Origin of the sequence: Variovorax paradoxus, assembly GCA_016806145.1 — a bacterium.
GTDB lineage: Bacteria > Pseudomonadota > Gammaproteobacteria > Burkholderiales > Burkholderiaceae_C > Variovorax.
In genome coordinates, this window is the sequence record CP063167.1 from 2,014,976 (window position 1) to 2,069,804 (window position 54,829).

Annotated in this window: 57 protein-coding genes (1 of these 57 only partly in view); 28 read left to right on the top strand and 29 right to left on the bottom strand. The window is 70.9% G+C overall.

Annotated features, from left to right (window positions below):
* Positions 1–67: 67 nt before the first annotated feature.
* On the bottom strand, positions 68–721 hold the full coding sequence (locus tag INQ48_40540; protein QRF61655.1) for a hydrolase: 654 nt from the start codon (positions 719–721) through the stop codon (positions 68–70).
* A gap of 151 nt (positions 722–872) precedes the next feature.
* Between INQ48_40540 and INQ48_40545 the strand changes: the two genes are divergently transcribed.
* Positions 873–1,754 carry a LysR family transcriptional regulator gene (locus tag INQ48_40545; protein ID QRF61656.1) on the top strand — a complete coding sequence of 294 codons (882 nt, stop codon included), beginning with the start codon at positions 873–875 and terminating at the stop codon, positions 1,752–1,754.
* Positions 1,755–1,781: 27 nt separating this feature from the next.
* On the opposite strand, the gene INQ48_40550 is transcribed toward INQ48_40545, so the two are convergent.
* Both INQ48_40550 and INQ48_40555 read right to left on the bottom strand, forming a co-directional pair.
* Complete coding sequence (locus INQ48_40550; protein ID QRF61657.1) at positions 1,782–2,138, bottom strand: hypothetical protein; 357 nt, start codon at positions 2,136–2,138, stop codon at positions 1,782–1,784.
* A 35-nt stretch (positions 2,139–2,173) separates the two neighbouring features.
* Complete coding sequence (locus INQ48_40555) at positions 2,174–2,881, bottom strand: hypothetical protein (protein ID QRF61658.1); 708 nt, start codon at positions 2,879–2,881, stop codon at positions 2,174–2,176.
* Between the two features lie 274 nt (positions 2,882–3,155).
* On the opposite strand from INQ48_40555, the gene INQ48_40560 reads away from it, so the two are divergent.
* Together INQ48_40560 and INQ48_40565 are read left to right on the top strand one after the other, a co-directional pair.
* Complete coding sequence (locus INQ48_40560; protein ID QRF61659.1) at positions 3,156–4,178, top strand: cyclase family protein; 1,023 nt, start codon at positions 3,156–3,158, stop codon at positions 4,176–4,178.
* Positions 4,179–4,240: 62 nt separating this feature from the next.
* Positions 4,241–5,230, top strand: a complete 990-nt coding sequence (locus INQ48_40565) for a tripartite tricarboxylate transporter substrate binding protein (GenBank protein ID QRF61660.1) — start codon at positions 4,241–4,243, stop codon at positions 5,228–5,230.
* Positions 5,231–5,246: 16 nt separating this feature from the next.
* On the opposite strand, the gene INQ48_40570 is transcribed toward INQ48_40565, so the two are convergent.
* The 8 genes from INQ48_40570 to INQ48_40605 are packed head-to-tail and all read right to left on the bottom strand — an operon-like array spanning position 5,247 to position 12,551.
* Complete coding sequence (locus INQ48_40570) at positions 5,247–6,320, bottom strand: NAD(P)H-binding protein (GenBank protein QRF61661.1); 1,074 nt, start codon at positions 6,318–6,320, stop codon at positions 5,247–5,249.
* Positions 6,321–6,324: 4 nt separating this feature from the next.
* Positions 6,325–7,305: an NADPH:quinone oxidoreductase family protein gene (locus INQ48_40575; protein ID QRF61662.1), complete on the bottom strand. Its 981-nt coding sequence runs from the start codon at positions 7,303–7,305 to the stop codon at positions 6,325–6,327.
* Entirely contained in the window at positions 7,302–8,543 is a 1,242-nt protein-coding gene (locus INQ48_40580) for a CoA transferase (protein QRF61663.1), read from the bottom strand. Before INQ48_40580 ends, INQ48_40575 begins: the two co-directional genes overlap by 4 nt.
* An 11-nt stretch (positions 8,544–8,554) precedes the next feature.
* Complete coding sequence (locus tag INQ48_40585; GenBank protein ID QRF61664.1) at positions 8,555–9,415, bottom strand: MaoC family dehydratase N-terminal domain-containing protein; 861 nt, start codon at positions 9,413–9,415, stop codon at positions 8,555–8,557.
* A gap of 7 nt (positions 9,416–9,422) precedes the next feature.
* The gene (locus INQ48_40590) at positions 9,423–10,583 is read right to left on the bottom strand and encodes a thiolase (GenBank protein ID QRF61665.1); all 1,161 of its coding nucleotides are present in this window, start codon (positions 10,581–10,583) and stop codon (positions 9,423–9,425) included.
* A complete protein-coding gene (locus INQ48_40595) occupies positions 10,580–10,969 on the bottom strand; it encodes an OB-fold domain-containing protein (GenBank protein ID QRF61666.1) in 390 nt (129 codons plus the stop codon). The genes INQ48_40590 and INQ48_40595 overlap by 4 nt, the downstream gene beginning before the upstream one ends.
* A gap of 4 nt (positions 10,970–10,973) precedes the next feature.
* Positions 10,974–11,738, bottom strand: a complete 765-nt coding sequence (locus tag INQ48_40600) for a crotonase/enoyl-CoA hydratase family protein (GenBank protein ID QRF61667.1) — start codon at positions 11,736–11,738, stop codon at positions 10,974–10,976.
* Positions 11,739–11,783: 45 nt separating this feature from the next.
* Positions 11,784–12,551 (bottom strand): SDR family NAD(P)-dependent oxidoreductase, encoded by a 768-nt coding sequence (locus INQ48_40605; GenBank protein ID QRF61668.1) that lies wholly within the window; start codon positions 12,549–12,551, stop codon positions 11,784–11,786.
* A 253-nt stretch (positions 12,552–12,804) separates the two neighbouring features.
* Here INQ48_40605 and INQ48_40610 point away from each other — a divergent pair, with 253 nt between their 5' ends.
* From INQ48_40610 to INQ48_40665, 12 genes are read left to right on the top strand one after another with little or no spacing between them, the layout of a single operon-like run.
* On the top strand, positions 12,805–13,953 hold the full coding sequence (locus INQ48_40610) for an ABC transporter substrate-binding protein (protein ID QRF63186.1): 1,149 nt from the start codon (positions 12,805–12,807) through the stop codon (positions 13,951–13,953).
* 44 nt (positions 13,954–13,997) lie between these two features.
* The gene (locus INQ48_40615; protein QRF61669.1) at positions 13,998–15,149 is read left to right on the top strand and encodes an ABC transporter substrate-binding protein; all 1,152 of its coding nucleotides are present in this window, start codon (positions 13,998–14,000) and stop codon (positions 15,147–15,149) included.
* 22 nt (positions 15,150–15,171) lie between these two features.
* The gene (locus INQ48_40620; protein QRF63187.1) at positions 15,172–15,969 is read left to right on the top strand and encodes an ATP-binding cassette domain-containing protein; all 798 of its coding nucleotides are present in this window, start codon (positions 15,172–15,174) and stop codon (positions 15,967–15,969) included.
* The gene (locus INQ48_40625; protein QRF61670.1) at positions 15,966–16,712 is read left to right on the top strand and encodes an ABC transporter ATP-binding protein; all 747 of its coding nucleotides are present in this window, start codon (positions 15,966–15,968) and stop codon (positions 16,710–16,712) included. The genes INQ48_40620 and INQ48_40625 overlap by 4 nt, the downstream gene beginning before the upstream one ends.
* Positions 16,709–17,581, top strand: coding sequence for a branched-chain amino acid ABC transporter permease (locus INQ48_40630; protein QRF61671.1), 873 nt, complete (start codon positions 16,709–16,711; stop codon positions 17,579–17,581). The genes INQ48_40625 and INQ48_40630 overlap by 4 nt, the downstream gene beginning before the upstream one ends.
* The gene (locus tag INQ48_40635; GenBank protein QRF61672.1) at positions 17,581–18,585 is read left to right on the top strand and encodes a branched-chain amino acid ABC transporter permease; all 1,005 of its coding nucleotides are present in this window, start codon (positions 17,581–17,583) and stop codon (positions 18,583–18,585) included. Before INQ48_40630 ends, INQ48_40635 begins: the two co-directional genes overlap by 1 nt.
* Positions 18,582–19,745: an acyl-CoA dehydrogenase family protein gene (locus INQ48_40640; protein QRF61673.1), complete on the top strand. Its 1,164-nt coding sequence runs from the start codon at positions 18,582–18,584 to the stop codon at positions 19,743–19,745. Before INQ48_40635 ends, INQ48_40640 begins: the two co-directional genes overlap by 4 nt.
* 24 nt (positions 19,746–19,769) lie before the next feature.
* Positions 19,770–20,453, top strand: a complete 684-nt coding sequence (locus tag INQ48_40645) for a TetR family transcriptional regulator (GenBank protein ID QRF61674.1) — start codon at positions 19,770–19,772, stop codon at positions 20,451–20,453.
* Complete coding sequence (locus tag INQ48_40650) at positions 20,407–21,741, top strand: AMP-binding protein (GenBank protein ID QRF61675.1); 1,335 nt, start codon at positions 20,407–20,409, stop codon at positions 21,739–21,741. The genes INQ48_40645 and INQ48_40650 overlap by 47 nt, the downstream gene beginning before the upstream one ends.
* Positions 21,734–22,831 (top strand): CoA transferase, encoded by a 1,098-nt coding sequence (locus tag INQ48_40655; protein QRF61676.1) that lies wholly within the window; start codon positions 21,734–21,736, stop codon positions 22,829–22,831. Before INQ48_40650 ends, INQ48_40655 begins: the two co-directional genes overlap by 8 nt.
* A gap of 49 nt (positions 22,832–22,880) precedes the next feature.
* A complete protein-coding gene (locus tag INQ48_40660) occupies positions 22,881–23,699 on the top strand; it encodes an SDR family oxidoreductase (protein QRF61677.1) in 819 nt (272 codons plus the stop codon).
* A 4-nt stretch (positions 23,700–23,703) separates the two neighbouring features.
* Positions 23,704–24,927: a CoA transferase gene (locus tag INQ48_40665; GenBank protein ID QRF61678.1), complete on the top strand. Its 1,224-nt coding sequence runs from the start codon at positions 23,704–23,706 to the stop codon at positions 24,925–24,927.
* Between the two features lie 6 nt (positions 24,928–24,933).
* On the opposite strand, the gene INQ48_40670 is transcribed toward INQ48_40665, so the two are convergent.
* Complete coding sequence (locus tag INQ48_40670; protein QRF61679.1) at positions 24,934–25,869, bottom strand: LysR family transcriptional regulator; 936 nt, start codon at positions 25,867–25,869, stop codon at positions 24,934–24,936.
* Positions 25,870–26,118: 249 nt separating this feature from the next.
* On the opposite strand from INQ48_40670, the gene INQ48_40675 reads away from it, so the two are divergent.
* The 3 genes from INQ48_40675 to INQ48_40685 all read left to right on the top strand — a co-directional run bounded on the left by INQ48_40675 (position 26,119) and on the right by INQ48_40685 (position 29,538).
* Entirely contained in the window at positions 26,119–27,579 is a 1,461-nt protein-coding gene (locus tag INQ48_40675; GenBank protein QRF61680.1) for an aldehyde dehydrogenase, read from the top strand.
* A 1-nt stretch (position 27,580) separates the two neighbouring features.
* Positions 27,581–28,486, top strand: coding sequence for an NAD(P)-dependent oxidoreductase (locus INQ48_40680; GenBank protein ID QRF61681.1), 906 nt, complete (start codon positions 27,581–27,583; stop codon positions 28,484–28,486).
* 62 nt (positions 28,487–28,548) lie between these two features.
* The gene (locus INQ48_40685; protein QRF61682.1) at positions 28,549–29,538 is read left to right on the top strand and encodes a tripartite tricarboxylate transporter substrate binding protein; all 990 of its coding nucleotides are present in this window, start codon (positions 28,549–28,551) and stop codon (positions 29,536–29,538) included.
* A gap of 6 nt (positions 29,539–29,544) precedes the next feature.
* Here INQ48_40685 and pip read toward each other — a convergent pair whose 3' ends face one another.
* On the bottom strand, positions 29,545–30,501 hold the full coding sequence (gene pip / locus INQ48_40690) for a prolyl aminopeptidase (GenBank protein ID QRF61683.1): 957 nt from the start codon (positions 30,499–30,501) through the stop codon (positions 29,545–29,547).
* A 19-nt stretch (positions 30,502–30,520) separates the two neighbouring features.
* Complete coding sequence (locus INQ48_40695; protein ID QRF61684.1) at positions 30,521–31,339, bottom strand: helix-turn-helix domain-containing protein; 819 nt, start codon at positions 31,337–31,339, stop codon at positions 30,521–30,523.
* Positions 31,340–31,471: 132 nt separating this feature from the next.
* On the opposite strand from INQ48_40695, the gene INQ48_40700 reads away from it, so the two are divergent.
* From INQ48_40700 to INQ48_40720, 5 genes are all read left to right on the top strand, one after another.
* Positions 31,472–32,467, top strand: a complete 996-nt coding sequence (locus tag INQ48_40700) for a tripartite tricarboxylate transporter substrate binding protein (protein QRF61685.1) — start codon at positions 31,472–31,474, stop codon at positions 32,465–32,467.
* A 35-nt stretch (positions 32,468–32,502) separates the two neighbouring features.
* A complete protein-coding gene (locus INQ48_40705) occupies positions 32,503–33,312 on the top strand; it encodes an enoyl-CoA hydratase/isomerase family protein (GenBank protein QRF61686.1) in 810 nt (269 codons plus the stop codon).
* Positions 33,309–35,411 carry an acetate--CoA ligase family protein gene (locus tag INQ48_40710; protein ID QRF61687.1) on the top strand — a complete coding sequence of 701 codons (2,103 nt, stop codon included), beginning with the start codon at positions 33,309–33,311 and terminating at the stop codon, positions 35,409–35,411. The genes INQ48_40705 and INQ48_40710 overlap by 4 nt, the downstream gene beginning before the upstream one ends.
* Before the next feature lie 106 nt (positions 35,412–35,517).
* Positions 35,518–36,330 (top strand): hypothetical protein, encoded by an 813-nt coding sequence (locus INQ48_40715; GenBank protein QRF61688.1) that lies wholly within the window; start codon positions 35,518–35,520, stop codon positions 36,328–36,330.
* 17 nt (positions 36,331–36,347) lie between these two features.
* A complete protein-coding gene (locus INQ48_40720; GenBank protein ID QRF61689.1) occupies positions 36,348–37,904 on the top strand; it encodes a hypothetical protein in 1,557 nt (518 codons plus the stop codon).
* A 19-nt stretch (positions 37,905–37,923) separates the two neighbouring features.
* Here the strand turns inward: INQ48_40720 and INQ48_40725 are convergent, their stop codons facing one another.
* A complete protein-coding gene (locus INQ48_40725; protein ID QRF61690.1) occupies positions 37,924–38,448 on the bottom strand; it encodes a peptidylprolyl isomerase in 525 nt (174 codons plus the stop codon).
* A 271-nt stretch (positions 38,449–38,719) separates the two neighbouring features.
* Between INQ48_40725 and INQ48_40730 the strand changes: the two genes are divergently transcribed.
* Positions 38,720–39,151: a GNAT family N-acetyltransferase gene (locus tag INQ48_40730; protein QRF61691.1), complete on the top strand. Its 432-nt coding sequence runs from the start codon at positions 38,720–38,722 to the stop codon at positions 39,149–39,151.
* Between the two features lie 190 nt (positions 39,152–39,341).
* On the opposite strand, the gene INQ48_40735 is transcribed toward INQ48_40730, so the two are convergent.
* The 4 genes from INQ48_40735 to INQ48_40750 form a co-directional block, all read right to left on the bottom strand.
* Positions 39,342–40,232 (bottom strand): SDR family NAD(P)-dependent oxidoreductase, encoded by an 891-nt coding sequence (locus tag INQ48_40735; protein ID QRF61692.1) that lies wholly within the window; start codon positions 40,230–40,232, stop codon positions 39,342–39,344.
* 204 nt (positions 40,233–40,436) lie between these two features.
* The gene (locus INQ48_40740) at positions 40,437–40,622 is read right to left on the bottom strand and encodes a hypothetical protein (GenBank protein QRF61693.1); all 186 of its coding nucleotides are present in this window, start codon (positions 40,620–40,622) and stop codon (positions 40,437–40,439) included.
* A gap of 94 nt (positions 40,623–40,716) precedes the next feature.
* Entirely contained in the window at positions 40,717–41,277 is a 561-nt protein-coding gene (locus INQ48_40745) for a redoxin domain-containing protein (GenBank protein QRF61694.1), read from the bottom strand.
* A gap of 43 nt (positions 41,278–41,320) precedes the next feature.
* Positions 41,321–41,866 carry a carboxymuconolactone decarboxylase family protein gene (locus INQ48_40750; GenBank protein QRF61695.1) on the bottom strand — a complete coding sequence of 182 codons (546 nt, stop codon included), beginning with the start codon at positions 41,864–41,866 and terminating at the stop codon, positions 41,321–41,323.
* Between the two features lie 99 nt (positions 41,867–41,965).
* Between INQ48_40750 and INQ48_40755 the strand changes: the two genes are divergently transcribed.
* The gene (locus INQ48_40755; GenBank protein QRF61696.1) at positions 41,966–42,829 is read left to right on the top strand and encodes an AraC family transcriptional regulator; all 864 of its coding nucleotides are present in this window, start codon (positions 41,966–41,968) and stop codon (positions 42,827–42,829) included.
* 10 nt (positions 42,830–42,839) lie between these two features.
* Here the strand turns inward: INQ48_40755 and INQ48_40760 are convergent, their stop codons facing one another.
* Entirely contained in the window at positions 42,840–44,024 is a 1,185-nt protein-coding gene (locus INQ48_40760) for an MFS transporter (GenBank protein QRF61697.1), read from the bottom strand.
* Positions 44,021–44,704, bottom strand: a complete 684-nt coding sequence (locus INQ48_40765; GenBank protein QRF61698.1) for a class I SAM-dependent methyltransferase — start codon at positions 44,702–44,704, stop codon at positions 44,021–44,023. The genes INQ48_40760 and INQ48_40765 overlap by 4 nt, the downstream gene beginning before the upstream one ends.
* An 88-nt stretch (positions 44,705–44,792) precedes the next feature.
* Here INQ48_40765 and INQ48_40770 point away from each other — a divergent pair, with 88 nt between their 5' ends.
* The gene (locus tag INQ48_40770) at positions 44,793–45,416 is read left to right on the top strand and encodes a TetR family transcriptional regulator (GenBank protein ID QRF61699.1); all 624 of its coding nucleotides are present in this window, start codon (positions 44,793–44,795) and stop codon (positions 45,414–45,416) included.
* Here the strand turns inward: INQ48_40770 and INQ48_40775 are convergent.
* The 7 genes from INQ48_40775 to INQ48_40805 form a co-directional block, all read right to left on the bottom strand.
* Positions 45,373–45,903, bottom strand: a complete 531-nt coding sequence (locus tag INQ48_40775; GenBank protein ID QRF61700.1) for a hypothetical protein — start codon at positions 45,901–45,903, stop codon at positions 45,373–45,375. The genes INQ48_40770 and INQ48_40775 overlap by 44 nt on opposite strands.
* Positions 45,904–45,970: 67 nt before the next feature.
* Positions 45,971–46,957, bottom strand: a complete 987-nt coding sequence (locus INQ48_40780; protein ID QRF61701.1) for a tripartite tricarboxylate transporter substrate binding protein — start codon at positions 46,955–46,957, stop codon at positions 45,971–45,973.
* Between the two features lie 43 nt (positions 46,958–47,000).
* A complete protein-coding gene (locus INQ48_40785) occupies positions 47,001–48,035 on the bottom strand; it encodes an alpha/beta fold hydrolase (protein QRF61702.1) in 1,035 nt (344 codons plus the stop codon).
* Between the two features lie 35 nt (positions 48,036–48,070).
* Entirely contained in the window at positions 48,071–48,937 is an 867-nt protein-coding gene (locus INQ48_40790; protein QRF61703.1) for an isocitrate lyase/PEP mutase family protein, read from the bottom strand.
* Positions 48,938–48,939: 2 nt separating this feature from the next.
* Positions 48,940–49,932 (bottom strand): tripartite tricarboxylate transporter substrate binding protein, encoded by a 993-nt coding sequence (locus INQ48_40795; GenBank protein QRF61704.1) that lies wholly within the window; start codon positions 49,930–49,932, stop codon positions 48,940–48,942.
* A complete protein-coding gene (locus INQ48_40800) occupies positions 49,929–50,873 on the bottom strand; it encodes a hydroxymethylglutaryl-CoA lyase (protein QRF61705.1) in 945 nt (314 codons plus the stop codon). The genes INQ48_40795 and INQ48_40800 overlap by 4 nt, the downstream gene beginning before the upstream one ends.
* An 8-nt stretch (positions 50,874–50,881) precedes the next feature.
* The gene (locus tag INQ48_40805; protein QRF61706.1) at positions 50,882–52,078 is read right to left on the bottom strand and encodes a CoA transferase; all 1,197 of its coding nucleotides are present in this window, start codon (positions 52,076–52,078) and stop codon (positions 50,882–50,884) included.
* Between the two features lie 160 nt (positions 52,079–52,238).
* On the opposite strand from INQ48_40805, the gene prpR reads away from it, so the two are divergent.
* Both prpR and INQ48_40815 read left to right on the top strand, forming a co-directional pair.
* Positions 52,239–54,197: a propionate catabolism operon regulatory protein PrpR gene (gene prpR / locus INQ48_40810; protein ID QRF61707.1), complete on the top strand. Its 1,959-nt coding sequence runs from the start codon at positions 52,239–52,241 to the stop codon at positions 54,195–54,197.
* Between the two features lie 87 nt (positions 54,198–54,284).
* Positions 54,285–54,617 carry a HigA family addiction module antidote protein gene (locus tag INQ48_40815; protein QRF61708.1) on the top strand — a complete coding sequence of 111 codons (333 nt, stop codon included), beginning with the start codon at positions 54,285–54,287 and terminating at the stop codon, positions 54,615–54,617.
* Positions 54,618–54,670: 53 nt separating this feature from the next.
* Here the strand turns inward: INQ48_40815 and INQ48_40820 are convergent, their stop codons facing one another.
* A protein-coding gene (locus INQ48_40820) for a cobalt ABC transporter substrate-binding protein (GenBank protein QRF61709.1) crosses the window boundary here: on the bottom strand, positions 54,671–54,829 show its end. Its footprint extends 582 nt past the window's final position; the window shows 159 of its 741 coding nt (coding positions 583–741); the start codon falls outside the window, past its right edge; its stop codon occupies positions 54,671–54,673.

Below are 54,829 nucleotides of genomic sequence, written 5' to 3' on the forward strand. Positions count from 1 at the left end.
TGGACACGCACCCCGTCATGCGACGGGGTCGAGTTCGCGGATGGTGCGCTGCCATCCCCTTGCGTCCTCAGCCCGCGCTGGCGGGCACCGGCGTGTTGAGCAGCTGCTGCTCCCACAGGTAGGCGATGCCGCTGCCTCCCGCGTGCTGCGTGATCACCTGGGTCAAGGCGGCGGCGCTGTCCGTGCGTGCCCAGTCGCGCTGCCATTCCGAGGCGACCGCGAGCCAGGTGAGCATGTTCGCGCCGGCCGCGATCATGCGCTGGATCGCGACCTGGTGCGCCTCGACCGAGACGCCGCCCGACGCATCGGTGACCACGGTGACGTCCCAGCCTTCGCCGAGGGCCTGGATCGTCGGCATCGCGACGCAGACCTCGGTCCACAGGCCCGCGATGATCAGTTGCTTGCGGCCCGTGGCCTTGACCGCGTCGACCACGGTCTTGTCCTGCCAGGTGTTGATGAAGGTGCGGTCGATGACCTCCTGCCCGGGAAACACATCGGTGAGCTGCGGAAAGAGCAGGCCGCCGCGCTCGGCGATCACGCTCGTCAGGATGGTGGGAACGCCGAAGGCCTTGGCGGCCTTCGCGAGGCCGACGGTGTTGTTGACGACCATCTGCGGTTCGTGACTGTTCAGGTTCGCGAGCTGGTAGGGCTGGTGGTCGATCAGGACGAGGACCGAGTCTTCGGGACGAAGAAGCGAAGAAAGGCCGTTGCGAGAAGTCATTGCTGGTTCCTGTGTTGCCGCTGTTGCGGGATGGGTTCGAGACGACGAGTTCGCTCGTGGCGACGTCGTCCGCAGGGAGTATTGCGATCCAGCGCTTCGCCCGGTAGTACCATCTTTCGGCGAACTGTGTCGCGATTGGAGGAACGCCAGCTTGGACATCGAGGACCTGCGTACATTCGTCGAAGTGGCCAGTGCCGGAGGTGTCTCGCCGGCCGCGGTGCGCCTGGGTATCTCCAAGTCGATGGTGAGCCGGCGGCTGCTTCGGCTCGAAGCCGAACTGGGTGTTCAACTGCTCGCGCGATCCACGCGCGGCGCCGCGCTCACGGAAGCGGGCAGCACCTTCCGCGACTACGCGGCCAAGGTCTGCATCGACATCGACACGGCCATGGAGACGATCCTGCCCGCGGGCGAGCTTCGCGGCCGCCTGAGGATCGCGGTGCCGTTGAGCTTCGGCCCGACCCACTTCGCGCCCATGCTCGCCGAGATGGCGAAGCGCCATCCCCAGCTCCACATCCAGACCTGCTACAGCGACCGGTTCGTCGACCTCATCGCCGAAGGCTTCGATTGCGCGATCCGCGTCGGCTATCTCGAGGACTCCAACCTCATCGCGCGCAGCGTCGGCCCCATCCACGGCAAGCTCGTGGCGAGCCCGGACTACATCAGCGAGCACGGGTCGCCCGAGACGCCGGACGAACTCGTTGCCCATGAGGCGCTGATGCAGGGCACCGAGGCCTGGCAACTGACGGATGGCGACCGGATCATCACGGTCCGACCGCAGGGGCGATTCAAGGCCGACAACGGCACGGCACTGGTCGCCGCCGCGGTGGCGGGCCTCGGCATCGCCTATGTGCCGGACTGGCTCACGCACGAATACATCGCCGCCGGCACGCTGGTGCCGGTCATGACGCGCTATCCGCCGCCACCCGCGGGTGCTTACGTCATCCGGCCGCCGGGCCAGCATCCGGCCAGGAAGATACGCGTGCTGACCGAGCTGCTGGTCGAGCACTGCGAGCGGTTGTCGCACCCCGGCTGAGCGGGTGCCTCGTCGGTCTCGGGTGCCTCAGACCCGGAACCAGATCTTGAACGTCACGTAAAGCGCATACCCCAGCGCCAGCACCAGCCACACCATGTAGAAGACGTTCGACCAGTACTCGCCCGCATGCATCGCCAGCGTGTACACCTGCCCCGCGCAGCCCTTGCCGATGCACGGCACCTCGCCGCGGACCAGCGCGCGCAAGGTGGCGACCAACAGGTAGCAAGCGATGCCACCCGCCACGAGGAAACCGACCGGCCCGACGAAGCCCTTGGTGAGTTCGTCGTTCTCGTCGCGGTTGCCTTTCGCGAGCAATTTCTGCCCGAAGCGGTACCAGGCGAAGCCCAGCAGGAGCATCAGCGAGTAGTAGAGGAAGTCGCGCATGGAACGGCAGCAGAGTGAGACAGACGGCGCCGATCCTATAGGTGTCCGTTTCGCGTCGAGCGCTCCACCGCAGTCACCGCCCGCTGGCCCGCATTCGCCGCCTGCGGGTGCGCATGTGCCGCGCACATCGATGCGATCTCGCGCAGCGCCGCGGTCGGGCGCTTCGCGATCTCCACCGCGAGCGCTTCCGCCACGAAGAAGTTCTCGTGCGATGCGAGTTCGCGCAGCAGCTCCGGATCGCGCAGATCGAGCGATGGAATGAAGGCGACGGCCGCATCCTCGTCGTCCGCGGAAGCGAGCAGCGAGCGGATCAGCACGCCCACGCCCGCCTGGTCGTCGGCGGACGGCGATGTCGGGGGATGGAAGTCCTCGAGTTCCCGATCGTCGGCTGCGGCGCGCCGGGCCGCGTCGAGAAAGCCCTCGACATCGGCGAACACCACGCGCGAGTCGCCGTCATGGCTCAGGTACAGGACCGCGCCGGCCAGCGGCGGCGCGGTCAGCAGCAGGTGATGGTTGCTCGTCTGCGGATCGTCGAGCACCAGGCCATCGAGCCGCCGCGGTATCGGGAGCGATCGCAGGTCCAGGCTCCAGCGGACGATGTCGTCACCGGAAAGCAGCGACGCGCCGGAGAAGTCCTGCCCCTGGATCCGCGCCAGGTAGGCATCGAGTGCCTGCCGCGCAGCCTCCGAGAGGGCTTCGGACAGTTCCGGGGAATGCGGATGGGAGGAGGGATCGCTCGACATGGACCGATGGTATCGGCGGCCCGACGGGTGACGTGCCGCGCGTACCGGAGTTCTCTCGTCCTGAACATACCGAGTGGTATCTACTGGAAGGTGAATAGCTGATGCACACCAGATAGTCGAAGGATTCGCATAGAACCTGTCCTCGAGCCCGAGGGTCCGCCTCGATTGACTGCTCGCCATACCTAATAGTATGTTTCGTCTGCTGACGGCAGCGTGACACGACGCCACGCGCGCAGCCCTTCTTTTGGCCTCTCTCTTCAAGAAAGCTCCGCCCATGGACAAGCCACGCTGGCAACACCGCCCCGAAGGATCGAACTGGGGCGATTTCGGCCCCGACGACCAGATCGGTCGCATGAACCTGCTGACACCGGCCACGCGCCTGCGCGCCTTCCGCGAGGTCGAGCACGGCACGGCGTTCTGCCTGAGCCTGCCGCTCGATCATCCGGGCGGCAACACGCTGTTCCAGCACCGCAAGGCGCCGAAGTTCGTCTACGAGAAGCGCGGCGACAGCTTCAACTTCAACTACCGGCTGTCCAACGTCAACGACTGCTTCTGCGACGTGATCTCGGACGACGCGGTGCTGATGTTCCTGCAGTACTCGACGCAGTGGGACGGCCTCGGCCACGTGGGCCAGATGTTCGATGCCGACGGCGACGGCCGGCCCGAGAAGGTCTACTACAACGGCTTTCGCGCCGGCATCGAGATCGTCGGCCCCGACGACGCGGAACGCGGCTGGGGCGCGCGCTCGATCGGCATCGAGCGCATGGCCACGGCCGGCGTGCAGGGCCGCGGCGTGCTGGTCGATCTCGAGCGCATCCACGGCCGCGAGCGCGCGGTGGTGGGCTACGACGGCCTGATGGCCGCGCTCGAGGCGCAGGGCGCGAGCGTGGAGCAGGGCGACTTCCTGTGCCTCTACACCGGCTTCGCCGACCTGATCCTCGAGATGAACAAGCAGCCCGACGGCGAGGTGCTGGCGCACTCGTGCGCGGTGCTCGACGGCCGCGACGAGAAGCTGCTGCAGTGGATCACCGACTCGGGCATCGTCGCGATCTGCGCCGACAACTTCGCGGTCGAGGCCTATCCGGCCCGGCCGGGCGCGAACGGCTCGTACCCGGGGCTGCCGCTGCATGCGCACTGCCTCTTCAAGCTCGGCCTGCACCTGGGCGAGCTCTGGTATTTCGCCGAGCTCGCGCAATGGCTGCGCGCGCACGAGCGTTCGAGCTTCCTGCTGACCGCGCCGCCGCTGCGGCTGCCGGGCGCGGTGGGCTCGCCGGTCACGCCGGTGGCGACGGTCTGAAGCGCGCGCATCTGCACGCGCGAATCGACGAAGAACGACGAAGAACCAAGGAGACAAGAGACATGCGAATCCGATCGAAGACCCTGGCGCTGGCCGCCGCGCTGGCCTTGCCGCTGCTGCCGCTGGCCGCGGCGGCGCAGGCCGATGCCGCGGCCAACTGGCCGACCAAGCCCGTCACGCTGGTCGTGCCGTTCCCGCCCGGCGGCACCAGCGACGTGGTGGGGCGCCAGCTCGCGGTGCAGCTCGGCGAGGCGATGGGCGGCACCTTCATCATCGACAACAAGGCCGGCGCGGCGACCGCGATCGGCGCCTCGTTCGTGGCGCGCGCGCCCAAGGACGGCCACACGCTGCTGCTGTCGGCCGGCAGCACCTTCACCACCACGCCGCACCTGATCGACAAGCTGCCCTACAAGCTCGAGGACTTCGCGCCGGTGGCGGCGGTCGCCACCGTGCCCTTCGCCTTCGTGGTGAAGAAGGACTTCCCGGCGAAGACGGTGGCCGAGTACGTGGCCTATGCCAAGGCCAACCCCGGCAAGATCAACAACGCCACCAACGGCCAGGGCAGCATGGTCCACCTGCTGGGCGAGCTGATCGCCACCGGCCTCGACGTGAAGATGACGCAGGTGCACTACAAGGGCGCGGCGCCGGCCACCATGGACATGATCGGCGGCATCGTCGATTCGAACGTGGAGGCGCTCACGAGCGCGCTGCCGAACGTGAACGCGGGCAAGTACCGCGCGATCGCGGTGCTCAGCGCCGACCGCCAGCCGCTGATGCCCGAGGTGCCGACCTTCAAGGAGCTCGGCTACCCCTCGATCGTGGGCGAGACCTGGTATGCGGTGTTCGCGCCGGCGGGCACGCCCAAGCCCGTGATCGACAAGCTCAATGCGGCGCTGCGCAAGGTCACGACCTCGAAGCGCTTCGCCGATGCGATGCACAAGATCGGCAACGAGGCCAAGGCGAGCACGCCGGCCGAGCTGATCGAGGTGACGCAGCAGCAGAGCCAGAAGTGGGGCGAGCTCATCACGCGCCTCAACATCAAGGCGGAGTGAGTTTCCGGCTGCCTGCCTAGCCGGGCAGGTAGCGCAAGTCGCGCATCGCCTGCAGGTGCTCGACGATGCATTGCTCGGTGTCGATGCAGTCGCCGAAGCCGGCCTGCCGCAGCTTGACGGTGGACACCAGCGGCGGCAGCGCGAGCGGGCGCCGCGCGGCCCAGGTCGCCTCGGCGTACTGCCACGAGAGTCCGATCAACGCATCGAGATCGCTCTCGCGCAGGCCCTCGCGCTGCGCGATCCGCTGCCACAGCGCGGCCTGCGCGGGCATCTCCTCGCGCAGGCGCGTGCCCGTGGCTTCGCCGAGCGGCATGTCGAAGAAGGCGGCCAGCCGCTCGAACAGGCTGGCCCAGACCACCACGTCGCCGTTGGCGATGTTGAAGGCCTCGCCATGCGCGCGCGGCTCGTGCCAGGCCCATTCGATGGCCTTGGCGATCAGGCGCGCGTCGGTGCACTCGGTCAGCAGGTGCGGATGGGCGGGGCAGGCCAGCGGCTGGCCGCGCTCGCGCGCGAGCGCCGCGTAGGCACCGATCGCGGCCACCGGGTTCATCGCGCTGCCGGTCGCCACGCCCAGCACGATCTGTGGCCGGAACACGGTCCAGCCGAAGCCCGCGCGCGCCGCGCGCTCGGCCACCAGGTCCTGCTGGTCGAAGTAGAAGTTGGCGTGGTCGCGCACCGCGTCCTGTTCGCGCGCGGGCACGCGCATCGGCCGGCCCGTGTGCACGCCATAGGCCTTGGTGCCCTGCAGCAGCGTCACGTGTCGCAGGGGCGCGCCCTCGAGCGCATCGAGCGTGTGGCGCAGCATGCGGTTGTTGAGTTCGATGTTCTCGCTCGCACGCCAGCCCTGCAGCAGGTCGGGCTGCTCGTTGAGCGCGGCATAGACCAGGTGCGTGGCATCGCGGTGCGGCGCCAGCGCCTCGCGCGTGGCCCGGGCATCGCGCAGGTCGGCCGAGACCCAGGTCGCGTCGGGCGCGAAGTCGGGCCGCCTGCGCGCCAGGCCCACGGCACGCAGGCCGGGCCGGGCCGCGAAACGTTCCATCGCGGCGCGCCCCACCACGCCGAGCGCGCCCACCACCAGCACCTTGTCCATGGCCTCAGTCCTCCGTGGTCAGCACGACCTTGCCGTGCACGCGGCGCTGCACCAGGTCGTCGAGCGCATCGGCCGCGCGCTCGAGCGGATAGCGCGCCGAGACATGGGGCCGCAGCCGCCCGTCGCCGACCCATTGCATCAGCTCGCTCAGGTTGGCGGCATTGACTTCGGGCTCGTTGCGCGTGAAGGCGCCCCAGAACACGCCGAGCACAGCGCAGCCCTTGAGCAGCGGCAGGTTCAGCGGCAGGCTCGGGATGCGGCCGGCCGCGAAGCCCACCACCAGGAAGCGGCCGCGCCAGGCCATGCCGCGCAGCGCGGGTTCGCTGTAGTCGCCGCCGACCGGGTCGTAGACCACGTCCACGCCGCGGCCGCCGGTCAGCGCCTTGATGCGTTCGCGCAGGTCCTCGGCGGCGTAGTCGATCAGTTCGTCGGCGCCATGGTCGCGGCACACGGCGAGCTTGGCCGGGCTCGAGGCCGCCGCGATCACGCGCGCGCCCATGGCCTTGCCGAGCTCCACCGCCGCCAGGCCCACGCCGCCCGCGGCGCCGAGCACCAGCAGCGTCTCACCGGGCTGCAGCACGGCACGGTCCTTCAGCGCATGGTGCGAGGTGCCGTAGGTCAGCGTGAAGGCCGCGGCGGTCGCGAAGTCCATGCCATCGGGCATCGGCAGCGTGCGCGCGGCCTCTGCCACCACTTCCTCGGCATAGCCGCCCCAGGTGGTGGCGGCGATCACGCGGTCGCCGGGCTTGAACCGCGTGACGCCTTCGCCCACCGCCTTGACGATGCCGGCGACCTCGCCGCCGGGCGAGAACGGCAGCTCGGGCTTGAACTGGTACTGGCCCTGGATGATCAGCGTGTCGGGAAAGTTGACGCCGCAGGCCTTGACCGACACCACCAGCCGGCCCGGGCCGGCCACGGGCGAGGGCACGTCCTCCACCACCAGCGAGGAGGGCGGCCCGAACTGCCTGCAGAGCACCGCCCTCATGGCCGTTCCCCCTGCGCGATCGCGCCCTCGGCGCCCAGCTCGGCGAGTTCGGCGTCGCCGACCGCGAGCAGCTCGCGCAGCACCTCGTGCGTGTGCTGGCCCAGCAGCGGCGGCGGCCGCTTGTATTCGACCGGCGTGGCCGAGAAGTTGAGCGGGTTGGCCACCACCGACAGCGAGCCCGACAGCGGATGGTCGATCTCGCGCACCATCGCGCGATGCCGGATCTGCGGATCGTCGAACACCTGGCGGAAGTCGTTGATCGGGCCGCTGGGCACGTTGGCCTCGCGCAGCAGCGGCAGCCAGTGGGCGAGCGGCTGCTGGCGCAGGATGTCGGCGATCGCCGGCACCAGCGCCTCGCGGTTCGCCACGCGTTCGGGCGTGGTCGCGAAGCGCGGGTCGGCCGGCCATTCGGGATGGCCGAGCACGCGCGCGAGCGAGGCGAACTGCGAGTCGTTGCCCACGGCGATCATCATCGGCCCGTCGGCGCAGGCGAAGTCCTGGTAGGGGCAGGTCAGCTGCGAGCGGATGCCCACGCGCTGCGGCAACTGGCCGGCCACCAGGTAGCTCATCGCCATCGAGGAGGTGGCGGCCACCTGCGCGTCGAGCAGCGCGAGGTCGATGTACTGGCCCACGCCGCTGACGGTGTCGCGGTGGTGCAGCGCGGCCAGGATGCCGATGGTGGCGTAGAAGCCCGCGGTGGTGTCCGACACGGGGTAGCCCGCGCGCTGCGGTCCCGCGCCGGGCTCGCCGTCGGGAATGCCGGTCAGGCTCATCACGCCGCTCATCGACTGGAAGATCAGGTCGTAGCCCGGCATCGCGCTGTAGGGGCCCGACTGGCCGAAGCCGCTGATCGAGCAATACACCAGCTTGGGATTGACGCGCGCCAGCGAGGCGTGGTCGAGCCCGTAGCGCGCGAGGTCGCCGGCCTTGAAGTTCTCGACCACCACGTCGGCGCAGGCTGCGAGCCGGCGGATCAGCCGCTGGCCCGAGGGCTTGGCCATGTCGATGGCGATCGAGCGCTTGCCGCGGTTGAGCGCGAGGAAGGTCGAGCGCTCCTGCGTCTCGCCGCCCGCGCGGTCCTTGAGGCGCGCGCCCTGCTGGCGCACGTCGTCGCCGATGCCGGGGCGCTCGACCTTGATCACGTCGGCGCCGAAGTCGGCCAGCATCTGCGTGGCCCAGGGGCCCGAGAGCACGCGGCTCAGGTCGAGCACGCGGATTTTCGAAAGCAGTCCACTCATCGGGTGTGTCCTCAGGCGGTTTCGAGATGGCCGTTGTCGATGACCACGACGCCGCGCGCGGGCACGCTGGCGCGGAAGGCGGCGCGGGTCGGTCCCTCGCGCCAGAGTTCGAGCCGCACCGTCTCGCCGGGGAACACGGGCGAGGAGAAGCGCCCGCCCATCTCGCGCAGCGCGGTGGGGTCGCCGTCGCACCAGCGCTTGACGATGCCGTGGCCCGCCACGCCGAAGGTCGCGAGGCCGTGCAGGATCGGGCGCGCGAAGCCGGCCTCGCGCGCGATCGCCGGCACCGCATGCAGCGGGTTGTAATCGCCGCACAGCCGGTAGATCAGCGCCGACTGCGGCGAGGTCGGCAGCTCGATCGCGGCATCGGGCGCGCGCGCCGGAATGGCGTGCGGCGCTGGTTGCGCGCGGCGCTCGCCGCCGAAGCCGCCGTCGCCGCGGCAGAACACCGTCTGGCGCACGGTGGCCAGCAGCTCGCCGCTGTGCATGTCGGCGATCTCGCGCTCGACGAAGATCAGCGCGCCGCGGCCCTCGCCCTTGTCGATCAGGTCGACGATGCGGCTGGTGCCGCGCACCGAGGCCTTGGCCGGCAGCGGCCGGTGGATGCGCGTCGAATGCTCGCCGTGCACCGTGCGCACCCAGTCCAGTCCCAGCGGCAGGTCGCGCATCCAGAAGCCCGGGTAGCCCATCACGTTAGCCATGGTGGGCTGCACCTTGAGCCGCGTTTCGTCGACGAAGGCCAGGTCGGCCTCGTCCATCGGGTCGAGGCCCACGCCGATGCCCAGCGCGTAGACGATGCATTGCTGCCAGTCGTAGTGCTGCTCGATGCGCGGGATCTGGGCGGCCAGCAGCCGTTCGGGGTCGATGGTCATGCGGTCCTCACAAGGTGGCGGCCGTGCCGAGGATGGCGGTGGCCTGGCTCGACAGCACGCCGCCGTTGGCGTGCGCGAGCGAAATCTCGACGCCCTCGACCTGCCGCGCGCCGGCGCTGCCGCGCAGTTGCTCGACCGACTCGATCACGGTGAACAGGCCGTACATGCCCGGGTGGTTGCACGACAGGCCGCCGCCGTTGGTGTTGACCGGCAGCCGCCCGCCCGGCGAGATGGCGCCCGAGGACACCATCGCGCCAGCCTCGCCCTTGGCGCAGAAGCCCAGGTCCTCGAGGAACAGCAGCGTGTTGATGGTGAAGGCGTCGTAGACCATCAGGTGGTCGATGTCCTTCGGGCCGACGCCGGCCATCGCGTAGGCGCGCTGGCCCGATTCGACCGCGCAGGTGGTCGTGAGGTCGGGCATGGCCGAGATCTGGCGGTGGCTCACGGCCACGCCGGTGCCCAGCACGTAGGCCGCGGGCCGCGGCATGTCGCGCGCGCGCTCGGCACGCGTCAACACCAGCGCCGCGCCGCCGTCGGTCACGAGGCAGCTGTCGGCCTTGGTCAGCGGGTCGCTGATCATGCGCGAGGCCAGCACCTCGGCGCGGCTCAGCGGATCGCGCGCGAAGGCATCGGGATTGAGCCGCGCCCAGTCGCGCGCGGCCACCGCCACGTCGGCCAGCTGCTCGCGCGTGGTGCCGTACTGGTGCATGTGGCGCGCCGCGGCCAGCGCATAGCTCGACAGCGGATAGCGCGGGCGGAACGGCGATTCGAAGGGCTGCGGATCGGGCATCGAGGCCAGCTTGCCGCCGGCCGTGAGCTGGTTGGAGCCGTAGCAGATCAGCGCGACCTCGCACAGGCCGAGCTCGAGCGCCATCAGCGCCGACTGCAGGTGGAACAGGAAGGAGGCGCCGCCGACCATGGTGCCGTCGGCATGCCGGGGCTTGATGCCCAGGCGCTCCGCGACGTTGAGCACCGGCAGGCCCGAGGTCGACATGGCGCAGAACAGGCCGTCGACCTGCGACATGCGCAGGCCGCAGTCCTCGAGCGCGAGCACGGCCGCTTCCTGCAACTGGTCGAAGGGCGTGCGGCCGGGCGCGTTCCAGCGCCGCGTGTTGCCGATGCCGACGATGGCGCCGCGGCCGCGCAGGGAATGCGTCGCGCGGCTCATGGCGTGCCTCCCTCGGCCGGCGCGAACACCACGAAGGGCTCCTCGCCGGCCACGATGCGTGCCCGCACGTGCTGGCCGATGCGCACCGCGTCGGGCGCGACGTCCTCCACGCGGCTCATCATGCGCGCGCCGCCCTCGAGGTCGACCAGCGCCACGTTGTAGTCGCCCGCGCGGTCGCGCACGGTGGTCAGCGAATACACGCTGCCCAGTCCCGGCGAGACGCGCCATTGCAGCCGCGGGCTGCCGCAGGCGCGGCACACCAGCGCCGGCGGAAAGCGCACCGCGGCGCAGTCCTCGCAATGCTGCAGCATCAGCCGGCCTTCCTGCAGCGCCTGCTGGTACTGCGCATCGGGGCCGGGGCCGTCGAATCGGGTATCGGTGGCCATGGCGTCACTTGCCCTGCCACACGGGCTTGCGCTTCTCGGCGAAGGCGGCCGAGCCCTCGCGCGCATCGGCCGAGCTGAACACGTGCTCGGTCAGCGCGGCCTGGCGTTCCCACAGCTCGGCGGCGGGCCAGTCCTGCGACTCGACCACCACGCGCTTGCTCGCGGCCACCGACAGCGGGCCGTTGGCCGCGATGGTCTGCGCCAGCCGGCGCGCCTCGGCCAGTGCCTCGCCGGGCGCGGCGAGCCGGTTGACCAGGCCGTAGTGGTAGGCGCGCGCGGCCGGGAACATGTCGCCCGTGAGCGCGAGTTCGAGCGCGATGCGGTAGGGCAGCTGGCGCGGCAGCCGCACCAGGCCGCCGGCCGTCGCGGCCAGGCCGCGCTTGACCTCGGGCACGCCGAACTGGGCGTTCTCGGCCGCCACCACCATGTCGCAGGCCAGCACCAGCTCGAAGCCGCCGGCCAGCGCATAGCCCTCGACCGCGGCGATCAGCGGCTTCACCGGCGGCTTCGCGGTCAGGCCGCCGAAGCCGCGGCCCTCGATGCTCGGGCGCTCGCCGCGCAGGAAGCCCTTGAGGTCCATGCCGGCGCAGAAGGTGCCGCCGGCGCCGGTGAGGATGCCGATGCGCAGGTCGTCGCGCCGGTCGAGTTCGTCGAGCGCGGCCGCGATGCCGCGCGCCACCGCGAGCGTGGCCGCGTTGCGCGCCTGCGGGCGGTTGATGGTGATGGTCAGGATGCCGTCGCTGCTGTCGACGAGGACTTCTTCGGTCATGGGTGCTTCCTCTGGGGGAGAAGGTTGAACGGGAGGGCGGGCGATTCAGCGCGGCGCCATGCGCAGCGCGCCGTCGAGCCGGATGGTTTCGCCGTTGAGCATCGGGTTGCTCACGATGTGCAGCGCGAGCTGCGCGTATTCGTCGGGCGTGCCCAGCCGCGAGGGATGCGGCACCGAGGCGCCGAGCGAGAGGCGCGCCGCTTCCGACACGCGCGCGAGCATCGGCGTGTCGAAGATGCCGGGCGCGATGGTGCACACGCGGATCGCCTTGCTCGCGAGGTCGCGCGCCGCCACGATGGTCAGGCCCACCACGCCGGCCTTCGACGAGGCATAGCCGATCTGCCCGATCTGGCCCTCGTAGGCCGCCACCGAGGCGGTCAGCACGCAGACGCCGCGCTCGCCCTCGGCCGTGTGCTCGTTGCGCGCCATGCGCGTGGCCGCCAGCCGCAGCGTGTTGAAGGTGCCGACCAGGTTGATGCGCACGATGTTCTCGTAGGTCTCGAGCGACCCCGGGCTGCCGTCCTTGTCGACCAGCCGCACCGGGCCGCCGCGGCCCGCGCAGTGCACCAGCACGCGCAGCGGGCCGAAGGACTCGGCGACGTCGCAGGCCGCGTTCATGTCGACCTCGCTGGTGACGTCGGCGGGCGCGAAGCGGACCCGCTCGCCGAGGCTCTTCGCGATGGCCTCGCCCTGCGAGGAGGGCAGGTCGGCGATCACCACGCTGGCGCCCGCCGCGTGCAGCCGATGGACCGTGGCCAGGCCCAGGCCCGATGCGCCGCCGGTGACGAGCGCGCTGATTCCTTCTGTGTTCATGAGTGCTTGCCTTGTGCAGTTGGGAAGATGCGTCGGTTCATGATACATACCGATGAGTATCGTTGCAACGAGACCGTGATGACTTAGCGTGGCATGCCACCTGTCCCATAGGGTATTCGCCTAGGATTCTTTCATCGCGATGGCGTTGACCCGATTAAATACTCAGTGGTATGTTCGCTCCGCGGCACGACGCGTGCCGCCTGGCCCGAGGTCGCGCACCGCGCAAGGAGACGAGATGGATCCGAGACGACGCATGTTTTCGATGGCCGCGATCGCCGCGGCGGCACTGGCTTCGGGGGCGGGCGCGATGGCGCAGTCGCCCGTGCCGATCAAGGTCGGCGTGATCCTTCCGCTGTCGGGCGGCGCGGGGCCGCAGGGCCAGCACGTGACCGAGGCGATCCAGGCCATGGCCGCGCTCATCAACGAGGCCGGCGGCGTGCTCGGGCGGCCGATCGAAGTGCTGGTGCGCGACGACGAATCGACGCCGGCGGTCGGCGTGTCGCGCGCCAACGAGCTGATCGGGCAGGGCGTGGCCGTGATCATCGAAGGCTGGAACAGCCCGGTGGCGCTGGCGATGCAGCCGGTGATCGCGCGCGCCGGCGTGCTCGACATCACGACCTTCGCGAGCGCCGATGCGGTGCTCTCCGGCGAGGGCAACCCGCTCGCGATCCGCCTCAATGCCTCCAACTCGCAGGGCGGCGCCGCGGTCGCGCAGGCCATCGCCACCGGCTTCAAGGGCCGGCGCATCGCCTTCCTGACCGAGAACGACGCCTACGGCATCGGCACGCAGCAGGCGATCGAGGCCGGGCTCAAGGCGCTGAACCACGACTACCAGAAGGTGGCCGAGGAGAAGTTTCCGTTCACGCAGTCGGACTTCCGCATCGCCCTGACCAGCATCCGCGCCGCCAACCCCGACGTGACCGTCGCGATCAATGCCAACGAGGGCCTGGGCATGCCCGCGATCCTGCGCCAGTTCAAGCAGGGCCGCGTGCCGGGCCAGCTGCTCGCGGCGCTGGGCACGGTGGCGCCGAGCGTGATCTCGGTGGCGGGCGAGGCCGCCAACGGCGTGGCCGGCGTGGACATCTACTTTCCCGACGTCGAGCCCTTCGCCTCCGATCCGGTCAACAAGCGCTTCGTCGCGCGCTCGCAGGCGATGTTCAAGCGCACGCCCGACAAGTTCATGGCGGTGGGCGCGGCCGCGCTGCAGTTCTGGGCCATGGCGGCGAACGAACTCAAGACCTTGGAGCGCGAGCCGCTGGCGCGCCGCATCCGCGGCGGCAGCTTCAAGGGCACGGTGTTCGGCGACGTGAGCTTCGCGCCCAACGGGCAGCTGCAGCTGCCCACCCATGCCTTCACGGTCAGCAACGGCGCGATCGTCGTGCAGAAGCCGGCCGGCCGATAGACGACGCAGAGCCTTTCCCTTCCATAACGAGCTGGAGACACACCATGAAGCTGATTCGCAACCTGATGACGGCGGCGGGCCTGGGCCTCGCGCTGTTCGGCCTCGCGCCGGCCCAGGCGCAGACGCCGCCGACCGTCAAGGTCGGCACCATCTTCCCGCTGTCGGGCGGCGCGGGCCCGCAGGGGCAGCACGTGACGCAGGCGATCCAGGCGATGGCGGCGGTCATCAACGAGAGCGGCGGCGTGCTGGGCCGGCGCATCGAGATCGTCTCGCGCGACGACGAGTCGACGCCGGCCGTGGGCGTCTCGCGCGCCACCGAGCTCGTGAGCTCGGGCGTCGCGGTGATCATCGAGGGCTGGAACAGCCCGGTCACGCTCGCGATGCAGCCGGTGATCGCGCGCGCCGGCGTGCTCGACATCACGGCGGTCTCGAAGGCCGACCCGATCCTCTCGGGCGAAGGCAATCCGTTGGCGGTGCGGCTCAACAGCTCGAACTCGCAGGACGGCGCGGTGATCGCGAACTACATCGCGAAGGTGGTGAAGGCCAGGCGAGTCGCCTTCCTGACCGAGAACGACGCCTACGGCAACGGCGCGCAGGAATCGATCGAGGGCGAACTGAAGAAGCTCGGCTACGCCTACGAGAAGGTGGCGGAAGAGAAATTCCCGTTCGCTCAGGCCGACTTCCGCGTGGCGCTGACCAACGTGCGCGCCGCCAATCCCGACATCACGGTGGCGATCAACGCCAACGAGGGCCTGGGCATGCCCGCGATCATCCGCCAGGCCAGGCAGTCGCGGCTGCCGGGCGCGCTGGTGGCCGCGGTGGGCACGGTCGCGCCCAGCGTGATCGACGTGGCCGGCGATGCCGCGCACGGGCTGGTCAGCGCCGACATCTACTTCCCGGCGGTGGAGCCCTTCGTCTCGAACCCCGCCAACCAGCGCTTCGTGGCGAAGACGCAGGAGCTCTTCAAGTACACGCCCGACAAGTTCATGGCGCTGGGCGCCACCTCGCTGCAGGTGTGGGCGATGGCCGCCAACGAGCTCAAGACGCTGGACCGCGAGGCGATCGCCAGGCGCATCCGCGGCGGCAGCTTCAAGGGCACGGTGATGGGCGACCTGACCTTCGAGCCCAACGGCCAGCTGCTGTCGCACCACTACCTGTTCAAGGTGGACGGCCGCAAGATCGTGGTGCAGCAGTGAGCCGGGCATGCACAGCGACGCGATGAACCCGACCAACGCCAGCGCCACTGCCACCGTGCCGCCCGCGCTGCGCGTGGAAGGCCTGGGCGTGCGCTACGGCGCGCTGGTCGCGCTCGACGGCGTGGGCTGGGAGGTGGCGCCCGGCGAGCTGCTGGGCATCATCGGCCCGAACGGCGCCGGCAAGAGCTCGTGCTACGACGCCGTGACCGCGATGGTGCGGCGCGGCGGCCGCGTGAGCCTGCACGGGCGCGACGTGACGGCGGTGCCGCCCTACGGCCTCGCGGGCCTGGGCCTGAAGCGCGCGTTCCAGCAGAACGCCTTCTTCGACGACCTCAGCGTGCTCGGCAACTTCGTCGCCGTGCTCGGCGCGCGGGCGCACGCGGGGCTGTGGTCGAGCGTGCTCAACCCGGTCGGCGCCGCGCGCCGGCGTGGCGAGGCCGAGGACTTCGCGGCGCGCCAGCTGGTGCGCTTCGGCATCCCGGCGCTCTATCACGCGATGAGCCCGAAGGAGATTCCCTATGGCGTGCAGCGCATGCTGTCGATCGCGCTGGCCTACGGCGCGGGCGCCAGCGTGCTGCTGCTCGACGAGCCGGCCGCGGGCCTGGGCGGCGAGGACATGGCGGCGCTGGTCGCGCTGCTGTCCGGGCTCAAGCGCGAGGGCGTGGCGCTGGTGGTGATCGAGCACCACATGGAACTGATCATGGCCGTGGCCGACCGCATCTGCGTGCTCGACCTGGGCCGCCAACTCGCCTACGGCACGCCGGCGGAGATCCAGCGGGATCCGCGCGTGCGCGAGGCCTACCTGGGGAAGGCGCAATGAGCCGCACGGATCAGGACACGGTGCTCGAGGTGCGCGGCCTCGCGGTCTCCTACGCGGGCAACCGCGCGGTGGCGCTCGACGCGCTGCGCGTCGGACGCGGCGAGATCCTCGGCGTGATCGGCGCCAACGGGGCCGGCAAGTCGACGCTGGTGAATGCGCTCGCGGGCTGGTCGCGCGGCGATCCGCGCGTGGCCGGCGAGGTGGTGCTGAACGGCGAGCGCATCGATGCCTGGCCCACGCACGACCGCGTGCGCGCCGGCCTGCTGCTGGTGCCCGAGGGGCGGCTGGTGTTCTCGCGCATGAGCGTGGAGGAGAACCTCTCGACCGCCTTCGCGCCGCTGGCCGCGCCCGGGCGCAAGGTCTACACGCGCGACGAGATCTACGGCCTGTTCCCGCGCCTGCACGAGCGCCGCGGCCACCTGGGCGCGCAGCTCTCGGGCGGCGAGCGCCAGATGCTGGGCATCGGGCGCGCGCTGATGATGGGCCCGCGCCTGCTGCTGCTCGACGAACCCTCGATCGGCCTGGCGCCGATGCTGGTCTCGCAGGTGCTGCAGACCATGCGAACGCTGGCCCGCTCGGGCCTTTCCATCCTGCTGGTCGAACAGAACGTGCGCGCCGCCATGGAGGTGGTCGACCGCCTCGTGCTGCTGGAGCGCGGCCGCGTGGTCCTCGAGGGACCGGCGGCCGAGTTCGGCAACGACCCGCGCATCGCGCAAGCCTACCTCGGAGCCCACGCGGCATGAACCTGTTGCAACAACTCATCAACGGCATCGTGCTCGGCCATGCCTACGCGCTGGTCGCGATCGGCTGGACCGTGCTGCTGGGCGTGGCACGCCTGGTGAACTTCGGCCACGGCCAGATGTACATGCTCGGCGCCTTCGTGAGCTGGTGGGCCGTGACGCGCGCCGGCGTGCCCTACGCGCTGGCGCTGCCGATCGCCATGGCGGTGGGCGCGGCCTTCGGCGTGGCGATGCAGCGCGTGATGCTGCGCGCCACCTTCGAGCAGAACCTGGTCTCGATCATGATCATGACGCTGGGCTTCGGCTACGTGCTGCAGGGCGCGGCGGCGCTGATCTTCGGTTCCACCGGCCAGATCCTCGAGACCGCGCTGTCGCAGCGCGAGATCGACATCGGCGATCTCTGGCTGACCTGGCAGGACGCGGCCATCGTGCTGGCCGCGATCGCGGTCTTCATCGGCCTGAAGTGGACGCTCGACGGCACCCGCACCGGGCGGCTGGTGCGCATGGTGGCGGAAGACCCGAAGCTGGCGCAGCTCGCCGGCGTCAACGTGCGGCGCGTCTACTACGGCGTGTTCGCGTTCGAGGGCGCGGCGGTCGCGTTCGCGGCCGGCATGGTCGCGCCGCGCACGCCGATCCTCACCTCGATGGGCTTCGAGGAGGTCATCATGACCTTCGTGGTGGTGGTGCTCGGCGGCATCGGCAGCGTGGCGGGCAGCTACGTGGCGGGCGTGGCGCTGGGCATCTTCACGGCGCTGTTCGGCGCGCTGGTCTCGCCGGCCTACACCACGGCCGCGGCCTTCCTGGTGCTGATCGCGGTGCTGGTGCTGCGGCCCGGCGGCCTGGGCGCCGGCGCGCGCGGGGGAGTGCACTGATGGCCCGCCTGCGTCCGCAGCGCGCCGCGCTGCCCATCGTCGCCGTGCTCGTGCTGTTCGCGCCGGGCTGGCTCGGCGGCGGCGCCTCGGTCTACAGCGCGGCCGTGCTGATCGCGATCCTGGCCGTGCTGTCCTACGGCCTCGACGTGATCGTCTCCGACCTCGGCGAGGTCAGCCTCGGCCACACCGTGTTCTTCGCGGTCGGGGCCTACACCACGGCGCTGCTGTCCACGCGCGCCGGTGCGGGCTCCTGGGCCACGCTCGGCGCCTCGATCGCGCTGGCGCTGGTGTTCGCCGCGGCCATCGGGCTGGTGACGCTGCGGCTGCGCGAGTTCGTGTTCTCGCTCGTCACCTACGCGATGGCGGTGGTGGCGATGACGCTGGCGGCCAACTGGGCCTTCCTCGGCGGCTCCGACGGCGTGCGCGGGCTGCCGATGCTCGATCTCTCGATCGGGCCGCTGACGCTGACCGCGCGCAACGACAAGGAGCTCTGGCCCTATGCCTTCGCGCTGCTGGTGGTGGTGATCTACCTGGTCGACCGCTTCCGCCATTCGCAGCTCGGCGCGGCGGCCATCATGACCCACCTGAACCCGCGGCTCGCGACCATCGGCGGCATCGACCCGGCGCGCGTGCGGCTGCAGGTGTTCCTGTTCTCGGCGCCGATCAGCGCACTGGCCGGCTGGCTCTACGCCTACCAGCGCGCCTACGTCAGCGCCGACATCCTGGAGAACTACTTCCTGATCCTGATGCTGACGGCCGTGGTGCTGGTCGGGCGCCGGCAGCTGCTGGGCCCGCTGCTGGCGACGGCGCTGGTGCTGGTGCAGGAGAAGTTCTTCTCGCTCGGCGGCTACGTCGACAAGATCGTGCTGGGCAGCGTGCTGGTGCTGATCCTGGCTTTCTTCCCGCAGGGGCTGATGGGCCTGGCGCGTCCGCTGGGCCGTCTGTTCCGCGCGCGCACCGCCCCGGCCACACCTTCTTTGACCACCCTGGAGACTCCCAAGTGACCGTGATCTGGACCCCATCGCTCGACGACGCCGCCACCCGCTGGCAACAACTGGCCGACCGCCTCGGACGCGAACGCTTCGCGCCGCTGGCGCCCGAGCTCGACCGCGACCAGCGCTATCCCTGGGAGACCATCGAGGCGCTGGTGGAGCACCGCTTCACCGGCCTGTTCCTGCCCACGCAGTGGGGGGGCGAGGGCCAGAGCCTGACCGCGACCGTGGCCGCGGTCGAGACGCTGGGCATGCATTGCGCGTCGACCGCCGCGATCATGTGCGCCTACCAGCTCGGCGCCTTCCCGATCCTGCTGGCCGGCACCGACGCGCAGAAGGACTTCTACCTGCGCGAGATGACGCAGGGCCGTGCCACCAGCTTCGCGCTGTCGGAGCGCGTGGCGGGCTCGGATGCCGCGGCCATCGAGGCCACGGCGGTGCGCGAGGGCGATGGCTGGCGCCTGCGCGGCGAGAAGTACTGGATCGGCAACGGCGGCGCCTCGCGCTACTACGTGGTGTTCGCCAAGACCGACCCGGCCGCGGGCGGGCGCGGCATCTCGGCCTTCATGGTCGACAAGGAGAAGCCCGGCGCGGTGGTCGACGAGCTGTCCGACAAGATGGGCATCCGCGGCACCCAGACCTCGAACCTGCGCGTCGACGTGGTGGTGCCCGACAGCGCGCGCATCGGCGAGCTCAACCGCGCGCTGCGGCTGGCGCTGCAGACGCTCAATGTGGGCCGCATCATGGTGTCGGCGCAGTCGATGGGGCTGGCGCTCGCGGCCTTCCGCGAGGCCTCGCAGCGCGCCGTCGAGCGCCGTACCTTCGGCCAGCCGATCGGCGAGAACCAGGGCATCGGCTTCAAGCTGGCCGACATGGCGACCGAGATCTCGGCCGCCCGCATGATGCTGTACGAGGCCGCGCGCGCCTACGACGCCGGCGCCGACGTCTCGAACCTCGGCGCCATGGCCAAGCTCTTCACTTCCGAGGTGGCCCACCGGGCGGCGGACAATGCGGTCCAGATCTGGGGCGGCATGGGCTACTGCAAGCCGACGGTCGCGGAACGGCTGTACCGCGACCAGCGCATCCTCGAGATCTACGAGGGATCGTCCGAAATCCAGCGGCTGGTGTTGTCACGTGCCGTGCGCAAGGAGGCGGAAGATCGGGTCAAGTGAATCACGAAAGAGAAGAGGTCGGTGATGGCGAGTGCACAACAGGCGGTGGCGGATGCGGGCGGCAACGAGTCGCGCAGCGAGATCCTGCAGGCGGCGGCGGAACTTTTCATGGAGCTGGGCTATGCGGCGACGTCGATCGACGCGGTGGCGCAGCGCCTGGGCGCCACCAAGGGCCGCATCTACCACCACTACCGCAGCAAGGCCGACCTCTTCTTCGACGTGCAGATCGCCGCGATGAACCGGCTCAACGAGCAGGTCGAGCCGATCGCGCGCGGCGCGGGCGACCCGCTCGAGCGCCTGTCCGCGATGGCGCTGCGCCACACCCAGATCCTGCTGACCGAGCTGCCGATGCAGAAGGTGGCGGTGCAGGGGCTGGAGCGGCACCTGCTGGGTGCCTCCTCGGGCGCCAAGCGGCTGCGCTCGGTGGTCAAGATGCGCGACGACTACGAACAGATGTTCGTCGAGGTGATCGACGACGGGGTGCGCGCGGGCCTGTTCGTCGACCAGCCGGCGAAGCTCATCACCAAGCCCTTCTTCGGCGCGCTCAACTGGGCCACCGTCTGGTACAGCCAGCGGCGGCTGCAGAGCGCCGAGGCGGTGGACGACATCGCTCATGCCCTGGCAGCCTTCGCGCTGCGCGGGCTTCTCAAGGATCCAAACCATGAAGCAGCAAGAAAGACAGCCCTTTTCCGAGACCATCTGGGATGAGAGGGAGACCTGGTCGCGCGACCGCATCGAGGCCTTCCAGCTCGATGCCCTGCGCCGCCAGCTCGAGCGCGTGGGGCGCACCAGCAGCCACTACCGCAAGGTGTTCGCCGAGGTCGGCTTCGAGCCCGGCGACCTGAAGAGCTTCGCCGACCTGCGCCGGCTGCCGTTCACGCGCAAGGCCGACTACGTCGCCGGCCTCGAGGCACAGCCCCCGTTCGGCGCCCTGGCCGCCGTCGAACCCGGCGAAGCCGTGCGGGTGCATTTCTCCTCCGGCACCACGGCCCGGCCCGCGCCGGTGCTCTGGACCCAGGCCGACATCGAACGCTGGGCCGACCTCTACGCGCGCTACCTCTATGCGCAGGGCCTGCGGCGCGGCGACATCTTCCAGTGCATGTTCAACTACGCGTGGTTCGTCGGCGGCCTCGGCGCCACGCTCGCGGCCCAGCACCTGGGCGCGCTGGTGATCCCGGCCTCCTCGGGCGACACCGAGCGCCAGATCGAGACCATCTTCCAATACGGCAGCCAGTGCGTGATCGGCACGCCCTCGTTCATGGCCCACATGGCCGAGGCGGCCGAGAAGCTGGGGCGCGACCTGACGACCTCGCGCGTGAAGATGGTCTGCGTGGGCGGCGAGCCCGGCGCCAGCATCCCCGGCACGCGCGAGCGCATCGAGCGCCAGTGGGGCGCGAGGATGTTCGACTGCTACGGCGCGCTCGAATGCCAGCCGATCGGCTGGGACACCGCCGCGCAGCTCGGCCCGACGCTGGCCGAGGACTTCATCTACGTCGAGGTGCTGCATCCCGATACCAAGGAGCCGGTGGCCGACGGCGAGCGTGGCGTGCTGGTGCTGACCCACCTCGACAAGGAGGCCTGCCCGCTGGTGCGCTGGTGGACCGGCGACATGGTGGTGCGCGACAGCCGCACCGCGCCCGACGGCCGCACCCATGCGCGCCTGGCCGGCGGCGTGCTGGGCCGCGCCGACGACATGCTGATCATCCGCGGCGTGAACCTGTTCCCCTCGGCGGTCGAGGACATCGTGCGCGCCTTCCCGGGCCTGAGCAACGAGTACCTGCTGGTGCTCGACGACAGCGTGAAGGACCCGCACACCGGCTTCCTCACCGGCGTGAAGCTGCGCGTGGAGCGCGCGGCGGGCGCGCCGGCCGACCTCGGCGAGCGGCTGTCGCAGCGGCTGCGCGAGAAGCTGCAGGTGCGCTTCCATGTCGAGGTGGTCGAGTCCGGCACCCTGCCGCGCACCATCCACAAGGCCACGCGGGTGGTGCATGCCTGAGGCGCGGGCCCAGGGCCTGCCGCGCCCGCTGGCCGGCCGGCGCGTGGTCGACCTGTCGCAGTTCATCGCCGGGCCCACCGCGGCCCAGTACCTCGCGGACTTCGGCGCCGAGGTCACGAAGGTCGAATCGCCGCAGGGCGACGGCGTGCGCACCCTGCCGGGCAATGGCTTCGGCAGCTACTACGCGCGCAGCTTCAACACCGGCAAGACGAGCCGGGTGCTGAACCTGCGCGAGGCCGCCGACCGCGCGGCGCTCGATGCCATGCTCGCGGAGGCCGACGCCTTCGTCTGCAACCTCGCGCCCGCGTCGCTGAGCGGCCTGGGCATGGACGGGCCGACGCTGCGCGAACGCTTCCCGCGGCTGGTGATCGTGCTGATCTCGGGCTACGGCCAGCAGGATGCGCGCATCTGCATGGACACCATCGCGCAGTGCGAGTCGGGCTTCGCGCTGCTCAACGGCGACGAGGACGGCTCGCCGCGGCTGTCGACCAGCTGGCCGATCGACATGTTTTGCGGCATGTACGCCGGCATGAGCTGCGCCATGGCCATGCTCGACCCCGCGCGGCAAGGCTGCCTGGTCGACCTGTCGATGATGGAGGTCGCGGCCAGCATGCTGATCGGGCCGGCGATGCTCGCGGTCAGCGAGGGCGACGCGCTCGATCCGCCGATGGGCAACCGCGACCGCGCCTCCGCGCCCTCGAGCATCTACCGCTGCGCCGACGGCCACGTCTACATCCTCGGCGGGCTCGATGCCTATTGGCGCCGGCTGCGGCCGCTGGTGGGCGCCGACGACGCGCCGATCAAGGAGCGCATCGCGCGCGCCGCGCATTTCGACGCCCAGGTCGAGGCCTGGACGCTGCCGCGCCGGCGCGACGAGGTGCTGGCGCAGATGCGGGCGCTGCAGATACCGGCCGGCAACGTGCGGCCGCCCGAGGAGGCGCTGGCCATGATCCGCGCGCTGCGGCCCGGCGCGGTCTCGCGGGCGCTGCCATCGGGCGAGCACGTGCCCGCGTTCCCGGCGCTGTTCGACGGGCAGCGGCTGCCGCGCAGCGCGACCCCGCACGTGGGCGGCGGCCTGCGCTTCGCTTGACGCCGCGTCCTTTCCCCTTCTTCCATCCTTCCGATCCGAGGAGCCTTCGATGGCCAGCACTTCTTCCCTTCCCGCCGCCGACGCGCTGCGGGTCATGCGGCCCGGCGTCCACCAGGGACGCTCGGCCTTCATCACCGGCGCCGGCTCCGGCATCGGCCGCGCGATCGCGCTGCGGCTGATGGCGCTGGGCATGGACGTCTTCGGCACCGGCCGCCGCGCCGAGGCGCTCGAGGAGACCGGCCAGTTGGCCGAGGGCCTCGCGGGCCGCTTCGGCTTCGAGACCTGCAACGTGCGCGACACCGAGGCGATCGAGGCGCTGGTCGCGCGCGTCGGCCAGCGCCAGGGCATCGACCTGCTGGTGAACAACGCGGGCGGCCAGTTCTTCGCGCCCGCCACCGGCATCAGCCGCAAGGGCTGGGACGCCGTGATCGACGTCAACCTGTCGGCCATCTTCGTCGTGACCAAGGCGGCCTATCCCTTCCTCAAGGCGCGCAAGGGCTCGGTGGTCAACATCTCGCTGTCGGGCGTGGACCGCGGCTCGATGGGCATCGCGCATTCGATCGCCGCGCGCGCCGGCGTGCTGGGCCTGATGCGCACGCTGGCGCTCGAATGGGCCAGGGACGATATCGCGCTCAACTGCATCGGCCCCGGCGCGGTGCTGACCGAGGGCCTGGCCGGCGAGGCCGCGAAGGCGATGCTCGACCGGCTGGTCGACGCCACGCCGATGGGCCGCGCCACCAGCGTGGAGGAGGTGGCCGAGCTGGTCGCCTTCCTCGCCACGCCGGCCGCGCACCTCATGACCGGCCAGCTGATCCAGATCGACGGCGCGGCCCACCTGGGCTCGGGCCTGCACATGCTGGCGGCCTGAAGCGATGGACGGTGCTCTCTCGCATGTGAAGGTGCTCGACCTGTCGCGCGTGCTGGCCGGGCCCTGGGCCTCGCAGATGCTCGCCGACCTCGGTGCCGACGTGATCAAGGTCGAGCGGCCCGGCAGCGGCGACGACACGCGCAGCTGGGGCCCGCCCTTCCTGCACGACCGCGACGGCCAGCCCACGCGCGACGCGGCCTACTACCTGTGCGCCAACCGCAACAAGCGCTCGGTCACCATCGACATCACCACCCCCGAAGGCCAGCAACTGGTGCGCGAACTCGCGGCGCGCTGCGACGTGCTGGTGGAGAACTACAAGGTCGGCGGCCTCGCGCAGTACGGCCTCGACTACGCCACGCTGCATGCCGAGTTCCCGCGGCTGGTCTACTGCTCGATCACCGGCTTCGGCCAGACCGGTCCCTATGCGCCGCGCGCGGGCTACGACTTCCTGGTGCAGGCCATGGGCGGGCTCATGAGCGTCACCGGCCGCGCGGAATCGGAGCAGGGCGCCGGGCCGCTCAAGGTCGGTGTCGCGGTGGCGGACCTGTTCACCGGCTTGTACGCCTCGAACGCGATCCTGGCCGCGCTGGCCTACCGCGAGCGCAGCGGCACGGGCCAGCACATCGACCTCGCGCTGCTCGACGTGCAGGTGGCCTGCATGGCGAACCAGGGCATGAACTTCCTCTACGGCGGCCGCTCGCCGGGCCGGCTCGGCAATGCGCATCCCAACGTGGTGCCGTACCAGGACTTCCCGACCGCCGATGGCGACGTGATCATCGCGGTCGGTAACGACGGCCAGTTCGCGCGGCTGTGCACGGCCATCGGCCGGCCGGCGCTGGCCACCGACGAGCGCTTCGCGACCAACCTCGCGCGCATCGCGCACCGCGTCGAGCTGGTCCGGCTGCTGCGCGAATGCACGCTGACGCGTTCCACCGACGAATGGGTGGCGGCGCTCGAGGCGGCCGAGGTGCCCTGCGGCCCGATCAACGACCTCGCGCGGGTGTTCGAGGACGCGCAGGTGATCGCGCGCGGCATGAAGATCGAGGTCGAGCACGCCACGGCCGGTTCCATTCCACTGGTGGCCAATCCGATCCGGCTGTCGGCCTCGCCGGTGGCCTACAGGCGCGCGCCGCCGACCCTGGGCCAGCACACGCGCGAGGTGCTGGCCGACGAGCTCGGCTGCGATGCCGGGCGGATCGACCGGCTCGCGGCAAGCCGCGTCATCTGAGCGGCGTCAGTCCAGCCGCAACTCGGGCGGCGGCACCGCCGAGGCCGCGGGCAGCTCCGCGCGCAGGAAGTCGATCAGCGCGCGCAACTTCGCGGGCACGCGGCGCCGGTCGGGGTAGTAGAGCGTGAGGCCCGGCAGCACCGGGCTCCATTCGGCCAGCAGCCGCACCAGCAGGCCCTGCGCGATCAGCGGCTCGATGTAGCCGTTGATCATGTAGGCGACGCCGATGCCGTCGAGCGCCGCGCGCACCAGCGCGGCCGAGTCGTTGAGCACGAGCCGGCCGTCGATCGCGAGCTGCAGCGTCTCGTCGCCGCGCGCGAACTGCCAGCGCTCGACCTGGCCGGTGCTGACGTGGCGAAAGCCGATGCAATCGTGCGCCATCAGTTCGGTGGGATGCACGGGCGTGCCGTGGCGCGCGAGGTAATCGGGCGAGGCGATCACATGCGCTTCGATGCGCGGCCCGATCCTGACCGCGATCATGTCCTTCTCGACCAGGTCGCCGAAGCGGATGCCGGCATCGAAGCCCTGGGCCACGATGTCCACCAGCTGGTTCTCGATCCGCAGCTCGAGCCTGACGTCGGGGAAGCGGTCGAGAAAGCGCCGCAGTACCGGCTGCAGGCCGATGGTGTAGCCCGCGCGCGGCACGTTGAGCCGCAGCAGGCCGCTCGGATGGTCGGCCTCGCGGCCCAACTCCTCGGAGACGGCGGCGAGCTCCGACACCACCGGCCGTACCTTCTCGAGATAGCGCTCGCCGACCTCGGTGAGGCTCACGCTGCGCGTGGTGCGGTTGAACAGCGTGATGCCGAGGCGCCGCTCGAGGCTGCGGATCGACTGGCTCACGGCCGAGGGCGTGACGCCCAGGCGCACCGCGGCGGCCGAGAAACCGCGTTCCTCCGCCGACACGATGAAGGCGACGAGTCCATCCAGCAGGTCCTGGCGCATGCGGCGCTCTCCATTGCGACATCGAAGCGCCGAGTCTAGTGGCGGCTTTGCGATCTGTTAGTTGGCCTTGCAAGCCCATGCAGCGCTGGCGGCTTGTAGCCATGCGCACCGCTGCGTAGCCTGCGGCCCGGTTCCCACCATTCCACTGTTTGGAATCGAACGGTGTCGCGAGCCGCGCGCCCTTCCTACCATGCATCCATTCTTCCTATCCACCGAGACAGCGGCCAGCACGGCCCCAAGGAGACTTCCATGAGCGCGAGCACGCAAGGCGCGGGCGTCAGGCCCTTCCTGATCGGCGCCACCTGGACAACAGGCCAGGGCACGCCCTTCGAATCGATCAACCCCGCCAACGGTGCGCGGAACGGCCTGATCGGCAGCGCGAGCCGCGAGGACGTGGACCTCGCGGTGCGCACCGCCAAGGCCGCGCAGGCCCGGCCCGAGTGGCGCGCGATGCTGCCGCACCGGCGCGCGGCGATCCTGCACCGCATCGCCGACCTGATCGAGGCCCATGCCGAGGAGCTGGCCGAGCGCCAGATGCGCGAGAACGGCAAGCTGCGCGCCGAGTGCGTGGCGCAGGCGGCCGGCGGCGCGGCGGCCTACCGCTACTTCGCGTCGATCTGCGAGACCATGCCGGCCGAAGTGGCGCCCTCGCGCGGCGACCACCTGTCGATGGTGCTCTACGAGCCCTTCGGCGTGGTGGCTGCGATCACGCCCTGGAATTCACCGCTCACGCTCGAGTCGCAGAAGGTGGCGGCGGCGCTCGCGGCCGGCAACGCGGTGGTGCTCAAGCCCTCGGAGTTCACGCCGACCATCGCGCTGCGCGTGGCCGAGCTCGCGCTCGAGGCCGGCCTGCCGCCGGGCATCCTCAACGTCGTGACCGGCCTCGGCGCCGAGACCGGCTCGGCGCTGGTCGCGCACCCCGACGTGCGGCTGATCTCGTTCACCGGCGGCACCGCCACCGGCAAGGCGATCGCGCGCGAGGCCGCGGGCCGCATGGCCGCGGTGGCGCTCGAACTCGGCGGCAAGTCGCCGCACATCGTGTTCGCCGACGCCGATCTCGACAAGGCGCTGCAGGGCGTGCTGCACGGCGTGTTCTCGTCCAGCGGCCAGTCGTGTATCGCGGGCACGCGGCTGTTCGTCGAGCGCGGCATCCACGACGCCTTCGTCGCGCGGCTGGTGCAGGCCGCCAAGGCGCTGCGCGTGGGGCCGCCCGACGATGCGCGCTCGCAGGTGGCGCCGCTGTCGTCCTTCGTGCACCGCGACAAGGTCGAGGCCATGGTCGACATGGCGCGCGAGGACGGCGCCGAGGTGCTGGCCGGCGGCAGCCGCCCGGCCGACCCCGCGCTGGCCGATGGCGCCTACTACCTGCCGACCCTCATCGGCGGCGTGACGAACGACGCGCGCATCTGCCAGCAGGAGGTGTTCGGCCCGGTGCTGTGCGTGATGCCGTTCGACAACGAGGAGGACCTCGTCGCGCAGGCCAACGACAGCTTCTTCGGCCTGGCCGCGGGCGTGTGGACGCGCGACTTCCCGAAGGCCTGGCGCGTGGCGCGCGCGGTCGAGGCCGGCACGGTCTGGATCAACACCTACAAGACGCTCAGCGTGTCGGTGCCCTTCGGCGGCTTCAAGGAAAGCGGCTCGGGCCGCGAGAAGGGCTTCTTCGGCATCCGCACCTATCAGGAAGCCAAGACCGTGATGGTGGGGCTCTGAGATGACGCTGCAGACCCTGGGCTTCATCGGCCTCGGCGTGATGGGCGAGCCCATGTGCGCCAACCTCGCGGCGAAGAGCGGCGCGCGCGTGCTGTGCCACGACCTCGATGCCGCGCCGATGCGGCGGCTGGCCGAGCGCGGCGCGGTGCCGGCCGACTCGCTGCGCGCATTGGCGCACGAGGCCTCGGTGGTGTTCCTCTGCCTCGCGAGCGCGCAGGCGGCGGAGTCGGTGGTCGAGGCGCTGGCCGAGGCCTGGCAAGGCAGCGGAGGCGTTCGCACCGTGGTCGACATGGGCACCACCTCGGTGCTGGCCACGCGCCGCATGGCCGAGCGTCTCGCGCAGGCCGGCCACCGCTTCGTCGACGCACCGGTGGCGCGCATGCCCGCGGCCGCCATCGCGGGCACGCTGAGCATCATGGCTGGCGGCACGGCCGAGGACGTGAGCGCGCTGATGCCCCACTTCCGCTGCATGGGCAGCGACATCACGCATTGCGGCGGCACCGGCGCGGGCCAGGTGGTGAAGATCCTGCACAACACCGTGCTGTTCGAGGCCGTGCAGTCCCTGGCCGAGGCGATGGCCGTGGCGCGCGCGCATGGCGTGGACGGCGCGGTGCTGCTCGATGCCATCGAACTGGGTTCGGCCGACAGCCGCGCCGCGCGCGTGCAGGGACGCGAGGCGCTGCTGCCGCGCCACTATCCCGAGGGACGCTTCGCGACGCGCTATGCGCTCAAGGACGTGAGCCTCGCGCTCGAGCTCGCGCAGGCCGTGGGGCTCGAGGCCGCGATGGCGCGCGAGACCGCCTCGACGCTGCGGCGCACGATCGACGCGGGCTGGGGCGACCGCTACTACCCCGCGCTCTACGAGCTCGTGTCGGCCGCGCCGCCGCGCGACGCCGCGAACGACTGAAGTCCTTCCCTTCTGCTCCCGATTCATCACAACGCATGCCGCACCAGCGGCAGGAGACAGCCATGACCGCTTCCTTCCTCTTTCTTCTCTCGCGGCGCGCCGCCCTCGGCGGCCTGCTCGCGCTGGGCTTCGCCGCCTCCGCGGCCGCCGCCTTCCCCGACAAGCCCATCACGCTGGTCGTGCCCTTCCCCGCGGGCGGCGCCACCGACGCGATGGCGCGCTTCACCGCGACCCGGCTCTCGAAGGAACTGGGCCAGCCCGTGGTGGTCGACAACCGCGGCGGTGCCGGCGGCGCGATCGCTGCCGAGGTGGCGCTGGCCGCACCGAAGGACGGCTACACGCTGTTCTTCACCACCACCGGCACGATGGCGATCAACCCCTTCATCTACCGCAAGCTCAAGTACAACCCGCTGACCGATTTCGAGCTGATCGGCAACGTGGCCTCGGCCTCGAACGTGCTGGTGGTGCATCCCTCGGTGAAGGCGAACACGGTGGCCGAGCTGATCGCGCTGGCCAAGGCCAACCCCGGCAAGCTGACCTACGCCTCGGCCGGCATCGGTGCATCGAGCCACCTGTCGGGCGCGCTGTTCGAGAGCATGACCGGCACCCGGATGTTGCACGTGCCCTACAAGGGCTCCGCGCCCGCGCTGTCGGATTTCCTCGCGGGCCGCGTCGACATGATGTTCGACACCGCCTCGACCCATGCGCCCTACGTCAAGGCCGGCAAGATCCGCGCGCTGGCCGTGACCAGCCCGCGCAAGTCGCCCGCCTTTCCCGGCGTGCCCTCGATCGCCGAGGCCGGCGTGCCGGGCTACGACGTCTCGATCTGGTTCGGCGTGGCCGCGCCCGCGGGCGTGCCCAGGCCCGCGATAGACCGCCTCTCGGCCGCGCTCGAGAAGGCCTGGCAGGCCCCCGACATCAAGGCCGCGCTGGCCGAGGTGGGGGCCGATCCGCTGTACCTGGGGCCGGCGGAGTACAAGCGATTCATTGCGGCGGAGCACCAGAAGTGGGGGCGGATCGTGAAGGCGGCGGGGGCCGAAGGGCAGGACTGAGCGGACTCAGCGCCCGGTAAACCCATCCGTCGCCTGCAGCAAGCGATCGAGGATTCCGGGTTCCGAATACGCATGCCCGGCCCCCTCGATCAGGTGGAACTCCGCCTCGGGCCAGGCCTTGTGCAGGGCCCAGGCGTAGCGCGCGGGGCAGGGCATGTCGTAGCGGCCATGCACGATCACGCCCGGGATGCCGTGCAGCCGGTGCGCGTCGCGCAGCAGCTGGCCGTCCTCGAGCCAGGCGTCATGCACGAAGTAGTGGTTCTCCAGCCGCGCGAAGGCCAGCGCGAAATGGTCGTCGGCATGCGAGGCCGCGAGCGCGGGGCTCGGCAGCAGCGTGATGGTCTGGCCCTCCCAGACGCTCCAGGCGCGCGCGGCCTCGATCTGCGCCACCGGGTCGTCGCCGGTCAGGCGCCGGCGGTAGGCCGCGATCATGTCGCCGCGCTCGGCCTCGGGGATCGGGGCCTGGAACTGCTCCCACTTGTCGGGGAACATCTCCGACACGCCGAACTGGTAGTACCAGTCGAGCTCGGCGCGCGTGACGGTGTAGATGCCGCGCAGCACCAGCTCGCTCACGTGCTCGGGGTGCTTCTGCGCATAGGCCAGCGCCAGCGTCGAACCCCACGAGCCGCCGAACACCAGCCAGCGCTCGGCGCCCACCAGCGCGCGCAGGCGCTCGATGTCGGCCACCAGGTGCCAGGTGGTGTTGGCCTCGAGGCCCGCATGCGGCTGCGACAGGCCGCAGCCGCGCTGGTCGAACAGCAGCAGGTCGTAGCGCGCGGGATCGAACAGCCGCCGGTGCTCGGGCGAGATGCCGCCGCCGGGGCCGCCATGCAGGAACACCGCGGGCTTGGCGCCGGGCGTGCCCACGCGCTCGTAGCGAATGCGGTGGCCGTCGCCCACGTCGAGCATGCCGCTCTCGTAGGGTTCGATCGGAGGATAGAGCTGGCGCAGGGTGTCGGTCATTCGATGCTTCTTTCGGGGTTCATGCAAAGCCGCGCGCGAGCGCGCGTTCCACGTCGGCCACCAGCGCGAGCAGCGCCGGCGAGAGTTCGCGCACCACGCTCGCGAGCGATTCGCTGCTGGAGACGCTGAGGTTGAGCACGTAGCCCGAGGCGCCCGGCGCTTCGTCGGGCTGCGCGGCGGGCAGGCGGATCGGCGCGGCGAGCGCCACCACCTCGGGCTGCCAGGCGGCGGCGCAGAAGCCGCGCGCGTTCACGTTCGCGATGGCGGCCTCGATCTCCTCGCGCAGCGCCGGCCACTGCTCGCGCCGGCGCTGCTTGAACAGCGCGTAGAGCGCCTTGCGCCGCGGCTCGCCGGCCGTGGCGAGCCAGGCGCGCCCGAGCGAGGTGAGCTCCATCGGCACGCGCTGGCCCGAGACCACGTTGCGCAGCGACACGCGGCGGTTGTAACGGATCGACTCGAGGTAGACCATCTCGTCGCGGTCGGGCGCGGCCAGGCCGACGTTGATGCGGCGCGACTCGGCCAGCGCGCGCATCTTCGGCGCGGCCAGCGACAGCACGCTCGAGCCCGAGCGCATCGCATGCGCGAGGCTCAGCACCGCGGGCGCCAGCCGGTAGGCGCGCTGGCCCGCATCGACCTGCAGCATGCCCGCGCCCACCAGCGTCTGCGTGAGGCGGCTGACGGTGGAGCGCGACAGACCGGTGCGGTCGGCGAGCTCGGCATTGCCCAGCAGCTCGGAGCCCGGACGGAAGGCACGCAGGATCTCCACGCCGCGTTCCAGCGAACGGTTGGCCGGCGAGATGCCGGGTTTCTGCTCGAGCGAGGGGGTCATGCGGCTCATGCGGACTCCATGCTGGCCTGGATTTCGATTCCATTGCTTGGAATTGGGGGAGTGTATGCGCAGACCCTCGTGCCTATGCTTTTCCCCTATGGCGCGGCGAGCTTTTTCCGTTCGCGCCGAGAAGGAGACAGCATGCAATTTCGAATCGACGGGCGCGCGCGGCGCGTGCTCATGGGCCTGGCAACCGGCCTGGCCCTCGCCCTGACCATGGGCAACGCGGCCGCGCAGGCCTTCCCCACGAAGCAACCGATCCGCCTCGTGGTGCCGTTCGCGGCCGGCGGCGGCACCGACGTGATCGCACGCGTGCTCGGCGCGGGCATCGGCGCCGAACTGAAGCAGTCGGTGATCGTCGAGAACAAGCCCGGCGCCGGCACCATCATCGGCAGCGATTACGTCGCCAAGAGCGCGCCCGACGGCTACACGCTGCTGATGGCGACCTTCGCGCACGCGGTCAACCCCAGCCTGCAGCCCAAGCTGCCTTACGACCAGGCCAAGGCCTTCGCACCATTGAGCCTGGTCGGCCGCTCGCCCAATGTGCTGGTGGTGCGCAGCGACCGCGACTTCCGCTCGGTGGCCGACCTGCTCGCGTTCGCGAAAGCGCATCCCGGCAAGCTCAGCTACGGCTCGTTCGGCAACGGCACCTCGGCGCATCTCGCGGGCGAGCTCTTCAAGCGGCTCGCGCAGGTCGACCTCACGCACGTGCCGTACCGCGGCTCGGCGCCCGCGCTGACCGACCTGCTCGGCGACCAGATCGACCTGATGTTCACCACCGCCGCGAGCGTGGCGCCCTACATCGCGAGCGGCAAGCTGCGCGCGCTGGCCGTGACCTCGCCGCAGCGCTCGCCGGCCATGCCCTCCGTGCCCACGGTGGCCGAGAGCGGCGTGCCCGGCTACGTGGCCGAGAGCTGGTATGGGCTCTATGCGCCGGCCGGCACGCCCACCGAGGTGGTGGCGCGGCTCCATGCCGCGATCCGCAAGGCGGCGCACAGCGAGACCTTCAGCAAGCGCATCGCCGACGAGGGCATCGTGGTGATCGCCTCGCCGCCCGAGGAACTGATGCGCTACGTCGCCGCCGAGCAGGCCCGCTGGGGCCAGCTGGTGCGCGAGGCGCACATCCAGCTCGACTGAGCGAGCCCTCATCGTTTTTTCATTCCCTTGCCGACATGACCACTCCCACCTCTTCCATCCAGCTCCGCACCGAGGACGGCGTCGCCATCCTCACGCTCGACCGCCCCGAGGTGCGCAACGCCGTCGACGACGCCATGCGCGGCGAACTCATGGCCGCGCTCGAGCGCGTGAACCGCGACGACAGCGTGCGCGCGCTGGTGCTCACCGGCGCGGGCAAGGCCTTCTGCGCGGGCGGCGACATCCGCGCGATGCAGCAACGCATGCAGGCGCCGGCCGGCGATATCGCCTACAACGGCTGGGCGCGGCAGCAGCGCACCCATCACGCACTGAGCGCGCTGCACGACCTGCCCAAGCCCACCATCGCCGCGGTGAACGGCGCCTCCACCGGCCTGGGCACCGACCTCGCGATGGCCTGCGACTTCGTGATCGCCTCCGAGCCGCACGCCAGCTTTGCCTGGAACTACGTGCTGCGCGGTCTGATTCCCGACGGCGGCGGCATGTACTTCCTGCCGCGCCGCGTGGGCCTGGCGCGCGCCAAGGCGCTGATCTTCACGGGCCGCACCGTGCGCGCCAACGAGGCGATCGAGCTCGGCATCGCCGACCGGCTGAGCACGCCCGAAGCGCTGTTGACCGAAGCGACGGGCTGGGCGCGCGAACTCGGCGCGGGGTCGCGCACCGCGGTCGCGCTGGCCAAGGGCATCCTGAACCAGAGCTTCGAGCTGCAGGCCGAACAGGTCTTCGGCCTCGGCAGCCAGGCGCAGGCGATCTGCTACACCTCGAACGAGCACCGCGCCTCGGTCGAGGCCTTCCTCGCGAAGTCGGCGGCCAAGGAGGGGGCGCGATGAGCGATGCCATCTCTCCGATCTCCCGCCTGGTCCGTCCGCGCAGCGTGGCGGTGATCGGTGCCTCGGCCGACCTCGCGAAGACCTCGGGCCGACCCGTCGCCTATCTGCAGAAGCATGGCTTCGCAGGCGCGATCTACCCGGTCAACCCGAAGGCAGAGACCATCGCGGGCCTGCGCTGCTACCCCGACATCGGCGCGCTGCCCGAGGCGCCCGATGTCGCGATCGTGCTGCTGGGTGCCGAGCGTGCGCAGGCTGTGGTGCGCGAACTCGCGGCGCGCGGCTGCGCCGCGGCGATCGTGCTCGCGAGCGGCTATGCCGAGACTGGTGCGCAAGGGCAGCAGCGCCAGCGCGAGCTGCTCGAGGCAGCCGGCGGCATGCGCCTGCTCGGGCCCAACACCATCGGGCTGGTGAACCTCAGCGACCGCATCACGCTGTCGGCCAGCGGCGCGCTCGAGGCCGACGACCTCGTGGCCGGCGGCATCGCCGTCGTGTCGCAGAGCGGCGGCATCCTGGGCTCCCTGCTCTCGCGCGGCGCGGCGCGCGGCATCGGTTTCTCGAAGCTGGTCTCGACCAGCAACGAGGCCGACCTCGACCTCGCCGATTTCGTCGACCACCTCGCCGACGATGAAGCCACGCGCGTGATCGCGCTCTACATGGAGGGCGTGCGCGACGTCGCGAAGTTCCGCGCCGCCGCCGCCAAGGCGCGGCGCGCGGGCAAGCCGCTGGTGGTGTTCAAGATCGGCCGCTCCGAATCGGGCGCGCAGGCCGCGGCCTCGCACACCGGCGCACTGGCCGGCGCCGACCGCATGTACGACGCGCTGTTCCGCGAGGTGGGCGCGATCCGCGCGCGTGACTTCTCCGACCTGCTCGACCTGCCGGCCGCGCTGGCCACGGGCCGGCGCCTCGGCGGGCGCCGCGTGGCCATCCTCACCTCGACCGGCGGCGCCGGCACCTTGGTGGCCGACAGCCTCGGCGCGGCCGGCTTCGAGGCGCCGCCGCCCGACGCGGCCACCGCCGAGGTGCTGCGCACGCTGCAGGCCGACGGGCCCTCGGTGCTCGACCGCAATCCCATCGACGTGACCCTGGCCGGCCTGCAGCCGCAACTTCTGCGCCGCGCGCTCCGCGCGCTGCTCGACAGCCCGGGCTACGACGCGGTGGTGGTCATCGTCGGTTCGTCGGCGCTGGCCATGCCGGACCTCGTCGCGGATGCGATCCGCGACTGCCTGCCGGGCACGAGCAAGCCGGTGCTGGCGTATGTGAGCCCGCATGCGCCGGCCGTGGCTGCGCTGCTCAACGGACGCGGCGTGCCGGCCTTCAGCGCGCCCGAGAGTTGCACCGTGGCGCTGCAGGGCATGCTGATGCAGGGCGGCGCGACGCCGCCGGAATACGCGTCGACCGGCGCCATCGTCGATCTCGCGGGCCTGCCTGCGCAAGGCTCTTTCGACGAAGCCGAGGCCAAGGCGTTGTTCGCGCGCTTCGGCGTGCCGGGCGTGCGCGAGGTGGCGGTGCGCGATGCGCGGCAGGCGGCCGAGGCCGCGCCCGCCCTGGGCGAGAAGGTGGTGCTCAAGATCCTCTCGCGCCGCATCACCCACAAGACCGAGGTCGGCGGCGTGGCCGTGGCCGTGCCCGCATCGCAGGTGGCCGCGCGGGTGGCGCGCATGCACGACGACGTGGCGACCGCCACCGGCCAGGCGCCCGAGGGCTACCTGGTGCAGGAGATGGTCACGGGCGGCACCGAGATGATCCTCGGCCTGCACCGCGATGCGCTCGGTACCGCGCTGCTGATCGGCATGGGCGGCGTGACCGCCGAGCTCGTCGGCGACACCGTGCTGCGCATGGTGCCGCCGGGCGGGGCGCTGGCGCGCGAGGAGGCCGCCGCGATGCTGCGCGAGCTGAAGACCTGGCCGCTGCTCGATGGCTACCGCGGCCGGGCGCCGGCCGATGTCGAGGCACTGGTCGACGCGATCGTCGCGTTCTCGCGCATGGCGGGGCAACTGGGTGCGCGGCTCGAGACGGCCGAGATCAATCCGCTGTTCGTGCTCGCGAAGGGGCGGGGGGTGAAGGCGGCCGACGGGGTGGTGGTGCTGGCGCGGGGCTGACGAGGGCGTCGGCACGCCTTCTTTCTCGACGGCTACACTCCGCCTCCGCGGAGGGAGACCGTCGATGAGAGCAGGAAGCGAGCGTGGAGGATGGCGGCCGCTGGGCATGGGCATGGGCATGGGCATGGGCATGGCCTTGCTGGTGCTGGGCCTGCTTGCGAGTTTTCTGTACGCACGGATGGCGCGGCAAGAGGCGTCCGCACCCATCCCTCCCATGGCCGTCTCGCAATCCCTGGCGCAGGGCGTGGCGTGGATCTGGCCCGACAGCAACGGCCCGTCCCCGGCATCCGGCGAGGCGGCTTCCTATAGCCAGGCAGCGGTCCTGGTGGAGTCGCTGGTGTTTCGTGGCTCCGGCGTCGAACGCGGCGGACGCCGCCAGCCCCTGGCGCTTCCCGCGGGCGCTCGCTTCATTCCCGTCATCCATGTGGAAGCGGGCGCCTCCGCGCCCGACGAATTCACGCCCGTCCAGCAGCAGGCGGTGCTTGCGGCCGTGCGCCGCCAGGCCCGTGCCGCCGAGGCCGGTGGTGGCCTGCTGCAACTCGACTTCGAGGCACCGGCGCGCCAGCGCGATGCCTACCGTGCGCTCGTCGCCGCGGTGCGCGAGGCGCTGCCTCCAGGCGTGCGGCTGAGCATCACCGCGCTCGCGCACTGGTGCGCGCAAGGCGATTGGCTCGATCGGCTCCCGGTCGACGAAGTGGTGCCCATGCTCTATCGCCTGGGACCGCAGGCCGCGGATTGGCGGCGGCGCTTTGCACAAGGCGACCCGGGACTGGCGCGCCGCTGCCGCGGCAATGCACTGGGATTCGCCACCAACGATCCGCCATCTGCGGCCCTTCTCGATCGCGCCACGCGAGCCTACTGGTTCGACGAGGCCGCATGGTCCAACCCCTCCCGTCCTCCGCGTCATCCTCTTTCATGAACATGCCCCGCACACCCTTGCGCCGTCTCTGCATCGCACTTGCCACGCTCGGTGGCCTCCTGCTCGCCGCGCCGGGCCATGCCGCCCCCCCAGCCGCCGACGACGAAAGCAGACTGCCCGACAGCCTGCGCAGCGACTACGTCGAGCCCATCAACGGCCCCGCCGACAACCGGGCCTATGCGCACGGCACGCTGGGCCTGATCCAGTCGAACTATGGCCGCGCATCCCTGTTCGTGGCCTGGCGCGTGATGCACCTGCCCGTGGGGGCCGTGGCGCGCGAGAGCCATCGTCGCCAGTCGGACTGGGTCCGCGGCGTGCCCACGCCGCCTCCGGCCGAGGACGAGATCGCCACCTGGTCGAAGGCGCGTGCCGCGTGGGTGCCGCAGGCGCCGAGCGTGCCGCCGAGCTACTTCCGTCCCGCGAAGCTGAAGGTGTCGGGGTTCGGCGAGATGGACATCGAGGTCGGCCAGTGCGGCCCCGACGCCTATGCCTTCGCCGCGCGCACGCTGGGCGAGCTCGTCGCCGATGCATCGCTGAAGGATGCGGATCGCCGGACATGGGTCGCCGGCCAGGATGCGGTGTTTGCGCGCTGTTCGGCCACGGTGCAAAAGATGCCGGCCCTGCCCGCACTGCTGCCGGCCCGCGCGCCGGCGAAGCTGAAGGCATTGAACGCCTACCAGCGCGCCGCCGCGCTGTTCTACGGCGACGAGTTTGTCGCCGCGCGCGAGGCCTTCGATGCCATCGCGGCCGTGCCCGATCATCCGATGCGGCCCTGGGCCACGCTCGGTGCGTTGCGCTCGCTGCTGCGCGACGGCGTGCGCGACACCGAATGGGAGGCGGTCTTCGAGGACGCCTGGACGCGGCGCCAGCTGCGCGGCGCCGAGTTCAAGGCCGCCGTGGCGGAACCGGCGGCGCGCCATGGCGCGCGTGTCGAAGCCGCGTTCAAGGCCATCGACAGCCGCGCGAAGGCGGCACTCGCCGATGCCACGCTGGCTCCCGTGCACGAGGCCATCCGCTACACCGCGCGCCGGGCATTCGTGCAGCTCATGCCGGGCATCCCGCTGCGCATGACGATGACGGCGATGGAACGGCCGGAGTTCAACCCCTACGAATCGAGCGCGCTGGATTTCTTCCAGGAGCTCTATCCGATGGTGGCCCCCGACCGGCCGACGGGCGTGCTCGGTGAGGCGTTGCGGCGGCATGCGTGGTTCGACTTCGTCGTGACCGTGCAAGGCTGCTCCGACGCACAGAAGGCGCAGGACGCCGGCGTGTGCGATGCCGAGCATGCCCATGCGCTGGCCCGGTGGCAGGAAACGAAGGACAGCGCCTGGTTGCTGGCCGCCCTGATGACGGCGCGCCAGCCCTCCGCGGCCGATCTGCCCGCCGCCGATGCGGCGCGTGTGGTGGCGGTCGACCGTCCGGAATGGGCGAGCCTGCAGTTCCATGCGGCGCGCGTGCTGCGCGCGCAGGGGCGTGGCGCACAGGCCCGCGCGGCGCTCGATGCCCTGGCGACATCGCCGGTCGTGCACAAGCGCGACCGGCCGCTGCTGGAGGCCGAACGCAGGGGGCTCTGAGGCGCGCGGGCGCGGGGCCTCAGCGACGCGTCTTCCTGTCCCGCAGCAGCTTCTCCAGGCTGGGCCTCGACTGCTCGAAGCTCGGCAGCATGGCGGTTCGCCTTTGCGTCACCTCGATGACGTGCCAGCCGAACGGCGTGTGCACCGGCGGATCGGTCATTCCGGCCGGTCCCATTGCCTCCATGGCCGCGGCGAACTCCGGCACGAAATAGACGCCGAAGTTCCAGCCGAGCTCGCCGCCCTTTCGATTGGAGCCCTCGTCCAGGGAGACCGCGTTGGCCACCGCGCCGAACGATTCCCCGGCGCGCACGCGGGCGAGGGCTGCCTCCGCCTGCGCCTGGGTGCGGACCATGATGTGTCGCACGTCGTATTCGTACTGGCCCTGGAACCTGGCGGTCCACTCCGCGCTGGCGCGGGCGTATTCGGCACGCAGTTCTGCTTCCGTGGCCTGGGGGCTCGTGCTCTGGCAGGCGGCCAGGCTCAGCGCGAGAAGTGCGAGAAGTGCGATCGCGATGCGCGGGGACCGTGTCTTGGCGTGGTTCATGCGGGATGGCCGAGAGGCCGTGGATGCGGGATGAAATCGGACTGCATTCTGCAACGGCCCCGCATCAGGCCAGGCTCTGGTCCTCGGCATCGAACTCGACGCCGGTCGTCAGCCGCACGCCGCGCGTCATCGGCACCCGCAGGAACCCGCTCTCGGTGTCCATCAGGGGCCGGGTCGAGGTCGCGCCATCGCGCAAGGTGCGATGCACATGTCCTTTTGCGCAGGCCGCGCGCAACCCCGATCAACAGGCCTGCGCTATCCTCGAACGACCATGTCCGAACTGCGCATCACCACCGACAAAGCGGCGATCGACGTCGCCCTGGTTCACCGCTTCCTCAGTGAGAGCTCGACCTGGGGCCGAGGCATTCCGCTGGCCACCGTGCAGCGCTCGATCGAGCACTCCCTGTGCTTCAGCGGTTTCATCGGTGCCGACCAGGTGGCCTTCGCCCGCGTGATCTCCGACCACGCGACCTTCGCGAACCTGGTCGACGTTTTCGTGCTCCCAGAGCATCGGGGACGTGGATACAGCAAGGCGCTCATGCAGGCGGTGATGGGCTTTCCCGCGCTGCAGGGGCTGCGTCGCTTCACCCTGGCGACGAGCGATGCGCACGGGCTGTACGAGCGGTTCGGGTTCACGGCACCGCTCAGGCCGCAGTCGTTGATGGAGCGGTATTTCCCGAATCTCTACACCTCACGGGATTGAGGCGGACGGCTGCTCGACGCAGCCGATTTCGAAACTCTCAACACGGTTGAGAGAGATTTGCTGGCGTTCGTGCCTTCGTGCCCGCAGCCTCCACCGGATCCAGGGCGGCGCGAGGTACCCGGGGCACGCGGGAAAAACAAGGAGGAGCGTGATCGGAAGACCGACCCCACTCCTTCCGGCCCGGCAACGCTCAAGCTGCCTTCAAGGCTTCCTGCCCATACGTCCCCGCCGCCCTTACATCCGCCGGATCGAAGCTCGCCCCCGCCCCCTGCTGCTCGCGCTGCGCCGCGAGCCGCGCGCCTTCCTGCGCGGCCATGTCGAACAGGCGGTTGGGGTCGTGGCGACGCAGTTGCAGCGCGGCTGCTTCGAGCCCCGCCGCGATCTCGATCTCGCGCTGGCCCGAAGCCATGCCGTCGAGCAGCAGGCCGGCCGCGACGGCGGGCTCCATGCCCTGGTCGATGTTCGCGTCGGAACGGCCGCGCGCGCTGCCGTCGGGGCCGAGCGCGTTGATCGACACCGCGGTGCGCACCGAGCCTGGCAGCGCGACGCTGACGCGGATGCCGTAGGCCTGCTCGACCTCGGCGCGCAGCGCATCGAAGTAGCCCTGCACCGCATGCTTGGCACCGCTGTAGCCGGTGCGCAGCGGCGCGCCGACCTTGCCGGCCACCGAGCCGATCACGGCGATGTGGCCGCCACGGCGCTCGGCCATGCGCGGCAGCACGAGCTGGGTGAGGGCGACGGGTGCGAGGTAGTCGACCTCGATCAGGCGGCGATAGACGGCGAGGTCGGTGTCGATGGCGAGGCTGCGCTGGGCGATGCCGGCGTTGTTGATCAGCACGTCGATCCGGCCCTGCCAGCCGGCGGCGCGCTCGACGATGGCCGGCAGTGCGTCGTAATCGGTGGCCTCGAAGGGCAGTACCAGCACGCGTTCGGGCGCGCGCGCCGCGAGGGCGGCCAGCGGCTCGGGGCGGCGGCCGGAGGCGATCACGCGCGCGCCGCGCTCGAGCAGCGCGAGCGCGAGCGCCTCGCCGATGCCGGAGGAAGCGCCGGTCACCCATGCGGTCTTGTTCTCGAAGTACATCTGAAAGCTTTCCTTGACGTGGAGCGGAGTGGAATCCCGCGGCGCGTGTCGGTGTGTTGGATTCGGATGTTCTGCTCCGACGAGGCCGCGGGCGTGGCGTGCGCCTCGGTCATTGTGGCGGCGCGGCTCGGGCCTGACCATCGGCCAATAGGGGTAATGCAAGAGTGTGCGTGGCCATCGTGGATGGCGGTCGCGCACGGCCCGCTATTTGCCCTTGGCCGGCGCGGTGGCGGCGGGCGCGCCCTGCGTCGCGGGCGCGGGCTTGTCGCGTTCGCTGCTCACCCACGTCAGCGCGTAGATGACCAGCACGACGGCGACCACGGCGATCGCGCTCCACATCACGATGCCGGGCTTCTGGTGGTTCTGTCCCTGCGGGGGTTGGTTCGGCATGGTGTCCCTCTCTGTCTGTGGTACCGCGTTGCGGGGACCTCCAAGCTAACAGGCGGCGCGCGCGCGGCTGTCGGACGCACGCCAGCGCGCGACGTCAGCCAACCGGACAGCCTGCGTCGCCGCAGCCTTCATCCGCATGAGCTCCTTCGTCGCGCACCGCGTCCGCGATCAACGGCGCGGCCACGTCCTCGGCCGCGAGCTGCCCGATGGCCGCACCGAGCGCCATGTCGTCGAGCAGGCCGAAGTGGCTCAGCCGCAGCCGCCCCTGCCGGTCGATCAGCACCACGCTCGGCGTGCCCTGGAACTGGTAGGCGCGCATGGTCTGCGGAATGCTGCTGCCCGGCGAGGGCCGGTCGATGCCGATCGGGAACACGTAGCGGTACTCGCGCACGAAGGCCTCGAGCGCCGCGGGCGTCATGACCTCGTGGTGCTCGAACACCGAGTGCAGCCCGATCACCGCGACGTCCTTCGCGGCGAACAGCTGCCGCGTCTTCTTGGCCTGCGGCAGGCCGTGCGTGGCGCAGGCCGGGCACAGCATCTGGAAGGCGTGCAGCACCACGACCTTGCCGCGCAGCGATTCGAGCGTCACGGGGGCCTCGGTGTTGAGCCAGCGCTCGACCTGCAGCTCGGGCGCCGGGGGATGGATTCTCGACATGGTTGATGGCTCCAGTGCAATGGCAAGGCCCCGGCGCCGCCGCTCAGGCGGCCGCGCGCAGCTTCACGCCCGGGAAATCGACGGGCACGTCGAAGGCGACATTCACATAGTTCGTGAACAGGTTCAAGGCCACGTGCGCCAGCAGCTCGACGATCTGCCGGTCGTCGAAGCCCGCGTCGCGCAGCGCCTGCACCTCGGCGGCGTCGATCTGGCCGCGCTGCTCGACCACCGCGAGCGCGAAGCGCAGCGCGGCGGCGGTCTGCGGGTCGGCGGACTCGCCGTGCTGCGCGGCGGTCATCTCGGCCGACGAGGCACCGGCCTTGCGGCCCAGCGCCGTGTGCGCGGCCAGACAGTAGTGGCAGGCATTGCGGTCGGCGATCGCCACCGCGATCTTCTCGCCGAGCTGCGCGGGAATCACGCCGCCGCCGAGCGCGCCGAACGATCCCCACAGGCTCTGGAGCGCGGCCGGCGAGTTGGCGACGGCGCGGAACATGTTGGGCGTGGCACCGAAGGCGCCGTGGATCTGCGCGAGCAGGACCTGGGCGTCTCCGGTGGCTTCGGCGGGGGAGACGAGGGGGATGCGGGACATGGTGATTTCCTTCGGGGTTGTGAATCGGTGAAGGAAGTGTGCGCGCGATGGTCGTATGATTCGGCTCGTTTTGTCCATGGAACATGCCTTTTCGTACAGATGACCGCGCCACCCCCGATCGACAGGCTGTCCGCGCTGCTCGAGCGCTTCCGCGTGCGCGCGCACCTGTTCCACAACGGCCCGCTGTGCGGCACCACCACCTTCGCGGCCGAGCCGGGGCGCGGCTTCCTGCATGTGCTGCGCCGCGGCGAGATGGTGGTCACGCATGCCTCGCGCAGCGGCGTGCGGCGCAAGCTGGTCGTGAAGGAACCGAGCCTGCTGTTCTATCCGCGCCCGCTGACGCACCACTTCCACAACGCGCCCGTCGAAGGCTCGGACTTCGTCTGCGCGACGCTGGACTTCGATGGCGGCGAGACCCATCCGCTGGCGCGCGCGTTGCCGCCGCTGATCCTCCTGCCGCTGCGCGAGGTCGAGGGGCTCGAGCAGTCGCTCGCGCTGCTGTTCGCCGAGACCGCGCGCGTGCAGTGCGGCCACCGGCTGCTGGCCGACCGCCTGTTCGAGGTGGTGCTGATCCAGCTGCTGCGCTGGCTGCTCGATCATCCGGAGCACAGCGAACTGCCGCCGGGCCTGCTGACGGGGCTCGGCGATCCGCGGCTCGCGCGCGTGCTGGTCGGGCTGCACGAGCGGCCCGGCGAGCCCTGGCCGCTCGAGCAGATGGCGCGCGAGGCGGGCCTGTCGCGCAGCGCCTTCGCGCAGCGCTTCCGCGAGGTGGTGGGTACCACGCCCGCCGACTACCTCGCACTCTGGCGGCTCAGCATCGCGCAGGCGCAACTGCGTGGCGGTGCCTCGGTGAAGACCATCGCCGACGAACTCGGCTATGCCAATGCCTCGGCGCTGTCGCGGGTGTTCGCGCAGAAGCTGGGCGTGTCGCCGCGCGAGTGGCTGGCCACGGTGCGCGGCTGAGGCCGGCGCGTCACTCGCGCGCGGTGGCCAGCGTGGGCAGCGCGAACAGCACCGCGAGCGCGCACAGCAGCGCCGCGAGCACCGCGAACGGCAGCATGCGGTCGAGCGCGTAGAGCGCGGTGCTGGCGGCCGGTGCCGCGATCAGCGCCAGGCCCTGGGTCGCGGCGATCAGTCCGGCGACCGCGCCCTGCCGGTCGGTGGGAACCGCGAGCGAGGCGCCGGCCATCGAGCCGGCCATCATGAAACCGGCGCCGGCCCCGAGCACCGCGAAGGCCGCCACATAGGCCGCGAGCGAGGAGGTGCCGAGCAACACCAGCAGTCCCGCGATCCAGGCCGCGCTGCCCGCGATCACCATGCGCTGCGCCGGCCAGCGCAGCACGCGGGCCTGCAGCAGCTGGCTCGCGATCAGTGCCACGCCTGTCACCGTCAAAGCCGCGGCCAGCCGCGGACCGACCTGCGCGGTCTCGAGGCCGAGCCGGTCCTGGAAGTAGAAGCCCGCGATGATCTGGATCGTGACGATCGCGGTCCACGACATCAGGCTCGCCGCCAGCCAGCGCCGCAGCTCGGGCCCCCAGGGCGAAACCGGCGGCGACGCGACCGCCGCGCGCATGCGCGTGCCGCGCGGCACCGTGGCCCACACCACGAAGAAGGCCAGCAGGCACAGCGCGCCCGACAGCGCCAGCGGCCAGAGGATGCCGCGCAGCGCGAGCAGTCCGCCGAGCGCCGGGCCGACCACGAGGCCGACGCCGTTGGCCGCGCCGATCAATGCCATGCCCGCGGCGCGCTCTCCCGCCTCGGTGTGATCGGCCATCAGCGCCTGCGCCGCGGACGGCACGGCGGGCAGGAAGGCGACCAGCACGGCGCGTGCGCCGGTGACCAGGGCGAACAACCCGGTGCCGGCAAACGGGCCCGACAGGCCCTGCCGCACCACCGCCGTGAACAGCCCATAGGCCAGGAACATGCCCGCGAAGCCGATCAGCAGCACGCGGCGGCGTCCCCAGCGGTCGCTGGCCAGGCCCCAGGGCGCCGCCATCGCGGCCATGGCGAGCGAGCTGATCGACAGCATCCATCCGCCCTGCTGCACCGTCAGGTGCAGCGAGCGCACCAGCGGCGCGAGGATCGGCAGGATCACCGCGCTGGTCAGCGTGGCGAGCGCCACGCTCGTGAACACCACGGGCTTGATGGGGCTCGTCATGCCCGATCCTTCGGCGCGCGGGAACGCACGCCGCGGTAGAGCGAGATCGACCCCGTCGGCGTCGGGATCACCGCGGTCTCCTCGACCTCGGCGAAGCCCGCTTCCCGCATCAGCAGCGGCACGATGCCGTCGGCATTGGGCTGGGTGTCGGCGAAGCCGTCGACGCACTGCACCAGCTTGAACAGCGTTCGCATGGCCCGGGTGCGCTGCAGGCCGTAGTCGGCGATGTGCAGCTCGCCGCCCGGCACCAGCGCCGCGTGGATGGCCGCGAGGCCCGCGCGCTTTTCGGCCAGCGGCACCTGGTGCAGCACCAGGCTGGTCACGATCTTGGTCGGCTGCAGCGGCCACAGCAGCGCGGCCGCGTCGCGCAGGTAGCCGCGGTGCAGTTCGCAGCGCACGCCGGTGGCCGCGAGCTTGGCGCGGGCGCGCTCGAGGATGCGCTCGTCGGGGTCGATGCCGATCAGCCGAGGCATCGACCCCGAACGGCCGAGCAGCGCGAGGAAGGAGCCGGTGCCGCAGCCCACGTCGGCGATCACGTCCGAAGGCCGCGGCGCGAGCTGCGCCAGCAGGGCCGAACGCCACTGCCGCTCGCGCGTGAACAGCGACACGAGGGGGTCGTAGGCGCCGAGCACCGGCACCGCGGGGGTGAAGTCGCGCGCCGGGCGCAGGGTCTTGGTCATGGCATCTCCAGGGGTGTTCCGCTTCGCTGCGTTGCGATCGATAATCCGAGCAATTGCTCACAATGTCTACTCGCATTCGAGGAACGCCATGGCCCGTGCACCCGTCGTCCACCCGAGAAAGAAGGCCTCGCAGGAGCGTTCGCGCGCGACCGTCGACGCACTGATCGAGGCCACTGCTCGCGTTCTGGTGCGCGAGGGCTTCGAGCGCGCGAGCACCAACCGCATCGCGGCCGAGGCCGGCGCCAGCATCGGCTCGCTCTACCAGTACTTCCCGACCAAGGAGGCGCTGGTGGCCGCGGTCATCGAGCGGCACAAGAACGACATGATGGAAGTGCTGCGCCGCGCGCTGGTGCGGGTCGCGGGCATGCCGCTCGAGCAGGGCGTGCGCGAACTGGTCGCGCTGATGATCGACGCGCACCGCGTCGATCCCGAGCTGCACCGCGTGCTGGTCGAACAGATTCCGCGCATCGGCCGGCTGGCGGAGGTGGAGGGCTTCGACCGCGAGGTGCTCGAACTGGTGCGGGCCTACCTCGAGGCCCACCGCGGCGAGCTGCGCGCGCTCGACCTCGATCTCGCGGCCTTCGTCTGCGTCGCGTCCGTCGAGACGCTCGCGCACGAGGCCGTGCTGCACAACCCCGCGCTGCTCGCGAACCGCAAGGTGAAGGCCTTCACCGACGAGGTGACGCGGCTGGTGATCCGGTACTTGACATAGCTGCGAGGCGCTTCGCGGCGGCGCGCAGCAGCACGCGGGAATAGAGCTGGTGGAAGCCCGTCAGCGCATCGACCGTCCATCCGAGCCCGCCCCGCGCGCGCGGCAGGACGGCCGAGCCGAAGAACAGCGTGGTCTGCGGCGCGGCACCGTCCGCGCGCGGCGCCACCATGAGCCAGCTGCGCGTGCGCCCGGTCGCCAGCACGATCTGGTCGTCGGCGCGCGCCTCGACGCGCCAGGCCGAGAAGGTCTCGACATGGCCCGCGGCCAGCGCGGCCGCATCGGCGTCGTTCGCGCGCCGTCCGAGCGCAACCCCGAGCAGCCAGCGCTCGGGCTTGAACATGGGCGAGGTGTAGAAGGCCTCGATGTAGCTGGCCAGCGGCACGCGGCCGTCGACGGCGAGCGCATGGCAGTCGGTGTAGGCGCCCGTGCCCTCGTAGCGGGCGAGCAGGGCATGCGCGGGCAGGGCGCGGATCTCGATCGGGTTCATGGGGCGGCGGCGGTCGCACGAGGATGCGTGCCCGCGCATTGTGCGGTGGCGCGCCCCATGCCTGGTTTCAGTCGACCCGGATCTTGGCCGCCTTCACGATCTGGTCGTACTTGGCGAGGTCGGCGCGGATCTGCTGGCCGAACTCCGCGGGCGTGTTGCCCAGCGCCGAGATGCCGAGCGACGCGAGCCGCTCGCGCACCTCGGGCGACTGCACCACCGCATGCAGCTCGCGCTGCAGCCGCTCGACGATGGGCTGCGGCGTCTTCGCGGGCGCGAGGATGCCGATCCACGAGCTCGACTCGAAGCCCGGCACGCCCGATTCGGCGACCGTGGGCACCTCGGGCAGCGAGGCCAGCCGCTGCGCGCTCGACACGGCGATCGGCCGGATCTGGCCCTTCTGCACGAAGGGATAGGCACCGGCCACCGCGGTGTAGAGCATCGGCAGCGAGCCGCCCACCACGTCGGTCATCGACTGGCCGCCGCCCTTGTAGGGCACGTGCACGAAGTTCGCGCCGGTGCGGGCCTTGAGCAGTTCGCCGGCCAGGTGCGGCGTGCTGCCGGTGCCCGCGCTGCCGTAGGACACGCCGCCCGGGTTGGTCTTGGAATAGGCCACCAGCTCGGACAGCGTCTTCGCGGGCACCGAAGGATGCACGACGATGATCAGCACCGCGTCGCCGATCTTGCTGACCGGCACGAAGTCCTTGAGCGTGTCGAACGGCACCTTGGCATAGACGTGCGGGTTGATGACCAGCGTGCCGTCGAAGCCCAGCAGCAGCGTGTAGCCGTCGGGCGCGGCGGTGGCCACCATCTGCGTGCCGATGTTGCCCGAGGCGCCGGGCCGGTTGTCGACCACCACGGTCTGGCCCAGGCGCGCGCCGAGCTTGTCGGCCACCACGCGCGCGCCGGTGTCGGTCACGCCGCCGGGCGTGAAGGGCACGATCAGGCGGATCGGCTTGTTGGGGTAGTCCTGCTGCGCGCCCGCGGGGCCCATGGCCAGCGCGAGCGGCAGCGCGGCCGCGAGCAGGCGCGCCAGCGTGTTCTTCCATGCATTCATCGCTTGTCTCCTTCGTTCGTTCTTGGTTTCGTTCTCGTGTCGCTCAGCGCTTCAGGCCCTGCTTCGCGAGCCACTGGTCGACGCGCTCGGCAATCGCATCGGAGTTGCGGTCCATCATGAGCATGTGCGAATTGCCGCGCCAGCCGAGCTCGGGCAGCAGCAGCCGGTCGCCGGTGCCGCCGGCCGCGATCAGCCGCTGGCGGAAGTTCTCCTGCTGCGCCGTGATGCGCGTCCAGAACGGATAGCGCTCGAGGTTGTCGCCCCACACCCACAGCATGGGCACGCCCTTGAGGCGCGCGAAGTCGGTGGTCTCGGGGTTCGGCGAGCCCGAGGTCTCGACGGCGACGATGGCCCTGACCTTGTCGGGGTACTTGAGCGCCGAATTGAAGGCGAAGTTGCCGCCCTGGCTGTGGACCACGATCACGCAGGGGCAGGCCTTCTGCACATAGGCGTCGTAGGCCGCCTGCGTGGCCGCGTCGTTGGTGCTCCAGCGCGGGATCGCCTGCTTCGCGAACTGGTCGAAGCTGGCCACCGGGAACTGCGTGCCCGGCAGCGCGCGGCGCTTCGCGGGATCGGTGTCGTACGAGCCGGTCTCGCCGATGCGGAACAGCTCCCAGCCTTCCTTCTTCGGCCGGAAGAAGGGCTCGCTCTTGAAGATCTCGGGATAGCGCGCCCACGAGGCGCGGCCGCGCTCGACCGCGTCGCTCACGTACACGTCCCAGCCCGCGCGCAGGAAGTGGTTCTCCCAGCCCGGCTGGCCGTCGGGCTTGGTCTCCCAGGTCACGCCCGAGAGCCCGCCGCCGTGCCACAGCAGCAGCGGATAGCGGCCCTTCGGGTTCGCCAGGCGCGTGTAGCGCGCATAGAGCCCCTCGACCTCGAAGTCGCCGTTGGGGTCGAACGTCAGCGGCGGCGCGCCGGGCGTGAACACCAGTTCCTTCTCGGGCAGGCCCGTGAGCGTGACGGCGCGTCCGCCCACGTGATAGCTGCCGACGTCGGCCACCTGCAGCGCGCTGGTCGAGCAGCCGGCCAGGGCCGCGGCCGCGATGCCGAGCAGCGCGAGCTTCCATGCATTTCTCATCTCTTGTCTCCGTTGTTGTTCGTAGGGATGGGGCGCTATCGCGCCCAGCGCTTCTCGAAGTCCCAGACCTCCTCGAAGCCGATGCGCCGGCAGAACTCGTTGAAGTCGAACAGATCGTCGCCCGGTGCCACGCTGGCGCCGCTCGCCTTCAGGTGGCGCAGTGCGCGCTCCATCGCGGCCGCGGCCACGAGGCTGGTCATCGAGGGATAGATGGCGAGCGAGAAGCCGATCTCCTGCAGCGTCTGCGCGCTCAGCATCGGCGTCTTCCCGCCATCGGACATGTTGGCCATCATCGGCAGTTCGAAGGCCTCGCAGGCGCGGCGCATCTCGGCCTCGGACTGCGGCGCCTCGAAGAACAGGATGTCGGCGCCCGCGCGCGCATAGGCCTCGAGCCGGCGCAGCGCCTCGTCGACGCCGAGCTCGGCGCGCGCATCGGTGCGCGCGATGATCAGGAAGTTCTTTTTATCCTCGCGCGCCTCGGCGGCCACGCGGATCTTGTCGACCATGTCCTGCACCGGCACGCAGCGCTTGAACGGCGTGTGGCCGCACTTCTTCGGAAACTCCTGGTCCTCGAGCTGGATGGCCGTGACGCCGGCCGCCTCGTAGCCGCGCACCGTGTGGTGCACGTTGAGCAGGCCGCCGTAGCCGGTGTCGGCATCGGCGATGACGGCCGCGCCGCCGCTGCTGCGCACCAGCGTCGCCATGCGGTCGAGCATCTGGGTGTAGGTGGCGATGCCCGCATCGGGCAGACCGAGGCTCGAGGCCGTGAGCCAGAAGCCCGAGCCGTAGACGATGTCGAAGCCGACCTTGGCCGCCATGGTGGCGGCGATCATGTCCTGCAGGCCGGGGATGACGATGAACTCGCGGCGCTCGAGCTTCTCGCGAAGGAGGGGGCTGGCCATCGTCACTCGGCCCGGATGCCGCCGCGTTGCGCGACCAGCGTCCACTTCTTCGTCTCGGCCGCGAGGAAGCTGCGGAACTCGGCCGGCGGCGTGAGCGTGATGTGCGCGCCCTGGTCCTCCATCTGCTTGAGCACGGCCGGGTCGGCCGCCACCTTCTTCAGGTCCTGGTTGATCTGCGCGACGATCGGCGCGGGCAGGCCGGCCGGGCCGAACAGGCCGTACCAGCTCAGCGACTCCACGCCGTCGAGGCCGGCCTCCTTGAAGGTCATGGCATCGGGGAACAGCGCCATGCGCTGCGTGTCGGCCACGCCGACCACGCGCAGCGCGCCCGAGCGCACATGGGGCAAGGCGGTCAGCACGCTGGTCACGCCCATCGGCAGGTGGCCGCCGATGATGTCGACCATGATCGGCGCGCCGCCCTTGTAGGGCACGCCGGTGGACTGCAGCTTGCCGGCCTGGCGGATCATCTCGCCGGTCAGCCGGGTCTGGCCTTCGGAGTAGCCCACGCCCAGCGGCTCCTTGCGCGCGGCCTCGATCACGTCGCGCAGCGTCTTGTAGGGGCCGTTGGCCTGCACCACCAGCACCGAGGGCGAGTTCGCGATGTTGGTGATCGGCGTGAAGGCCTTGTCGGTGTCGTAGGGCAGGCTCTTCATCAGCACCGGGTTGACCGCGTGCGAGCCCACCACCAGCAGCAGCGTGTGGCCATCGGCCGGCGCGCGCGCGACGAAGTTCGAGCCGATCACGCCGTTGGCGCCGGTGCGGTTGTCCACCACCACCGACTGGCCCCACAGCTCCGACAGGCGCTGCGCCATCAGCCGGCCCACGATGTCGGTGCCGCCGCCCGCGGAGTAGGGCACGACCAGCGTGACGGGCTTGCTCGGGAATTTCGCGGCCGGTGCCTGGGCCCAGGCGCCGGCCGAGGCCATGGCGGCGAGCGCGGCGAGTGCCGTGCGGCGGGTGGGATGCGCGGTGAAGGGGGTCGATGGGTTCGTCATGTCTTGGCTGTCTCCGGGGATGTGTTGTTGGATGAATTCTTCTTCTCGCGCTGGCGCCGCAGCCAGGCGATCGCGCGGCCGCCGAGCGGGCGCTGCAGCCGCTCCTGCGCAAAGTCGATCGCCTCGAGCAGGCCGTCGAGCGCGATGCCGGTGGAAAAACCGCTGCGCTCGGCCATCAGCACCAGGTCTTCGGTGGCGAGGTTGCCGGCGGCACCGGGCGCGAACGGGCAGCCGCCGATGCCGCCCACGCTGGCGTCGAAGCGCCGGATGCCGGCCTCGAGCGCGGCCCAGGCATTGGCGACCGCCATGCCGCGCGTGTCGTGCAGGTGGATCGCGAGCCGTTCGGGCGCGATGGCTTCGGCGAGCACGCGCATGCGTTGCTTCACCATGCCCGGCGAGGCCGAGCCGATGGTGTCGGCGATCACGATCTCGCCGGCACCCGCGGCCTGCATGCGCCGCGCGAGGCGCAGCACCTCGGCCAGCGGCGTCTCGCCCTCGAACGGGCAGTCGAAGGCCACGGCAACGTAGGCGCGCGTGCGCAGGCCCAGCGCTTGCGCCGCGGCCAGCGTGCGCTCGCTGACCTCGGTCGCCTGCGCCAGGCCCATGTTGATGTTGCGCTGGTTCATGGTCTCGGTGGCTGAGAGCACGACCGCGATCTCGGCCGCGCCGGCCGCATGCGCGCGCTCCAGCCCCTTGAGGTTGGGCACCAGCACGGAGCAGCGCAGCTCGGGCAGCGCCGCGTGCACCAGCGGCAGCAGCTCGGCTGCGTCGGCCATCTGCGGCACGGCCTTGGGCGACACGAAGCTGGTGGCCTCGATGCTGCGCACGCCGGCCGCCGCGAGCAGTTGCACCAGGCGCAGCTTGTCGTTGGCGCCCAGGTGCACCGGCTGGTTCTGCAAGCCGTCGCGCGGCGCGACGTCGGTGATGTGGATGGCTTCCATCGTTATCTTCAGGCGATGGTGCCGGCCTGGCGCAGCGCGTCGAGCTTCGCGTCGGAATAGCCGACCCAGTCGCCGAGCACGCGGCGCGTGTGCTCGCCGAGCGAGGGCGGGCTGCCGTAGGCCTGCGGCACGGCGGCCGAGAGCTTGATCGGGTTGCCCGGCATGCGCACGGTCTCGCCGGTGTGCAGCGGCACCTCGACCACCATGTCGCGCGCGAGAACCTGCGTGTCGCTCAGCGCCTGCGCGAAGTCGTTGACCGGCCCGCACGGAATGCGCGCCTGGCGCAGCCGCGCGAGCCAGTGCGCGGTCGGCTGCTTGCGCAGTTCGTCGGCGATCAGCGCGTCGATCTCGGCCTTGGCCGCGAAGCGCACTGGCTGCTGCCGGTAGGCCGGGTCGCGCAGCTCCGGCAGGTCGATGAACTCGACGAAACGCTCGAAGAAGGGGTCTCCGATGCAGGCGATGATGATGTGGCCGTCGGCCGTGGGATAGCTGTTGTAGGGCACGTGCACGAAGTGGCCGTTGCCGATGCCCGCGGGCACGTGGCCCGACATCAGGTGCATGGTCGCCATGTAGTTGAGCAGCGAGATCTGCGCGTCGAGCATCGAGATGTCGACGTGCTGCCCGCGCCCTGTGCGCTCGCGCTCGGCCAGCGCCGCCAGCACGCCCATCGCGCCGAACATGCCGCCGCCGAGGTCGCCGATCGGGATGCCGCTGCGCGTGGGGCCGCTCTCGGGCGTGCCGGTGATCGACATGCCGCCGCCCATCGCCTGCACCACCTGGTCGAAGGCCGGGCGCTGCGTCTCGGGGCCGGTCTGGCCGAAGCCCGTGACCGAGCAGGTCACGATGCGCGGGTTGACCTGCGAGAGCGATTCGAAGTCGATGCCCAGGCGCTGCGTGACGCCGACGCTGAAGTTGTCGAACACCACGTCGGCCCGGCGCACCAGGTCGAGGAACACGGCCTTGCCCTCGGCGCTCTTGAGGTCCACGCAGACGCTCTCCTTGTTGCGGTTCAGCGTGAGGTAGTAGGCGCCCATGCCGCCGCGCGCGTAGTCGGGATCGTTCTCCAGCAGGCGTCGGGTGCCTTCGCCGCTGCCGGGCGGCTCGACCTTGATGGTGCGCGCGCCGAGGTCGGCCAGCAGCATGGTGCCGTAGGGGCCCGACAGCATGTGCGTCAGGTCGAGCACCGTGATGTGTTCGAGTGCCAAGTCGTGTGTCTCCTGAAAGACCTTCGTGTTGCACGGCATGTGCCAGCGCTTGGGCCTGGAGGCAAGTCGTTGATGCGAAAGGAGATTTTTTCGGAGGGTCGGGTTTTCACTGTGTCGTGTGCGACATCAATGAAACGCTTGGCATGTTTCAATGCAACGCATGATGGAACGCCCGCTCCCCTCCGACCCGGCCTCGCCCGCGCGCCGCGGCCTGCCGCGCCTGTGCTTCCTGAGCTACCGCCAGATCCGCGAATTCGCGCTGCCCGTGGTGGCCGAGTACGTCGGCCGCGCCGAGATCGAGGTGGTCGACGGCACCTTCGGCGACGCGCTCGCGATCGCGCGCGACCGCCTCGAGCGCGGGCTGGTCGATGCCTTCGTGAGCGCGGGCTCGAACGCGAGCATCCTGCGCGCCGGCCTCGAGGCGCCGGTAGCGACGATCCAGCTCGGCGGCTTCGACCTGATGCAGGCGCTGATCAAGGCGCGACGCATCGCCAAGCGCGTGGGCGTGGTGATGTACGGCCAGACCATTCCCGAGCTCGACGAGGTCAAGGACCTGCTCAACATCGAGGTCAGCCAGTACGCCTACCGCACGCCCGACGACGCGCGCCAGCGCTTCGAGTCATTGCGCCGCGAGGGCTTCGACGTGATCGTGGGCTCGAGCCTGGTGGTCGAGCTGGCGCAGCAGGCGGGGCTGCACGGCCTGCTGGCCTATTCGCTCGCGAGCATTCGCAAGGGCTTCGAGGATGCGATGGAGCTCGCGCGCGTGGCGCGGCTCGAGGCCGGGCGCTACGAGCAGCTCAACGGCGTGCTGCACAACCTGCAGGAGGCGGTGCTCGCGGTCGACCGCGACAACCGCATCATCGCGGTCAACCCGCCGATGCAGCTGCTGCTGGGCCATGCGCCCGCGCGCCTGCTCGGCCGCTCGCTCGAGGTGATGCAGCCCGAGCTGTCGCTGCGGGCCACGCTCGACCAGGGCCTGGAGGAGCGTGCCCTCGTGCAGCGCTTCGCGCAGCGCGACTGGGTGGTCAACCGCACGCCGATCCGCGAGCACGGCGAGATCGTCGGCGCCGCGCTCACGCTCTACGACGCACGCGCGATCCAGGAGGCCGACACCAGCCTGCGCATGCAGCACGGCCGCCGCCAGAGCGCGGCGCGGCACCGCTTCGCGAGCCTGGTGGGCCACAGCCCGGCTTTCGCGCGCGCCGTGCAGACCGCGCAGCGCTTCGCGCGCAACGACCTCACGGTGCTGATCGCGGGCGAGAGCGGCGTGGGCAAGGAGCTGTTTGCGCAGTCGATCCACAACGAGAGCACGCGCGCGGGCCGGCCCTTCGTGGCGGTGAACTGCGCGGCCTTTCCCGAGGCGCTGCTCGAGAGCGAGCTGTTCGGCTACGAGGAAGGCGCCTTCACCGGCTCGCGCCGCGGTGGCAAGCGCGGCCTGTTCGAGACCGCGCACACCGGCACCCTGTTCCTCGACGAGATCGGCGACATGCCGCTGCACCTGCAGACGCGCCTCCTGCGCGTGCTGCAGGAGCGCGAGATCACGCGCCTGGGCGCGACCGCGCCGATCCCCGTCGACGTGCGCGTGATCGCCGCCACGCACCAGCCGCTGCAGCAGATGATCGCCGAGTGGCGCTTTCGCCAGGACCTCTACTACCGCATCAACACGCTGCGCCTGGTGCTGCCGCCCTTGCGCGAACGGCGCGAGGACGTCGCGCTGCTGGCCCAGGTGCTGGTCGAGCGCTGCCTGCAGCGGCAGGGCCATGGCGTGCTCGATGCGCGGCGTGCGCTGGCACCGCTGATGCCGCGCCTGCTGGCCTACGGCTGGCCCGGCAACGTGCGCGAACTCGAGAACGTGGGCGAGCGCATCGCCGTGTTCCTCATGCAGTTCGAGCGCATCGAGGAGATTCGCTGGGAGGAGCTGCGGCACGAGTGCCCGGAGCTGTTCGCGGACGAGAGCGCCGCGCCGGTCGAGGCGGGCGGCGTGCCCGCGAAGTCGCAATGGCGCGAACTGCTGGCCGCGAACGGCGGCAACCGCCAGCAGACCGCGCGACAGCTGGGGGTGAGTCGGTCGACGTTGTGGCGGTGGGTGCGGGAGATGGAGAATGCCGAGGAGCTATGAGACCGAGTCAGGCCAGGGAAGATCGACAACCCGCACTGATCAGACCAGCCCGGGCTGGCTGATTGTTCTTACGCAATGGAGTGCGACATGAAAAATGGAATGCGCCCGGTCCATCCGGGTGAAGTCCTTCGCGAGGACTACCTGAAGCCGTTCGGCATGACGGCGAACGCGTTGGCGAAGGCATTGCACGTGCCCGCCTCGCGCATCAACGACATCGTGCTCGAGCGTCGCGGCATCACGCCGGACACGGCCCTGCGCCTGGTGCGCTATTTCGGCGGTGAAGAGGCCGATGCGCAGGGCTGGATCACCATGCAGGCGACCTACGACTTCAAGATCGTCGCCAAGGCAGTAGGCAAGGCGATCTCCAGGGAGGTCTCGCCGCGGGCTGCGGACGACGACCGCCTGGCGCTCACCTCGTAAGAGCGCACTGGCGGTCGGAGGCACGAGGGCCGCGGGCCCTCGGTCCCGTCGACTTACTTGTTCGGCGCCGCCGCAGGCCCCGCCGGCAGCGCCGCGATGCCGTCCGCCTTCACGTACGTCAGCGTCGTCACATAGCTCACGTTGTCGAACTTCTCGGGCCCGTTGGCACCGGGCCGCTCGCCGGCCACGGCGTCGCTGACGCTGACCTCGGC

Excerpts from the sequence above, each read along its gene's own strand:
- prpR (QRF61707.1), top strand. The coding sequence starts at position 52,239 with ATGATGGAACGCCCGCTCCCCTCCGACCCGGCCTCGCCCGCGCGCCGC.
- INQ48_40560 (QRF61659.1), top strand. The coding sequence starts at position 3,156 with ATGGACAAGCCACGCTGGCAACACCGCCCCGAAGGATCGAACTGGGGC.
- INQ48_40585 (QRF61664.1), bottom strand. The coding sequence starts at position 9,415 with ATGACCATCGACCCCGAACGGCTGCTGGCCGCCCAGATCCCGCGCATC.
- INQ48_40615 (QRF61669.1), top strand. The coding sequence starts at position 13,998 with ATGAAGCTGATTCGCAACCTGATGACGGCGGCGGGCCTGGGCCTCGCG.
- pip (QRF61683.1), bottom strand. The coding sequence starts at position 30,501 with ATGACCGACACCCTGCGCCAGCTCTATCCTCCGATCGAACCCTACGAG.
- INQ48_40815 (QRF61708.1), top strand. The coding sequence starts at position 54,285 with ATGAAAAATGGAATGCGCCCGGTCCATCCGGGTGAAGTCCTTCGCGAG.
- INQ48_40620 (QRF63187.1), top strand. The coding sequence starts at position 15,172 with ATGAACCCGACCAACGCCAGCGCCACTGCCACCGTGCCGCCCGCGCTG.
- INQ48_40595 (QRF61666.1), bottom strand. The coding sequence starts at position 10,969 with ATGGCCACCGATACCCGATTCGACGGCCCCGGCCCCGATGCGCAGTAC.
- INQ48_40765 (QRF61698.1), bottom strand. The coding sequence starts at position 44,704 with ATGACCAAGACCCTGCGCCCGGCGCGCGACTTCACCCCCGCGGTGCCG.
- INQ48_40730 (QRF61691.1), top strand. The coding sequence starts at position 38,720 with ATGTCCGAACTGCGCATCACCACCGACAAAGCGGCGATCGACGTCGCC.
- INQ48_40645 (QRF61674.1), top strand. The coding sequence starts at position 19,770 with ATGGCGAGTGCACAACAGGCGGTGGCGGATGCGGGCGGCAACGAGTCG.
- INQ48_40685 (QRF61682.1), top strand. The coding sequence starts at position 28,549 with ATGACCGCTTCCTTCCTCTTTCTTCTCTCGCGGCGCGCCGCCCTCGGC.
- INQ48_40670 (QRF61679.1), bottom strand. The coding sequence starts at position 25,869 with ATGCGCCAGGACCTGCTGGATGGACTCGTCGCCTTCATCGTGTCGGCG.
- INQ48_40775 (QRF61700.1), bottom strand. The coding sequence starts at position 45,903 with ATGAACCCGATCGAGATCCGCGCCCTGCCCGCGCATGCCCTGCTCGCC.
- INQ48_40650 (QRF61675.1), top strand. The coding sequence starts at position 20,407 with ATGAAGCAGCAAGAAAGACAGCCCTTTTCCGAGACCATCTGGGATGAG.
- INQ48_40795 (QRF61704.1), bottom strand. The coding sequence starts at position 49,932 with ATGACGAACCCATCGACCCCCTTCACCGCGCATCCCACCCGCCGCACG.
- INQ48_40610 (QRF63186.1), top strand. The coding sequence starts at position 12,805 with ATGTTTTCGATGGCCGCGATCGCCGCGGCGGCACTGGCTTCGGGGGCG.
- INQ48_40710 (QRF61687.1), top strand. The coding sequence starts at position 33,309 with ATGAGCGATGCCATCTCTCCGATCTCCCGCCTGGTCCGTCCGCGCAGC.
- INQ48_40580 (QRF61663.1), bottom strand. The coding sequence starts at position 8,543 with ATGAGTGGACTGCTTTCGAAAATCCGCGTGCTCGACCTGAGCCGCGTG.
- INQ48_40760 (QRF61697.1), bottom strand. The coding sequence starts at position 44,024 with ATGACGAGCCCCATCAAGCCCGTGGTGTTCACGAGCGTGGCGCTCGCC.
- INQ48_40740 (QRF61693.1), bottom strand. The coding sequence starts at position 40,622 with ATGCCGAACCAACCCCCGCAGGGACAGAACCACCAGAAGCCCGGCATC.
- INQ48_40590 (QRF61665.1), bottom strand. The coding sequence starts at position 10,583 with ATGAGCCGCGCGACGCATTCCCTGCGCGGCCGCGGCGCCATCGTCGGC.
- INQ48_40770 (QRF61699.1), top strand. The coding sequence starts at position 44,793 with ATGGCCCGTGCACCCGTCGTCCACCCGAGAAAGAAGGCCTCGCAGGAG.
- INQ48_40800 (QRF61705.1), bottom strand. The coding sequence starts at position 50,873 with ATGGAAGCCATCCACATCACCGACGTCGCGCCGCGCGACGGCTTGCAG.
- INQ48_40550 (QRF61657.1), bottom strand. The coding sequence starts at position 2,138 with ATGCGCGACTTCCTCTACTACTCGCTGATGCTCCTGCTGGGCTTCGCC.
- INQ48_40755 (QRF61696.1), top strand. The coding sequence starts at position 41,966 with ATGACCGCGCCACCCCCGATCGACAGGCTGTCCGCGCTGCTCGAGCGC.
- INQ48_40600 (QRF61667.1), bottom strand. The coding sequence starts at position 11,738 with ATGACCGAAGAAGTCCTCGTCGACAGCAGCGACGGCATCCTGACCATC.
- INQ48_40605 (QRF61668.1), bottom strand. The coding sequence starts at position 12,551 with ATGAACACAGAAGGAATCAGCGCGCTCGTCACCGGCGGCGCATCGGGC.
- INQ48_40630 (QRF61671.1), top strand. The coding sequence starts at position 16,709 with ATGAACCTGTTGCAACAACTCATCAACGGCATCGTGCTCGGCCATGCC.
- INQ48_40695 (QRF61684.1), bottom strand. The coding sequence starts at position 31,339 with ATGAGCCGCATGACCCCCTCGCTCGAGCAGAAACCCGGCATCTCGCCG.
- INQ48_40635 (QRF61672.1), top strand. The coding sequence starts at position 17,581 with ATGGCCCGCCTGCGTCCGCAGCGCGCCGCGCTGCCCATCGTCGCCGTG.
- INQ48_40750 (QRF61695.1), bottom strand. The coding sequence starts at position 41,866 with ATGTCCCGCATCCCCCTCGTCTCCCCCGCCGAAGCCACCGGAGACGCC.
- INQ48_40705 (QRF61686.1), top strand. The coding sequence starts at position 32,503 with ATGACCACTCCCACCTCTTCCATCCAGCTCCGCACCGAGGACGGCGTC.
- INQ48_40745 (QRF61694.1), bottom strand. The coding sequence starts at position 41,277 with ATGTCGAGAATCCATCCCCCGGCGCCCGAGCTGCAGGTCGAGCGCTGG.
- INQ48_40725 (QRF61690.1), bottom strand. The coding sequence starts at position 38,448 with ATGAACCACGCCAAGACACGGTCCCCGCGCATCGCGATCGCACTTCTC.
- INQ48_40575 (QRF61662.1), bottom strand. The coding sequence starts at position 7,305 with ATGAGGGCGGTGCTCTGCAGGCAGTTCGGGCCGCCCTCCTCGCTGGTG.
- INQ48_40540 (QRF61655.1), bottom strand. The coding sequence starts at position 721 with ATGACTTCTCGCAACGGCCTTTCTTCGCTTCTTCGTCCCGAAGACTCG.
- INQ48_40655 (QRF61676.1), top strand. The coding sequence starts at position 21,734 with ATGCCTGAGGCGCGGGCCCAGGGCCTGCCGCGCCCGCTGGCCGGCCGG.
- INQ48_40675 (QRF61680.1), top strand. The coding sequence starts at position 26,119 with ATGAGCGCGAGCACGCAAGGCGCGGGCGTCAGGCCCTTCCTGATCGGC.
- INQ48_40785 (QRF61702.1), bottom strand. The coding sequence starts at position 48,035 with ATGAGAAATGCATGGAAGCTCGCGCTGCTCGGCATCGCGGCCGCGGCC.
- INQ48_40555 (QRF61658.1), bottom strand. The coding sequence starts at position 2,881 with ATGTCGAGCGATCCCTCCTCCCATCCGCATTCCCCGGAACTGTCCGAA.
- INQ48_40680 (QRF61681.1), top strand. The coding sequence starts at position 27,581 with ATGACGCTGCAGACCCTGGGCTTCATCGGCCTCGGCGTGATGGGCGAG.
- INQ48_40700 (QRF61685.1), top strand. The coding sequence starts at position 31,472 with ATGCAATTTCGAATCGACGGGCGCGCGCGGCGCGTGCTCATGGGCCTG.
- INQ48_40780 (QRF61701.1), bottom strand. The coding sequence starts at position 46,957 with ATGAATGCATGGAAGAACACGCTGGCGCGCCTGCTCGCGGCCGCGCTG.
- INQ48_40790 (QRF61703.1), bottom strand. The coding sequence starts at position 48,937 with ATGGCCAGCCCCCTCCTTCGCGAGAAGCTCGAGCGCCGCGAGTTCATC.
- INQ48_40660 (QRF61677.1), top strand. The coding sequence starts at position 22,881 with ATGGCCAGCACTTCTTCCCTTCCCGCCGCCGACGCGCTGCGGGTCATG.
- INQ48_40625 (QRF61670.1), top strand. The coding sequence starts at position 15,966 with ATGAGCCGCACGGATCAGGACACGGTGCTCGAGGTGCGCGGCCTCGCG.
- INQ48_40565 (QRF61660.1), top strand. The coding sequence starts at position 4,241 with ATGCGAATCCGATCGAAGACCCTGGCGCTGGCCGCCGCGCTGGCCTTG.
- INQ48_40715 (QRF61688.1), top strand. The coding sequence starts at position 35,518 with ATGGGCATGGGCATGGGCATGGGCATGGCCTTGCTGGTGCTGGGCCTG.
- INQ48_40570 (QRF61661.1), bottom strand. The coding sequence starts at position 6,320 with ATGGACAAGGTGCTGGTGGTGGGCGCGCTCGGCGTGGTGGGGCGCGCC.
- INQ48_40665 (QRF61678.1), top strand. The coding sequence starts at position 23,704 with ATGGACGGTGCTCTCTCGCATGTGAAGGTGCTCGACCTGTCGCGCGTG.
- INQ48_40735 (QRF61692.1), bottom strand. The coding sequence starts at position 40,232 with ATGTACTTCGAGAACAAGACCGCATGGGTGACCGGCGCTTCCTCCGGC.